Origin of the sequence: Hoylesella enoeca JCM 12259 (assembly GCF_000613405.1) — a bacterium.
GTDB lineage: Bacteria > Bacteroidota > Bacteroidia > Bacteroidales > Bacteroidaceae > Prevotella > Prevotella enoeca.
Genome location: NZ_BAIX01000003.1, coordinates 57,672 through 115,342, shown reverse-complemented (window position 1 = coordinate 115,342; position 57,671 = coordinate 57,672). Strand labels below are relative to the sequence as shown.

At 49.0% G+C, this 57,671-nt stretch carries 38 protein-coding genes and 8 pseudogenes (1 of these 46 only partly in view); 34 read left to right on the top strand and 12 right to left on the bottom strand.

Translation table 11 applies throughout. The features are described 5' to 3' along the window. The 3 genes from JCM12259_RS02070 to JCM12259_RS15990 form a co-directional block, all read left to right on the top strand. A protein-coding gene (locus JCM12259_RS02070) for an Ig-like domain-containing protein (RefSeq protein ID WP_025065234.1) crosses the window boundary here: on the top strand, nt 1-1,446 show its 3' portion. The gene continues 465 nt to the left of window position 1, outside the view; only the last 1,446 of its 1,911 coding nucleotides appear in the window; the start codon falls outside the window, past its left edge; its stop codon occupies nt 1,444-1,446. Nucleotides 1,447-1,700: 254 nt separating this feature from the next. Next, entirely contained in the window at nt 1,701-2,510 is an 810-nt protein-coding gene (locus tag JCM12259_RS02065) for a DUF3108 domain-containing protein (RefSeq protein ID WP_025065233.1), read from the top strand. A 53-nt stretch (nt 2,511-2,563) separates the two neighbouring features. Continuing rightward, nucleotides 2,564-4,714 (top strand): Eco57I restriction-modification methylase domain-containing protein, encoded by a 2,151-nt coding sequence (locus tag JCM12259_RS15990; RefSeq protein ID WP_159105365.1) that lies wholly within the window; start codon nt 2,564-2,566, stop codon nt 4,712-4,714. 223 nt (nt 4,715-4,937) lie between these two features. Here JCM12259_RS15990 and JCM12259_RS02050 read toward each other — a convergent pair whose 3' ends face one another. The 8 genes and pseudogenes from JCM12259_RS02050 to JCM12259_RS02015 form a co-directional block, all read right to left on the bottom strand. Next, the gene (locus tag JCM12259_RS02050) at nt 4,938-7,475 is read right to left on the bottom strand and encodes a zinc-dependent metalloprotease (RefSeq protein WP_025065232.1); all 2,538 of its coding nucleotides are present in this window, start codon (nt 7,473-7,475) and stop codon (nt 4,938-4,940) included. Beyond that, nucleotides 7,472-10,012, bottom strand: a complete 2,541-nt coding sequence (locus tag JCM12259_RS02045) for a zinc-dependent metalloprotease (protein ID WP_025065231.1) — start codon at nt 10,010-10,012, stop codon at nt 7,472-7,474. The genes JCM12259_RS02050 and JCM12259_RS02045 overlap by 4 nt, the downstream gene beginning before the upstream one ends. 16 nt (nt 10,013-10,028) lie before the next feature. Continuing rightward, nucleotides 10,029-11,453: a PKD-like domain-containing protein gene (locus tag JCM12259_RS02040; protein WP_025065230.1), complete on the bottom strand. Its 1,425-nt coding sequence runs from the start codon at nt 11,451-11,453 to the stop codon at nt 10,029-10,031. Between the two features lie 31 nt (nt 11,454-11,484). Continuing rightward, nucleotides 11,485-12,195, bottom strand: a complete 711-nt coding sequence (locus JCM12259_RS02035) for a DUF4843 domain-containing protein (RefSeq protein WP_025065229.1) — start codon at nt 12,193-12,195, stop codon at nt 11,485-11,487. A gap of 45 nt (nt 12,196-12,240) precedes the next feature. Further along, nucleotides 12,241-13,683 carry a RagB/SusD family nutrient uptake outer membrane protein gene (locus tag JCM12259_RS02030; RefSeq protein WP_025065228.1) on the bottom strand — a complete coding sequence of 481 codons (1,443 nt, stop codon included), beginning with the start codon at nt 13,681-13,683 and terminating at the stop codon, nt 12,241-12,243. Nucleotides 13,684-13,698: 15 nt separating this feature from the next. Further along, nucleotides 13,699-16,952: pseudogene (locus JCM12259_RS13320) on the bottom strand (SusC/RagA family TonB-linked outer membrane protein). Nucleotides 16,953-16,976: 24 nt separating this feature from the next. After that, nucleotides 16,977-18,122, bottom strand: a complete 1,146-nt coding sequence (locus JCM12259_RS02020) for a FecR family protein (protein WP_025065227.1) — start codon at nt 18,120-18,122, stop codon at nt 16,977-16,979. 156 nt (nt 18,123-18,278) lie between these two features. Beyond that, nucleotides 18,279-18,779 carry an RNA polymerase sigma factor gene (locus tag JCM12259_RS02015; RefSeq protein ID WP_025065226.1) on the bottom strand — a complete coding sequence of 167 codons (501 nt, stop codon included), beginning with the start codon at nt 18,777-18,779 and terminating at the stop codon, nt 18,279-18,281. A 412-nt stretch (nt 18,780-19,191) separates the two neighbouring features. On the opposite strand from JCM12259_RS02015, the gene JCM12259_RS02005 reads away from it, so the two are divergent. The 8 genes and pseudogenes from JCM12259_RS02005 (at nt 19,192) to JCM12259_RS01970 (ending at nt 27,962) form a co-directional block, all read left to right on the top strand. Next, nucleotides 19,192-21,072, top strand: coding sequence for a phosphoethanolamine transferase (locus JCM12259_RS02005; protein WP_025065224.1), 1,881 nt, complete (start codon nt 19,192-19,194; stop codon nt 21,070-21,072). 77 nt (nt 21,073-21,149) lie between these two features. Beyond that, nucleotides 21,150-22,223: an acyltransferase family protein gene (locus tag JCM12259_RS02000; RefSeq protein WP_051559082.1), complete on the top strand. Its 1,074-nt coding sequence runs from the start codon at nt 21,150-21,152 to the stop codon at nt 22,221-22,223. A gap of 14 nt (nt 22,224-22,237) precedes the next feature. Beyond that, nucleotides 22,238-23,244 (top strand): annotated as a pseudogene (locus JCM12259_RS13310) (acyltransferase family protein). After that, the gene (locus JCM12259_RS01990) at nt 23,241-24,119 is read left to right on the top strand and encodes a decaprenyl-phosphate phosphoribosyltransferase (protein ID WP_025065222.1); all 879 of its coding nucleotides are present in this window, start codon (nt 23,241-23,243) and stop codon (nt 24,117-24,119) included. Before JCM12259_RS13310 ends, JCM12259_RS01990 begins: the two are co-directional and overlap by 4 nt. A gap of 44 nt (nt 24,120-24,163) precedes the next feature. Continuing rightward, a complete protein-coding gene (locus tag JCM12259_RS01985) occupies nt 24,164-24,757 on the top strand; it encodes an HAD family hydrolase (RefSeq protein WP_025065221.1) in 594 nt (197 codons plus the stop codon). Next, nucleotides 24,723-25,160, top strand: coding sequence for a GtrA family protein (locus JCM12259_RS01980; RefSeq protein ID WP_081784142.1), 438 nt, complete (start codon nt 24,723-24,725; stop codon nt 25,158-25,160). Before JCM12259_RS01985 ends, JCM12259_RS01980 begins: the two co-directional genes overlap by 35 nt. Before the next feature lie 4 nt (nt 25,161-25,164). After that, a complete protein-coding gene (locus tag JCM12259_RS01975) occupies nt 25,165-26,601 on the top strand; it encodes a DUF6080 domain-containing protein (RefSeq protein ID WP_025065219.1) in 1,437 nt (478 codons plus the stop codon). After that, nucleotides 26,598-27,962, top strand: coding sequence for a DUF6080 domain-containing protein (locus JCM12259_RS01970; protein ID WP_025065218.1), 1,365 nt, complete (start codon nt 26,598-26,600; stop codon nt 27,960-27,962). The genes JCM12259_RS01975 and JCM12259_RS01970 overlap by 4 nt, the downstream gene beginning before the upstream one ends. A 13-nt stretch (nt 27,963-27,975) precedes the next feature. Here the strand turns inward: JCM12259_RS01970 and JCM12259_RS17810 are convergent. Continuing rightward, nucleotides 27,976-29,348, bottom strand: a pseudogene (locus JCM12259_RS17810) (lipopolysaccharide biosynthesis protein). A 173-nt stretch (nt 29,349-29,521) separates the two neighbouring features. Here JCM12259_RS17810 and JCM12259_RS01960 point away from each other — a divergent pair. Next, the gene (locus JCM12259_RS01960) at nt 29,522-30,598 is read left to right on the top strand and encodes a glycosyltransferase (RefSeq protein WP_025065217.1); all 1,077 of its coding nucleotides are present in this window, start codon (nt 29,522-29,524) and stop codon (nt 30,596-30,598) included. A gap of 271 nt (nt 30,599-30,869) precedes the next feature. Then, nucleotides 30,870-32,303 carry a tetratricopeptide repeat protein gene (locus JCM12259_RS01955; protein WP_025065216.1) on the top strand — a complete coding sequence of 478 codons (1,434 nt, stop codon included), beginning with the start codon at nt 30,870-30,872 and terminating at the stop codon, nt 32,301-32,303. Nucleotides 32,304-32,755: 452 nt separating this feature from the next. Here JCM12259_RS01955 and JCM12259_RS13300 read toward each other — a convergent pair. After that, nucleotides 32,756-34,428, bottom strand: a pseudogene (locus tag JCM12259_RS13300) (ABC transporter ATP-binding protein). Between the two features lie 41 nt (nt 34,429-34,469). Further along, nucleotides 34,470-35,357, bottom strand: a complete 888-nt coding sequence (locus JCM12259_RS01945) for an NAD kinase (protein ID WP_025065215.1) — start codon at nt 35,355-35,357, stop codon at nt 34,470-34,472. Nucleotides 35,358-35,469: 112 nt separating this feature from the next. Between JCM12259_RS01945 and JCM12259_RS01940 the strand changes: the two genes are divergently transcribed. From JCM12259_RS01940 to JCM12259_RS13285, 5 genes and pseudogenes are all read left to right on the top strand, one after another. Then, nucleotides 35,470-36,036: a DJ-1 family glyoxalase III gene (locus JCM12259_RS01940; RefSeq protein WP_025065214.1), complete on the top strand. Its 567-nt coding sequence runs from the start codon at nt 35,470-35,472 to the stop codon at nt 36,034-36,036. A gap of 3 nt (nt 36,037-36,039) precedes the next feature. Continuing rightward, the gene (locus JCM12259_RS01935) at nt 36,040-36,711 is read left to right on the top strand and encodes a 2-C-methyl-D-erythritol 4-phosphate cytidylyltransferase (protein ID WP_025065213.1); all 672 of its coding nucleotides are present in this window, start codon (nt 36,040-36,042) and stop codon (nt 36,709-36,711) included. Nucleotides 36,712-36,715: 4 nt separating this feature from the next. Next, a pseudogene (gene recG, locus JCM12259_RS13295) lies at nt 36,716-38,814 on the top strand (ATP-dependent DNA helicase RecG). A gap of 702 nt (nt 38,815-39,516) precedes the next feature. Next, nucleotides 39,517-40,377 (top strand): glycosyltransferase family 8 protein, encoded by an 861-nt coding sequence (locus JCM12259_RS15705; protein WP_025065212.1) that lies wholly within the window; start codon nt 39,517-39,519, stop codon nt 40,375-40,377. 281 nt (nt 40,378-40,658) lie between these two features. Beyond that, a pseudogene (locus tag JCM12259_RS13285) lies at nt 40,659-41,605 on the top strand (peptidoglycan DD-metalloendopeptidase family protein). A 93-nt stretch (nt 41,606-41,698) separates the two neighbouring features. Here the strand turns inward: JCM12259_RS13285 and JCM12259_RS13280 are convergent. Then, complete coding sequence (locus JCM12259_RS13280; protein ID WP_025065210.1) at nt 41,699-42,031, bottom strand: hypothetical protein; 333 nt, start codon at nt 42,029-42,031, stop codon at nt 41,699-41,701. A gap of 326 nt (nt 42,032-42,357) precedes the next feature. Between JCM12259_RS13280 and JCM12259_RS13275 the strand changes: the two genes are divergently transcribed. The 16 genes and pseudogenes from JCM12259_RS13275 (at nt 42,358) to JCM12259_RS17695 (ending at nt 57,628) form a co-directional block, all read left to right on the top strand. After that, on the top strand, nt 42,358-44,931 hold the full coding sequence (locus JCM12259_RS13275; protein ID WP_234396522.1) for a SusC/RagA family TonB-linked outer membrane protein: 2,574 nt from the start codon (nt 42,358-42,360) through the stop codon (nt 44,929-44,931). Next, a complete protein-coding gene (locus JCM12259_RS17075; protein ID WP_234396521.1) occupies nt 44,928-45,389 on the top strand; it encodes a hypothetical protein in 462 nt (153 codons plus the stop codon). The genes JCM12259_RS13275 and JCM12259_RS17075 overlap by 4 nt, the downstream gene beginning before the upstream one ends. 49 nt (nt 45,390-45,438) lie before the next feature. Beyond that, nucleotides 45,439-45,795, top strand: a complete 357-nt coding sequence (locus tag JCM12259_RS17070; protein WP_234396520.1) for a hypothetical protein — start codon at nt 45,439-45,441, stop codon at nt 45,793-45,795. Beyond that, nucleotides 45,774-45,974, top strand: a pseudogene (locus tag JCM12259_RS17065) (RagB/SusD family nutrient uptake outer membrane protein); the annotation flags it as partial. The gene JCM12259_RS17070 and the pseudogene JCM12259_RS17065, both read left to right, overlap by 22 nt. Before the next feature lie 65 nt (nt 45,975-46,039). Beyond that, nucleotides 46,040-46,900 (top strand): RagB/SusD family nutrient uptake outer membrane protein, encoded by an 861-nt coding sequence (locus JCM12259_RS17060; protein WP_234396519.1) that lies wholly within the window; start codon nt 46,040-46,042, stop codon nt 46,898-46,900. Nucleotides 46,901-46,927: 27 nt separating this feature from the next. Next, nucleotides 46,928-47,347, top strand: coding sequence for a PKD domain-containing protein (locus JCM12259_RS17055; protein ID WP_234396518.1), 420 nt, complete (start codon nt 46,928-46,930; stop codon nt 47,345-47,347). Continuing rightward, nucleotides 47,287-47,757, top strand: a complete 471-nt coding sequence (locus tag JCM12259_RS17050; RefSeq protein ID WP_234396517.1) for a hypothetical protein — start codon at nt 47,287-47,289, stop codon at nt 47,755-47,757. The genes JCM12259_RS17055 and JCM12259_RS17050 overlap by 61 nt, the downstream gene beginning before the upstream one ends. A gap of 234 nt (nt 47,758-47,991) precedes the next feature. Continuing rightward, nucleotides 47,992-48,147, top strand: a complete 156-nt coding sequence (locus tag JCM12259_RS16660; RefSeq protein WP_159105364.1) for a hypothetical protein — start codon at nt 47,992-47,994, stop codon at nt 48,145-48,147. 101 nt (nt 48,148-48,248) lie between these two features. Beyond that, a complete protein-coding gene (locus JCM12259_RS13260; protein ID WP_036888386.1) occupies nt 48,249-49,040 on the top strand; it encodes a DeoR/GlpR family DNA-binding transcription regulator in 792 nt (263 codons plus the stop codon). Nucleotides 49,041-49,148: 108 nt separating this feature from the next. Continuing rightward, entirely contained in the window at nt 49,149-50,075 is a 927-nt protein-coding gene (locus JCM12259_RS01875) for a glycoside hydrolase family protein (RefSeq protein ID WP_025065208.1), read from the top strand. Nucleotides 50,076-50,154: 79 nt separating this feature from the next. Beyond that, complete coding sequence (locus JCM12259_RS01870; protein ID WP_036888384.1) at nt 50,155-51,225, top strand: SIS domain-containing protein; 1,071 nt, start codon at nt 50,155-50,157, stop codon at nt 51,223-51,225. Between the two features lie 8 nt (nt 51,226-51,233). Continuing rightward, nucleotides 51,234-52,457 carry an MFS transporter gene (locus JCM12259_RS01865; RefSeq protein ID WP_234396516.1) on the top strand — a complete coding sequence of 408 codons (1,224 nt, stop codon included), beginning with the start codon at nt 51,234-51,236 and terminating at the stop codon, nt 52,455-52,457. An 11-nt stretch (nt 52,458-52,468) separates the two neighbouring features. Beyond that, nucleotides 52,469-53,356 carry an ROK family protein gene (locus JCM12259_RS01860; RefSeq protein WP_025065205.1) on the top strand — a complete coding sequence of 296 codons (888 nt, stop codon included), beginning with the start codon at nt 52,469-52,471 and terminating at the stop codon, nt 53,354-53,356. Nucleotides 53,357-53,761: 405 nt separating this feature from the next. Next, nucleotides 53,762-56,482, top strand: a complete 2,721-nt coding sequence (locus JCM12259_RS13255) for a glycoside hydrolase family 2 protein (protein WP_234396515.1) — start codon at nt 53,762-53,764, stop codon at nt 56,480-56,482. After that, nucleotides 56,422-56,550, top strand: coding sequence for a glycoside hydrolase family 2 protein (locus JCM12259_RS17045; RefSeq protein ID WP_234396514.1), 129 nt, complete (start codon nt 56,422-56,424; stop codon nt 56,548-56,550). The genes JCM12259_RS13255 and JCM12259_RS17045 overlap by 61 nt, the downstream gene beginning before the upstream one ends. Before the next feature lie 50 nt (nt 56,551-56,600). Further along, a pseudogene (locus JCM12259_RS17695) lies at nt 56,601-57,628 on the top strand (DUF4434 domain-containing protein). The last annotated feature ends 43 nt before the right edge of the window (nt 57,629-57,671 follow it).

Here is a 57,671-nt window from a genome sequence, read left to right as displayed (position 1 = left end):
GCCCGAACCGACAGCCGCGGCCGTTTCGTCATCAAAGGAGTGGCCCCCGGCCGTTACAGAATCTATGCCTTGCAAGACGCCGATGGTGATTATACCTTCAAACAAAAGAGTGAAAAGATCGCGTTCAATCGCGATATCATCATTCCTTCGGTCAAACCTGACACACGGCAAGATACCATTTGGCGCGACTCTCTGCGCATCGACTCCATCAGTTTGGTACATTACACGCACTATTTGCCCGATGATGTCGTGCTGCGAGCATTCAATGAGCAGATTACCGACCGCTACCTGCTCAAAACAGAGCGCACCGAAGCCAATCATTTCACGCTCTTTTTCAGTTACGGAAATCCGCAATTACCCCGTATCCGAGGGCTGAATTTCAACGCAGACAATGCTTTTATCACCGAAAGCAATGCCCGGCGAGACACCGTAAACTATTGGCTCCGTGACTCGTCGCTAATCAATCAAGACACGCTTCGTGTGCAATTGCAATACGAAAAGACCGATAGCAATGGTGTCTTACAACTGCAAACCGACACACTCGACATTCTTTCCAAACAAACTTATGAATGGCGACGCAAGCAACAACAAAAAGCCATAGATGAATGGACCAAAAAACAAGAGAAAGCCAAGAAGAAGGGAGAACCCAATGAGACGCAAATGCCTGTGAAACCACTGGCTGTCAAGATTGAAGCTCCATCTGAGTTGGATCCCGATAAAAACATTTTCATTTCGCTACCGGCACCTTCTGCCGTAGTCGATACCAGTAAGATACATCTCTATTCCAAGCACGACACGTTGTGGTATCGCTCTCCTTTCCTGTTACATTTGCCCCGATCGCGCGACAAAGACAGTACGGCCACGACCGACACAACACTCATTCAGCGGCTCAAATACGAACTTATGGGTGAGTGGAGACCCAACATCGAATACAGTTTAGAGATAGACAGTGCCGCATTCATCGATATTTACGGACACGCGTCCACAGCTTTCAAAAAAGGATTCAAGGTGCATTCACTCGACGATTACAGTTCGTTGCTAGTCAATATCACAGGGTTTGCGGGCCAGCATGTTGTTGCCCAACTGCTCAGTGGCGATGACAAGGTGATCAAGGAGGTATCGACGAGCACAGGAACGGCTGAATTTTTCTACATCAAACCGGGTACATTCTATCTCCGGATGTTCGTCGACGGCAATGATAACGGCATCTGGGACACCGGCAACTTCGCACAAGACCGACAGCCGGAAGCAGTATATTACTATCCCGAAGCCATCGAATGTAAAGCTAAATGGGATGTAACGCAGACGTGGAATCCCACTGATCGCAATGCGGCTCACCAAAAACCGAGCAAACTCGTCAAACAGAAAGCCGATAAACAACGCACCATCCAACACCGAAATGCCGAACGTGCCCGACAGTTGGGTATCGAGATGCTGAAGCCATAATACAGCGGTGAAAACATGCAAACGTGGACAGGTGAAACGATTAAGCGCAGATTGCATGGCGAAAAGCCGTTAATCGTCGTGCTTCCAACCGTCAGTTGTCGTGCGAAAAGCATCTAATCGGAACGCCACTCGATCACTCGCTCTGTTGCAACAGATTGGAAAGGATGGAACAACCGTTGTCGGATAGCGCTCGAATCACGCAAAGCAGCATTCAGAAACAAGTCAATTCATCAACTCAAAAACTCATAACATCGATGCGATTAGCAAAACTTTACATATTATCTGCACTCCTGTGGGCCTCGGTTTCGGCCTCAGCACAATGCACATTTCGTAACGACGCTTTTCAGTCGGGCGAATTTCTGTCTTACAATCTCTATTACAATTGGAAATTCGTGTGGGTAAAAGCCGGTACAGCAACAATGTACACCGTGCAAAGTCGCTATGGAGGCAAGCCCGCCTATCGCGCCAGTCTCATCACGCGCGGTAGTCGGCAGGTGGACAATCTCTTCATACTCCGCGACACACTCCTATGTTATTCCTCGTTAGATATGGCTCCGTTGTATTACCGCAAAGGCGCGCACGAGGGCAGGCGATACACAGTCGACGAAATCTTCTATACCTATCCCAACGGGAATTGCCACGTTCGGCAACATCGCCAACATAATGACGGCACTCATCAATGGCAAGAGCACACCTATCCGGATTGCATCTTCGATATGATGAACATTTTTTTGCGTGCCCGTTCATTCAATCCCGAAAGCTGGAAGAACGGATACGTTGTGCCATTTCCTATTGCCGACGGCAAGGGTCGTACTCCCGCGCAACTCAAATATCGCGGAAAAGTCATCATCAAAGCCGATAACGGCATCAAATATCGCTGTCTCCAACTCTCTTATTTGGAACTCGACGACGGCGCATATAAAGAGATCGTCCGCTTCTTTGTCACCGATGACACCAATCATATCCCCATCCGGCTCGACATGTTTTTAAAGTTCGGCTCGGCCAAAGCTTTCCTTGTCAATATGAAAGGCATCCGTAACAAAGTGACTTCCATCGTGAAATAAACCTCATTGACAGCTCCCCACGCCGACAGATGTGGTAAATGCAAAATGAAAAGATGATGAAAAACGGTCGTAGATTAATCAAATACAGCGGTCAAGTATTTACTCCAGACTATTTGGTAAGCAATATTCTGGATTACAGCAACTATGCAGGAGCAGGTATCTTGCATAAACACGTCATCGATAACAGTTGTGGGGACGGCGCGTTTTTATGTGAGATCGTAGACAGATATTGCCAAGTTTTTTTAGAAAACAGCACAGATCGAACTGCTTTGAAAGATGAATTGCAGGCCTATATACATGGTATTGAGATTGAAGAGACTGCTTATCAAAATTGTCTTTACAATCTTGATACTGTGGTTTCAAATTATGGACTCGCTAAAATCGAGTGGGATATTCTGCATCAAGATGCACTTACTACCACGAAATATGATGGCCGAATGGATTTCGTGGTAGGAAATCCGCCGTATGTCAGAGTTCACAACTTGAAGAGTCACTACGATTTGGTGAAGACTTTCTTGTTTGCGACAGGTGGAATGACAGATCTTTATCTTGTGTTTTATGAGTTGGGGCTACGTATGCTTAACCTAAACGGCTGCTTATGCTATGTTACACCAAGCTCATGGCTTACGAGTTTGGCAGCAACTCACATGAGAACCTATCTTTTCCGGCATCAAAATCTGACATGTCTTATAGATTTAGGCCACTTCCAAGCATTCGAAGGGGTTACCACTTATACACTGATTGCCTTGATCAAAAATAACATTCAGACCGAAACAGTTGCTTATTATCGATACGATAGAACTGCAAAAGATCGTGTGTTTGTGGATTATCTCCCTCTGAAAGATATGTATATCCACAATGAGTTTTATTTAGCGAACCGCCAGCAATTATTAGAACTGCGGCGAATCATGCTCTATCCAAGTAAGAAATACGTCTGTGTAAAAAACGGTTTTGCAACTTTGGCCGATAAGGTTTTCATCGGAATAATCCCATTTAAGCAGTTTGTGATACCTGTTATCAAGGCCTCGACAGGTGTATGGCAGTCTGCTTTCTTTCCGTATGACGAGAAAGGGAGACCTTATTCCAAGTCAGTGATTTTCCGAAATGAGACGGTTGCACTTTATTTGAATGATCATAAAGAATCTCTTTTGAAGCAAAAAAACGAAAAAGAATGTCCCAACTGGTATCTGTATGGGCGCACACAAGCTTTAAAAGATGTATTTAAGAATAAGCTGGCCATAACGACTCTCATTCGTGATGTATCTTCGATCAAACTCAATTCGGCACCGATAGGCACCGGAGTATATAGCGGCTTGTATATTTTGGCAACTGTTTCGCAGGATGAAGTGCGGTCACTCATTCTGAGTGAAGACTTCATTTCTTATGTTCAAGCATTGCGAAACTATAAGAGCGGAGGCTATTACACATTTAATTCAAAAGCTCTCGAGCGATATCTTAACTTTAAATTAACAGCGAAATATGATGGGATCAAAAATTTCTCTAAGTGGGAATCGGGATTTTCTGAGGCTATCTCCGATTCGTTTAAGAGTTTTCTGGAGAGAGAAACATCTCGAAGTACAGCCAAATTGAAGCCTTTGCATGGCTTTATTGCTGCAGATTTAGAGCGTATGTTAGGCTCGGACTATCATGTGAAAGCACAAGGTTACGGAGAGGATAAAGAAGGAACGATCAACGGAAGATATATTGATAAAAAGGTGGACATCACTATTTGTCAAGGTGAGAAGCCTATTGCGGGGATCGCTGTTAAGTTTGTGATGCAGAATTATTCGCAAAATGCCAATAATTATTTTGAGAATATGCTTGGTGAAACAGCCAATATCAGAAGTCGAAAGATTCCTTATTTTCAGATATTCATTATTTTTGATAAACTGCCTTATTATAAGAGAGATAAAACAATCAAACATTGGGAGACATTCTCTGGCTATTATATCAAGAAGTATATAGCTTTATCTAATGACAATACGGATATCTTTCTCCATACACCTGATAAAACACTCGTATTTGTTGTGCATATTCCTGAGAATGACTCTTTACAAGACGCAAGCCAATATATGACTTATTACAAGTCGCATGTTGACGTTTCACTATCTGAAACACTGCCTGGAGAGTTCGGTTCGGCTGTGATTCTGAACGACTATCCTACTTTCATCGAGAAAGTTTATCATAAGATTAAATCTTTGTGATGCAATTACCAGAAAACGGCTCATAGTCAATTGATTGCACGTCATTGTCTTGTCGCTTCTCAACAAACCGTTAATGGCGTGGCAATTAACGGTTAAACGGATAATGACTAACGGTTACTTGCATTGCAAGTAACCGTTAGTTGGAATGTTGATGAATCGCTCATGAGAAAGATGCAACGCATGAACGATCTGTGGTTCACTGTCAGTAATCAGTTTTCACTTGTCATTTTGGATTCAGGTATTTCTCCAAACGCTTGTGCAAGAGGGTGTAATGCGTGTGCAGATCGGCATTTTTGGTCGTCTTGATGCGGGCTGAAAGCAGTTGCTCCAACTGTTGCGCATAATGCAACAGATATTCGGATGTCCGGTCGATCGTCACTGCCCACATTGTTTCTGGCTCTCCATAACCATTTCCGAAATTGAGAAACGAATAATCCTCGGCTATCGCGCGCAGGTTACGAACATTGTTGATCTTTGTCATGTCGTCCACACCCGATTTCAGATAGTCCACATATAGGCGCTGCATTGCAATGTCTGCCTCGGTCAGCGACTCTTCGCCGGTCAACGTCTTACGGAAGATGTCTTGATAAACGTCTTCTAAATACTCCAGTGGCGAGTAAGAAGTGGAATCCAAATAATGAGAGATCGCCAGGCGAGGAGCGGCTGCCATCGCCATGGACTGTACGTTGCGAGCCAGCAAACGGAACGGATGTGAGGCCAAATCAGGCAACTTACGCTCCACGGACTCGATACCCATTTCGCCGAATTGACGTGCCTGGGCCAGCAACCACAATGCGGATGCACGTTGTTTGGCTTTTGGAACCACGCGATAACGAGGCAGCCGAGACGATTCCGACGTCTGATAGAGATAGACTCCGGGGACATTTGCATAGATGTTGCGCACATATCTATAAGCCTGCAACATGATTTCGCGATACAACTCTGCCTTGCGCACACCGTCATCACCGTCTTTGATCCAACTGTCGAAATGCTTCAGGATATAGTTCAGATTCTTCATCCCATAGGTTCCGGCCTTGATGGGATCATCGCTGAGGTCTTCTTCAATGGCCGAAGGATCATAGCGGAAGCTCGTTTGCTGCAAACCGTAGCGGTAAAGCGGGTTGCCGGCATGTGCATCGACAAATTTCAGAAGATGCGCAGCATCGTCTTTGTAGCCCCGTGAATGTGGAAACACGCGATAAGCCCACTCCAATGCGTAATAATCATAGGCTCCGAGGAAGGGCGGAGTGAGGCAGACTCCTTTGTCTTCGGGTTGTGCCACGTAATTGAAACGTGCATAATCCATGATCGAAGGAGTTGTTCCGAATTCGCGGGTAAAGGTTGCCGACCTGAGTGAATCTGTCGGGAAAGCGGCCGATGCAGCCATGTTGTGCATGAAACCGAGCGTGTGACCTACTTCGTGTGCAATGACATATTCCAGTGATTGAGCGATGATGCTGTCGGGCATTGTCGTTGCCCGCGCTGCGGGATCGAGTTGGGCGGTCTGCACGAAACGCCAGTTGTTGATCGTGTTGATCACATCGTTATAGACCAATATCGTGGCATTGACAATCTCTCCACTGCGAGGATCGACCCAAGAAGGCCCCATCGCGTTCTCCACTGCAACGGGAAGATAACGTATGCAATTATATTTGAAGTTGTCGGGATCAAACTTCGGATCGTCTGTTGGGAAGTCTTTGACCTGCATTACATTCTTGAATCCGATGCGTTCAAAGGCTTTGTTCCATCGCAACACACCCGCTTTGATCGCGTCTTTCCATAGTTTCGGGAATGTGTTTTCGATGTAATAAACGATTGGTTTGACGGGTTCGGTGAGCTGACCGGCAAAATAAGCCGCCGTGTCTTGGGGCTCGATGCGCCACCGATTGACAAAAGTGACTCTCTCGATCAGTCCGTCGTTCTCCACCATTTTACTCGTCAGGAACATGCCGATGCGCGTATCACTCAGACGTGGAGTCATTGGTTTTTCGGGCAAGAGAGCCAAAGTGAAATTCACTCCGATGCTGACGGGATAATCATTCAATACGGCTTGTCCGCTTCCGCCCATCAAACCGGCCAAATAATTGCGTTCGATCTCCACGCTGGCATTATTCTCGAACACTTTCAATGATGCGATTCGTGAAGTTTCGGATTGGAGATTGGCATTCACTTTGAATTGTCCTGCCATCTTGGCGATGACAGGGAAGAATTTGTCTTCGCGCAGAAAAAACGACGAAACATCGAAAAGCACACCACCATTGGCTTTGTTTCGTGCCTTGATGGGGAAACTATAAAAGTCCAGATTGTCGTAATTGAGTTGGACATTCTTTTTCTCCCGTGCATTGGTTGCATTCGATAGCAATTCGGTGTTGACCACTTGCATGATCATCGCACTGTCTTTCTCGATGAAACGGATGTGCACGAGATTCGAGTTTTTGAGTCCGATCTCGCCCAATTGCGGGTTAGACACCGACGAAATGGTGGCTCCGATGAGCATATCTCGTCCCAAAGAAGCAGGCGGGAGTTCCATGAGCAACTTGCCATCAGTCTTATACAGTGACATGAACGGCCCTTTGGCTGAATCACAACGATGGTCTGTGAGTGCGCGTTGATAAGCATCTTTCTTCACCTCTTGCTTTGCCTGCTTCTTCTTGTGTTTGAAAAGCGAGAAAGAAGAAGCCGTCAGCGAGAATCCCAATAGCAGAATAACCGGCAGCAACCGGCAGCGACCGGCACTGCGAAATGTGTGCAATAAGCTCATTTCTTGACCTCCAATGTTTTGTTGACTTTAAACAGCAACATCTCGTAATGTGATCTGGCTTCGGTCGTGAGATGAGCTTTCAGACAGCGTTCGAGCATAGGCTTGAGGCGTGTCAGACAATTATAAAAATACAATTCGGAATGATCCACCGTCGCAACGTCTATATTCGGTGCCAACGAAGCTGTCGGATTGCCGTAGCCGGAAAGGCTTAGTTGCGATGCAATTTGATGTTGATCAGTGAGCGATCTACTGTTTTCTACCTTCCCATTAATGCTTTTTGAGACGGTCGCTTGCAAATAAGTGAGAAACGAGCGTTGCAAAACGCGTTCATCTTGCGTGGCTGCGCGCTGTTTGATCACACTCTGGAAGAGTCCGTTGAAGAGGTCGTCGAAATATTCTTTCTGCGTGTAAGAATCGGGTGCCAGATAAGATGTGACAGCCACACGAGTGCGGGCGCCCATCAGATCATAGCCGATGAATTCGAGCAGTTGGTCGTAATAGCTCACGGCCATGGATCCTTTTCGCTCGAAAGTGCGGTTGGCATACTGCGTGAAATGCGTGGCCTGGTGCAGGCACCATAGCATAGACGCACGTTGACGAGCCTTGGAAACGACTTGATAACGCGGCACACCGGTAGACAATTTCATGTCGTTGAGATAGATTCCGCCCACATTGCTCATCACGTTTTTAAACAGCGCGTAGTGCTTTTGAGACACGGCGAGATAGAGTTTTTCCTTGATTCGGCTGTCTTCATCGTTCTTGATCCATTGAGACAGATGTTTTTGAATGATTTGGAGATTGCGAATGGCATAGTTGCCCGACTTAATAGCGTCGTTGCCCAATGCTTCACTTTGCACGCGCGGATCCCAAAAGAGTGTATTGGAACGATAATACCGGCAGCGGGGATTGCGAACCTGCACGTCGACGAAGCGTTCGAGTTCTTTCTGTTGAGCTTCATCGTTCACGCGGTCGGTATCGAAATAGCGATAGTTCCATGCTATGGCAAAGTTGTCATAAACGCCCAAACCGTTGGAGATGAGTCTTACACCCTTATCAGAGGGTTGTGCCACATAGTTGAAATGCACATCGTCCATCACCGAAGGAGCCAGTCCTCGCACCGCTGTAAACCGTGCATTGCGAAGCGAATCGGTGGCGTAAGTGGATGAAGCACCGGGGTTTTTGAGTAGTCCGAGCGTGAATCCTGTCTCGCGGGTAACGGCCATCGACAATGCCTCAGCAAACTTATCTGCCGGTAATCGATTCGTTCGGATTGACGGATCGACGGCTGCTGTCTCAATGAATCGCCATTTGTGGAGCAGCGTTTCTACATTGGAGAAAATAAACATCGAAGCATTCAGAATCTCGCCTGTATTGGGATTGATGCGCGAGTCGCTCACAGGTGCTTCGGCTCCGTTGGGTATATAGCGGATGCAAGAATAACGAAGGTTGTCGGGATCGAAGTCGGCGGATTTGCGAGGGAAGTCCACCACCTCGATGGCATTCTTGAAACCGATCTTCTCAAAGGCTTTGTTCCAACGCAAAACACCCTGACGAATCGGCGCCTTCCATGCTTCGGGGAATGCATCGTCAAGATAGAAACGGATTCGTTGGACCGGTTCGGAGAGGCGTCCTTGTGTATATGCTTTCTTATTCTGCGGCACAAGGTTCCACCGATGTGCTAAATAGACGGGCTTGCTCTTGGCAATCGGACTGGGAAAAGCCACTTTTACCGATGAGGCTATGCCCACTCTGGAATCTGTGATACGCGGTCGCATCTTGCTTTCGGGCACCAGCATCACACTGTAAGTGATACCAACTGTGGTCGGAAGATCACCACTGATGGGGAAAGAAAGTAAAGATGCCGAAACCGTATAATTGAAATCGTTGCGAATACTCAGGTTCGTATCAAAGCTCTTGATGCTCCGAATGAATGACATATCAGCTTTGGGAGTGGCCTTGATGGTAAAATGTCCCATCTTGGTGGGCAACACTTGGAGTTGTGAATTAGGTTTGGCAAGCAGCGAAGTGACGTCGAACACCACAGCACTGCTATCGTTTGAATAAGCCGCAATCTTAAATCCGTTGATCACCGGATCTTGATAGTTGAGTGCGAAAGCAGCTTTCATTTCCTCGGGAGCTGTTCCGTCGTTGTAAACGATGGAATTTGGCGTTTTCATTACGACACTACTGTCTTGCAATTCGAAGTAGAAATCAATGGGATTAAAGTTCTTCGAGCCCACAGTAATATATGTTGGGTCGGTCACAGAAGCCACAGTTCCGGCGAGCAACATCTCTTTCCGCAAATACTTCAACGGCAACTCAAAATAGAGTTTGCCGTCGATTTTGTGTAAAGTGATGAACTTGCTCTTGGCTGTTTCGGCCTTTTTGTCCTTGAAGAGACGATCATACTTGGTCTCTTTCTTGGCTTTTGTCGAATCCTTCGACTTCTTGTCGTCGGCCCGCGAAGCAGTGACATAGAGACAAGACAGGAGCAGAAAAACTCCTGTCAGACTGGTTTTGATAGGTGAAAAGTTCATTTTCGGTATCTAAATTTTAATTACGATAAATCATATTTGTGATTTTTCCTGTGATGTTTCGTTGTTGCCAAAGCATTGTTCGACCATTGAGATCGTAACAATAGATGCTTCCCGGCAGATCGCCCGATGCTGCGTTGGTGGCAATATACATCTTACTGTCATCGTTGTTGATGTATATATCCACGATGACTTCGCCCGAGTTGCCCACCGAAAAAGACGGAGTTGTGGGGAAATTCCCGTTGGAAAGCACGTTGTAAGCATAGATATTGTTGCCCGACGAATAGTAAACCAAGCTCTTCCCTTTGGTTGTTCGCACGATCGAAGAGCCAGAGATGCCTGCGGTTGCCGGTATTTCGCCTTTATATTTGACAACTGCTGGAACGCGTTTCTCTACCTTTGTATAGTAATAACCGGGAAAAACGTAATAGAGATAAAACTTGCTTGAGGCGATGTTGCGGGTGATCATCGCAATGTTTCGTTCTTTATCAACAGCTCCCATACCAATGAGTGTATCGCCGGTAAAGGTATTCGGCAAGATTTCTGTGGGCACTTTGTTGTTTTCCACTGACTTACCGAGAAGATGACCATGTGTGTTTTCGAAGAAGACAAAGCCGTGAATGTAGACCAAGTCATCGCGTTTCCATGCGGCGAGAGCATTGGCTAACTTCAACGGATGGCCCAAGGCGGTGATGAGAGATTCCGAATCGTCGAACAAGCGATGGTAGTTATTGCTGTAACGAGCCGGCTTCCCGTCGATCACAACGAATTGGACCTCTTTCTGATTGGCCGGACTTGTTGTGAGAAACGACACATTCCCGTTTGCAGCAACCTGTGAATAAGCGATCATCAGATTGCCATGCATCTCATAAATCGTCGACGGATTGCCAGCGGCTACATACATAATAGGTGCCTTATTCAATGATGTTGCCGGAATTCCGCTGATGGCCCGCGGTGCACCAAACGTGATGTCGGGATTGTTTGGGGCCAAAACATCGAGCGAAAAAGATTTGTCTTTCACACCATCGGGCAGATAAGAGACGATTGTCCGGCCCTTATACTGGCCGAGAATATAGAGTCCTTGTTCGTAGGCATACTGCACATTGATACCAAACTCATAGTATTTGAGATCGTCGCCGTTGGTCACTTTCAGTCGACAAGGGAATTTCCCGAATTCAGAACAGACATATTTCAGCTCGCGATCTGTGGAAACTCGCTTGTAATTCACTTCCCATTCGTACTTCACTTGCAACTGTTCGCCGCTTTGCGTAACGGTGGGCGAGAGTTTGAGCGTGTCCAAACGATTCAGCGTGTAAGTCTTTTCGAAAGGCACGGTGAGACTCAGTTTCGACGTGTTGTGTGTCGAACCGGTGGAATCATCATTGATGCATGAAACGACCGTAAGCATGAGAGCCGTTGCAATGAATATATTTTTGATGTTCATGTTGCTGTGATTTAAATTCTCGTTGATGATTTCAAAGTTCTTCGGGGTGTGCTTTGAAGTATTTGACCACTTCTTGAATGTTCATATAAAGCACGCCGTAAGAGACGCTATTTTGCATCGCTTCCCTGATTTTTTCAGGTTCGCCGTTATAGTATTCCAATAATTTTCGATACTTGGAGGGCCTGTATTCGCCTATTCCCAAGTAAGTTTCAAATATTTCCCAGAAGTCGGGTTTGAGGAGCGCGTTGTCAAACTGGATAACGAGTCGTGTCTTGTCGGGGAATCGAAGGCCCAAATCCTCAGTGGATTCGAGTCGGAGTACTAAACGAACAGGTGTCTGATCGTTTTCTGAAAGATTCTTGCGCAAGAGTTCGATAGGCACTTTGACTGCCCCCGAGTCGGCCGGAATAGCGAACGTCGACGGCAGAGCAGTGAAGTGAACGCCGCTTTGTGCCGTGCTCGAAGGATCGACCGAGAGCTTGAATTGCTGTGCTTTGTTCATCGGCCGACCTGCCATCTGCACGCGAACATTCACCGTGTGTGCAGTCAATGTCGTGGCTCTGGGCCCAAACGTGTAGTAGATGAGCGTGTCGGCATCGGTTTTGAAATAGAAATACACTTGATTGTGACCGTCGAAATAGCCGTCTTTGCTGTGCTCGCCGTCATAATCCACCTGGCTGCATGCTGCCAAAGCGATGAGCGAAATGCTTGCCACCAGGATCTGTTTGATCGTTGTTTTCATTTTGATATGTGATTAATTTTTCAAATGAAATAACTGTCTCTGAATCTACTTATTACCATACTCTAATTCGCGATCTGGCCAGGGGAGAACGAAAATAGCGTTAGTTGGCTCGTAAGTAACCATTGATCGGAAGTCGGAAAAGGCTTGGTTGTAATGCTTCAAAGCATAAAACACTTGACCCTCTCCGGCCATTTCGCGCATACGTTCGCGCAGAAGCTCTTTCTCAAAGTTTTCGCGCGTGTCTGTCTTATCATTTTTCACGGCTTCAAGACCGCGACTTGCCCGCACGCGATTGAGCAGATCGATGGCTTGTTGCCGGTCGGTGTCGTAGATACATTCGCTGAGGATGTAATACATCTCAGGCAAACGGATCAGCGTGATACCTTTCAACACCTTGTTGGAGACCTGTGCTTCGTTTTCGAGAAGTCGAATAAAGGAATAGGTGTTGCCCGCAGACGACGGCGTCACTTTATAAAAAGCGGAGTAACGGAGGTCTGTATTCGTAGCCGTGAACGTGGAAGTCTCATACAGGGCATCGAGATCGCGCCGTCCTTCGATGAATGTTCCCCGATCGGTTTGTCTCAGAAACATGTCCACAAGATTCTCTCCGAGATTGGTGTTATACACACCGAAGATCATCTCATGCGGTGCCGGGAAACGTCGGACGCTGTCTAAGGTGGTGAGTTTTTTCAATTCAAAGTTGGTCGTCGACTCGATTACCTGACGCGCATAACGTGCAGCCTCGGTCTGATTGCCCATGGCATAATAAACGCGCGCTTTGGTTGCAGCCACCGCAAACTTGTTGAAGAACATCACGCGACCTTTCAAATAGTCGTCCTGCATATCATGATCATAATTGACCACATTATCATCGGCGAGGAGCTTTTCAGCTTCGTCCAAATCATTCAGGATCAATCTGTAAGTGTCGTGCAGTGAATAGAGCGGCTTGTTATTCAAGTCGAAGGTCGTGGCATAAGGCAATCCGCGCGTCTGTTTGTTGCTGCGCGTATAATCTTCGGCATAGAGGCGTGCCAGATCGAAATGCAGGAAAGCGCGCAAACCGAGGCATTCGCCTTTCATGAAACTGATCTCGTGCTGATTGAACGACACTTGATCCACGCGTTCCAAAATGCTGTTGATATACGAAATCACTTGATACTGATTGTTCCAAATCTGTTCGATAACAGTCTTTACTCTTGCATTCGCATAGTCATAACGGTTGGCGTGATAGCTCGTCTGCTCTGAATTGTCATAGCCGAACATCTGACCGATTTGGTCAGCAAACCCGTATGTGAGATTCTCTCCATACAAATTGCGGGCTGCCATCTTAGCATATACACCGTACATTGCATCACGGAATCCGCGGATGTTATTAAACTGCTGGTCTTTATCAAGTTGTCCGGAGGGTTGGACATCTAAAAAATCATTGCACGAAGTGATCAATGCAACCGCGACCAGCACTCCTATATATTGAAAAATCTTCTTCATCGTCTTACCTTTTTATTATAATGAGAATCGCAAAGACAGTTCGACACTGCGGTCATAGGGATAAGACAGACCGCGCTCACGTTTCACCGACGACCAGTAAAACAGATCGTTGGCCACCATTTCAAGGTGGAGCCGTTTGAGTCCGAACTTTTGTATCCAGGCCACTGGTACTTCATAGGCCAGCGTGAGACTGTTGAGCGTAACGTAATTGTTGGTTTCCACGAAGCGCGATGTCTGCATCGGCGTGCTCCGATCACCAATAGATTTGAACTGGGTGATATCTCCCAGCTGTTTCCATCGGCTGTAAAAGACACGTCGGTCAGCGTTTTGCTCAGGATTGGAACCCTCGACTTTTGTCGCCAAAGTTTGATTATAGACTGCGCCTCCGAATGAATATTGGAACGAAGCACCCAAAGAAAAGTGCCCATAAGTCAAATAAGTGGTCAGCATTCCGGTGCCGTAAGGCGTCGTATCACCAAAAATCACCTTGTCGTTGGCATCGTAGACGAATGTGTAAGAGCCGTTACGCTTGATGTAGATTTCCTGTCCTGTCACAGGATCGATGCCTGCCGAGGGAACCACTTTCAGTGCAGTGAGCGATTGGCCTTCCTCATACACAGGCAATGGAAGCACTCCTCCTTTTTGTTGATTCTGCTCGTTCTGTTCCCGAAGAGCGTTGCTGATCTTCTTGATCTTATTCTTGTTATAAGCGTAAGTGAGTCCGATAGACCATTGTAAATCCTTAGTCTGAATAGGAATGACACGTGTACGGAACTCGAAACCTTTGTTTTCAACTTCGCCTACATTCTCACGCGACGTAGCAACACCCACTGATGGCGCTTTGGTTATATCCAAAAGGAGATTGTCGGTATTCTTAATGTAATAATCGGCAGAGAAATCCAAGCGTCCTCTAAACATTGTGACGTCTAATCCCACATTCGTACTCAGCGTGCGTTCCCACTTCAAGTTGGGGTTGCCTATGGTCAAAGGAATTGATCCGATGCCTTTTCCGTAATCATAACTATTGCTATAAGCGTAAGTGGTTCGGGCTTGATACGGCTCGAATGAGATGTTACCCAGGTACCCGATACTGGCTCTGAGCTTGAGCAATTGCACTGGTAGGGCTTTCATAAACTTCTCATTGTGAATGTTCCAACCTGTTCCCATACTCCAAAAAGGCGCAAATCGCGTGTCTTTACCGAATTTTGACGAGCTTCATACCGATAGATGACGTCCAGGAAGTAGCGATTATCCCATATCGCATTAGCATTGGCAAAGAAACCGACACCTGTCGACTTATTATCCGAGCCCGAAGGAGAACCGTCGGCATATCGAGTTGCAAACGACGGATGCCCTAATTTGTCTGTGTAATAGCCGATCGACTTGTAGGTTGAGCCGTCTGTCTTGGTTGATTCGATATTGCTTCCGGCCATGACAGTGAGGAATAGTTTATTGAGCAGATAACTATTGTAAGATGCCATCAGCTTACCTTGATAATTCCAAGTATTTGTCCAGCCTTCGGAAAGCTCGCCACGACGAGATCGGTCGCTCTTTTTCAGAATCTCATCGGCTGAAAACGGCGATACGAATGTGCGTGAGTCAAGTTTCGATTTTTGAAAAGAGAAACTGCCGTCGATACGAAATTTCTCTCCCAACCACACTTGCAGAGAAGTTGAATTGAGAACATCGAAGTTGTTGGATTTGCCATAACTGCCCAAAGAAGCTTCATAAAGAGGATTGGTCAGACTGTAATGAAACTTCCTGATCAGATTTCCATCCTCATCGTAAGGCTGTTCATAAGGATTTTGTTTCACCCAATTGCTGAAGTCACCATAAGGTGATGCGTCTGTCGAAACAGATGAAATCGTGATCGTATTATCAAAATGGAACTTGCCTTGAATGTTGTATGATAATCTGAAATTAGCGGAAAGACGTTCACGATCGGAGCCTTTCATTACACCTTCATCCTTTCCGTAACGAACACCGAGATTATAACGGGCCCGTTCATCGCCGCCATCCACACTCACACTGTGCGACTGCGAGATGGCATTGCGCAGCGGTTTAGATATCCAGTCGGTGTTGACGCCGCTCTGCACAATATTATAATATTTGGCATATTGCTGTTCCAATTCATATCGTCTTTGGTCGCTCCGATCGGTATACAGTCCTGCTAACCGCTCGTATTCCAGCTTCTCAGTGGCATTGAGCAAGTGATAATCGCTCAAGTCCGGTGTAGAGAAGCGCAGAGTTCCACTGTAATTCAACTTCAATTTACCGCCTTTCAATGCCTTGGTTGTGATGACAATCACACCGGCCGACGCTTTGGCTCCATACAAGGCCGACGCCGATGCATCTTTCAAGACCGTTACCGACTCGATATCATTCATATCCATGTCATACACATATTCAACATTCACCTGAGAACCATCTACAACAAAGACCGGCATATTGGCCGAACCGTCAAACGTTGCACGTCCACGGATGTTGATATCTGCCAATTTATTCGGATCGGAACCTGATACATTGTTCTCCAATATGACCATACCCGGCACGAAAGCAGCCAGACTTTTCAATACGTTTTTTGTTCCGATGGCCATTAATTGATCGCGGTTCACCGAGATTTCTGCACCGGTGAAACTGTTCTTGTTCTTTGTTCCATACCCCGTAACAACCACTTCTTGCACGGCTTTGGCGTCTTCTGTCAGCACGATGTTGGCTGCTGACCCGCTTTTCACGAGTTGTGTAAGCGATTTAAAGCCGATATACGAGAAAGTGAGATGCACCTCCGATCGATCGGTGGGGATCTCGAAGTGTCCGTTTACATCTGTAACGTAACCACCGTTAGATCCTTGCATCCGAATGGTTACACCTGCGAGCGGAACGCCCCAACCGTCGGTTACTTGTCCGGAAATGCCTTTTCGATATGCGAGCGCATCCTTTTTAGTCACCGTCACGATGTTGCCGTCGATGGCATAATGGCATCCCACCTGATTCATCACTTGTCCCAGCACTTTTCTCACGGGTTGTTCGTGTACATCGATCGTGATATCGCCAAGATTTTTCATCTGATCCGAGTCATAGATGAAATCCAATCCCGTTTGCTTTGACACCTCTTCAAAAAATGATTTCAGTGAAGCGTGTTTTAGTTTGATTGTCACATTCGTTTTACCGACATCTTGTGCCGATGTCCGAAGACAGAGAGGACCACAGCACAGGATGCTTAAAATCAAAACGATCCGCATGTGTTTGATGAATGTTTGTTTCCTCATCTTACTCTTATTAATGGTTAATGACTAATTGATAATGATAGTATTGTTATTGCGTTCTATGTCAATCCCAGTCACATTACCGATGGCCCGGATCATCGATTCGAGTTTGCCGTAGCGGTTCAGTTTACCAGTGAAATGACGTTTGCGCGTTGTTTCATTCTTGAATATCACCTCCACGCCGTACCATTTGGTCAAAACGTCCATCAGTTCATCCAATGGATAGTCTTCAAAGGTCAAGTAACCGATGTTCCAGGCTTCGTAAGGCGTGGTGTCGACTGTCGTCAACGTCAACGCATGATCGCGCATGACTCCTTTTTCGCGAGGTTTCAACGGATGCTCGTTGCCGTCTTTCTGCTTCACACTGATGGCTCCTTTGATCAGTACAACCGATGTTGCGCCGCCTTCATCAGAGGCTTTTGTATTCACGCAAAACTCTGTTCCGTAGACTCGAATATTGCCTTGTGGCGTATGAATAGTGAAAGGACGATGTTTGTCTGGCGCTACCATGAAATAGGCTTCACCGTCTAAGACCACGTCACGACGCTTTTTCCCGAATCGTTCGGGAAAGATCACGCGGGTGTTGGTGTTGAGATGAATCAGTGTTCCATCGTCCAACGTCAACCAATACTCCTTATTATAATAGGTGGTCAACTTACAGACTGCGTCCAATTCTTGTTCGGGGAACACCTTTCTGAGTTCTGCCGACGTCACATTCCGAATGTTTTGATCGATTGTTTTTGTGTCACCGGTCGTGAGATCCATCACGGTGCTATCAGCGCCTTGCCGTCCGCCGGCTCGTGTCTGCTGTATAGCACGCGCCACTTGCGCATCGATGACGAGCCGTTTGGGCTGCAATCGGTTGTTCATCAACCACCAGCCTCCTGCCAAAAAGAGTAGGATCACTGCGGCGGCCACCCATTGATAGCGAATCATTGGCTTTCGCGCGATCGGCGAAACACTGTCACAGCGATCGGTGATACGGGTTAATGCTTCCTCGACAGGGATCGAATCCAAGAACGATGCAACGTCTTCCGGCATTGATACGCCCTCGCTGATGCGCCCGTAAACGGCTTCGTTGCCAGGGATTTGTCGCCAGGCATCCAGCGTTTTTTGCTCTTCGGCAGTCAGTGTGTTGAATAATGACTTGATGATCAAATGCTGTATATCCATTTGAGGGTTTTTATTCAAAGACGAATAGACCCTCAAAAGTGGTTAAAAGAAATATCATTTTTTTAGTATTAAGATAAAAATAGAATACCGGTTCACAAATTTCAACTGACAGATTGGGCCATCAACGCCCAATTTCCGATTCTCAACCAATCATGCTTAATAGGTTGAAAGTTTGCCGCGGAGCGAAGCAATGCCGTGTTTGACATGGCTTCTCACCGTCTCGTATTTGATGTCCAGCAGGGCGGCAATCTCCCGATCGCTCTTTCCTTGGAGCTTCAATTGCAGCACATGGGCGTTTTTCACGGGAAGTTTTTCAATCTCTTCATACAAGCGAGCATAGACATCCAACTCGAAAATCGCTTCTTCCAACGAGTCGCCGACGTGCACATCAATCAGCGCCTCACGTCTGTGACGTTGCTGATAACGCAATGCATCGATGATCTTGTTGTGCAAAACAGTAAACAAATAGGCCTTCACCCGGCCGAAAACCGTTAATGGTTGGCCCGACAGCAACAATTGGCTGAACACGTCTTGCACCACATCCTCGGCATCGGTGACATTCCCGAACAGGCGCGTTGCATAGAGAACCATCGGCGCATAATATGTCCGAAACAGTTCGCCGAACTCCTTTTGTCTGTCTGATTGCCGATTATTCATAACACACTCGCGTTCTCTGTCTCTCCGCGAATTATCAACGGAGGTTTCAATAAGGTGGCAAACTTACACAAAAAAACCGATATTTCACGCTTTTTTATCTATTTTCTTAACATGTAAAAGTAAAAAGGCGAAAAAACAAAAAGCTGAAAGTGTGAAGAAACGAAAAGATGAATGGCGTGAAAACGTGAAAAGATGAAAGAATGGAAAGCTAAAAAAGAGGTTGCAACTAACCATTGGTTGTCTTCTAAAAAACCGTTAATCGTCGTGCAATCAATGGTTAATTGCATGACAAAAGACCATTGATTAGAATCTCCTTTTCCATCTTTCGTCCTCCCTTTTTCCATAAAAGGCTGATCGAACGATTGCGTTTCAGCTAAAAAAACGTATATTTGCAAAAAATATACAAGCACAGATGAAGACCTTGGCTTGGTTGGGACGAATTTGCAGTTGGCCTTTTTATCCCGTGCGCATCAATGCTTCGTTTTTTGCATTTATGTACACGCTGGGGATGATTTGTGCCTGGCTCACCGTTCCGAACACGCGGGGTGCGCATCTTTATGAACATCTTTACATCGAACTTTTCGTTGATCTATACGTCGTTTGTGTCGTGCTGGCGCTTATTCCGCATCGAGTGCGACTGTGGGTGAAGGCACTGCTCTACGTGATTTTTTATGCCACAGCTCTCGTCGACGTCTATTGCTTCGTCAAATTCGATTCGACGCTCACTCCGACGATGCTTCTGCTCGTGGGCGAAACGGATGGTCGCGAAGCAGGCGAGTTTCTTCGGGCTTATCTTTCGGCCGATATCATGTTCTCTTCGGTGGGTTTCGTCGTGCTATTGATGCTATTGCACGTGGCCAAAGTGTTTGCACCGCGACTGCAAAAACATCTCTCTTATCGCTCGAAAATCTTTCTGAAAGCCTATCAGCAACGGTTGCACAGCATGCTGAATCGGTATCAGTCGTTGGCTGGCGTGCTGTGTGTAGGGTTGTTGATTTACGGCGGTTTCGCAACGGCTCACAACAAATCGGCCACTTGGAAGCTGATGTCGGGTGGTACGATCGGCGCTGTCGAACACACGTTGACAGATCGAAATCACGCTATTCTCTATACACCCATCAGTCGGTTGCTATTCAGTGTCTATGCCAACTCATTGGCTTCACAGCAAATCCATCAGTTAATTGCAGCCGCGAACAAGGTTCGGGTGGATAGCTGCAACTATCGTTCGCCAACCATTGTGCTGATTATCGGCGAGAGTTATGGGCGTCTTCACTCGCAGCAATACGGTTATTTCATGCCCACGACACCGCGACAAATCAGGCGTGAAACATCGGGGTTGCTGGTGAAATACACCGATGTGGTGTCGCCGTGGAACCTGACGAGCTTCGTATTTAAGAATGTTTTCTCGATGAGAGTCATCGGTCAGCCAGGCCAATGGTGCGATTATCCGTTATTTCCCGAACTTTTTCGCAAGGCGGGTTACCACGTGACGTTTCTCACCAATCAATTTCTGCCCAAGGTAAAAGAGGCTGTTTATGATTTCAGTGGTGGTTTTTTTCTGAACAATCCCATGTTGAGCAAAGCCCAGTTTGATACGCGCAACGACTCGTTACATGCTTATGACGATGGGCTTTTGCGTGATTACGACCGCGTGAAAGAGCAAAATAACGCATATAATCTAATCATTTTCCATCTGATCGGCCAACATGTGCAATACCGCACACGCTATCCCAGCGATCGGCGACGGTTTCGCGCTGAAGATTATGATGAGAAACGCCCTGAGTTGAATGGCAAGCAGAAACGTATTTTGGCTGATTATGACAATGCAGTGCTATATAATGATTCGATTGTTGACCAAATTTGCCGGCGTTTTGAACATCAGGATGCTGTCGTGATTTATATGCCCGATCATGGCGAAGAATGTTATGAGGGTACGCGTGGCTTCATTTGCCGTAACCATTCGGCACAAATCGACTATGATTTGGCCCGTTACGAGTTTGAGATTCCGTTCTGGATATGGTGCTCGCACAAGTATGCCGTGCATCATCCCGAGGTTTTTCGCGAGATCGTTATGGCGCGTCGGCGTCGTCTGATGACTGATGCCGTACCGCATTTATTGGCTTATCTCGCTGGTATTCATGCTCCTGCTTATCATGACGAATACAATGTTCTCTCGCCAAAATACGTTGAATGTCGGCCGAGATTACTCAAAGGGCGTGTGAATTATGATGAATTGAAACCCCAACCAATGCTCTCTCCCAACTTCTCCAAAGGAAAGGAGTACAGTCGTTGATGCTGAATCTATATATAATAAGGTAAGTGGAAGATCATAAAAACAAGCTATCCGATCATGCACAAGTCTGTTCCGACATTGCGCGAAACGCTCCTTTTTCGGAAGAGAAAGGGTCGAGAGGGGTGTTAACTCGCTCTCAATGCGCGGCGCTTCGCGGTTTGGCGATCCTTGGAATTGTGTTGCACAACTTCTGTCATTGGCTCGGTCCCATCGTGAAAGAGAATGAATACACATTCTCCCAACAGCATGTAAACCAACTGATGCAGGTCATTCGCCAACCCGATCAATATTTCCCGCTTCATCTTTTGTCGTTTTTCGGCCATTACGGAGTCCCTATTTTCCTCTTCCTTAGCGCTTATGGACTGGTGAGGAAATATGAAAATGCTGTCCCATATAGCTCTCATAAGGTTTTTATCCGCCATCACTTTCAGAAACTTTTCAAGTTAATGATCGTGGGATTTGTTGCTTTTACGATTGTGGATAACATCACGCCGGGCACGTTTCATTATCAGTTCGGAAACGTTTTAGCCCAATTGGCGATGGTGAATAACCTTCTTCCAAATCCCGATAAGGTGATTTGGCCGGGTCCTTATTGGTTTTTCGGCCTGATGTTACAACTGTATTGCGTGTACAGATGGCTGCTTTACCGGCGCCATTGGGGTTTTACGATTGCCTTGATCGTTGTTTGTTGGCTACTGCAAGCAAGTTGTTCGCCCGACGGTGAGATGCTCAACCGGTTGCGTTATAACTTCATTGGTGGCGTACTTCCATTCGGTGCAGGGTTACTTTACGCTCGATGGGAACGCTTTTGGCCGTCCGTTATCCAGTGGCCGACACTTATCCTGTCGTCGGTGATGATCATTGCACTCAGCATCAGCTATCAATTGTGGTTCTGGGTGCCACTATTCGTCTGTGCATGGGGTGTAAGTTTCGTTAAGATACTGCCCCAATGGGCTGTTGAAAGACTGTCTTGGATAGGCGGAATATCAGCTGCGCTGTTTGTGTGTCACCCCATTACGCGTAAGATTTTCATACCGATGAGTCACCGAGGTGATGTTTATACGGGACTATTATTATATGTGATAGCCTCTGTTTTGATTGCATGCCTGTTCCAAGTATTGATCAAGCGCATCCCCGATCCTAAACTGTGAACATCCCGAAAACGATGAAGTGGAAGATAGACGATATCGAGTTAGGAAACATCAGTAGGTTTCGCGGTGAGTTGATGGGCATAGCCATGCTGTTCATCATCCTCTTTCACGTGGCTCTTCCACGGTCAGACGCATTCTTCGGATTACGTAGATTGGGCAACATTGGTGTCGACATGTTTCTCTTTTTGAGTGGAGTGGGGCTCTGGTTTGCATGGACTCGTCGGCCATCTGTCAACTATTTCTTTGCCCATCGATTTCTTCGCATCTATCCCGCATGGTTGATTGCTGCCAGTTTGTATTACATTCCCGATTTCATCAATGGTGGAGGACACAGCCAAAGCCTGTTAGACATGGTTGGAGACATCGTTATCAACTGGGACTTTTGGCTCAACGGCGAACTCACTTTTTGGTATATACCCGCCATCATGCGCTTTATGCCATCGCGCCGATGTATATGCAACTCATCATTAGGCATCCGATCTATCGCTGGTTGCCCGTAGTGATGATTATGTGGTGCATACTTGTGCAGTGGGTGACACCCATTCATGATCTTGTAGGTCATTTGGAGATCTTTTGGAGTCGTGTTCCCATCTTTCTGATCGGCATCGACTGTGGTGAAAAGGTGCGTCAACGGACCATGATGGATGGTGCTTCCATTGGGCTGATTATCATTATGTTTCTGATGTCTCTGTTCTCTTCGCTCTTCCTCGAGCAACATCTGCACGGCCAATTTCCGCTTTATGTGGAGCGGATGTTGTATATTCCGCTCACCGTCACGACGATACTCATGCTCAATCGTGTGTTTCGTCGCATGCCCGAATGGTTCAATCGAGGTGCCCGTTGGATAGGAGCGCTGAGTTTGGAAGCTTATCTTCTTCATCTCAATTTTATTTTGGTGAATATCGAAAAGTGGCATTTGGGCTATTGGTCCACCTTTTTCATCTGTGTGGGAATCACTTTACCGGTAGCTTGGGTGCTGCATCAGACAGTGCATTTGATAGAAAGGAAACTTGCAAAATGAAGCCAATTCTGCGCCTGATCAGGCCTCAACAATGGATCAAAAATGCCTTTGTGTTTATTCCGATGTTCTTTGGTGGAAGTCTGTTGAATACAGATGCGCTCGTTGCCAGCATCATCACGTTTGGCGCTTTCTGTCTGATCGCATCGGCCATTTATTGTTTTAACGATGCGATCGATGTCGAAGCCGATCGCAAACATCCTGTGAAATGTCGCCGACCGATTGCTTCCGGCGCCGTAACGGTGTTTCAAGCGTATGCAATGATGATGTTGCTTGTGGCCGGTGCAGCAGTTTTGGTGTTGTGTCTGGGGGGATATCGTTGGCGTGTGGGGGGCGTTTTGCTGGGCTATTTGCTGTTGAACATCGCTTATTGCACGTTTCTGAAACGTTACGCCATTATTGATGTGTGTGTCGTTGCATTCGGTTTTGTCTTGCGAATACTGGCCGGAGGTGAGACAACCGGCATTGTTCTCAGTAATTGGTTGGTGTTGATGACCTTCTTGCTGACGCTTTTTCTCTCGTTTGCTAAGCGTCGTGACGATGTGATGAGAATGAATTCGACAGGTGAACCACCGCGAGCGAACACCAACCGATATAATCTCACGTTCATCAATCAGGTAATCACCATCACGGCTTCGGTCACTTTGGTGTGTTATGTGATGTATACGGTGTCGCCCGAGGTGGTGAGCAGGTTTCACACGCGGCATCTTTACCTCACCAGCGTATTCGTTTTGGTGGGATTATTGCGATATATTCAGCTCGCTGTTGTCGATGAAAAGAGTGGCGATCCCACGAAAGTGATCCTGCGCGATCGCTTCACTCAGCTCGTTGTTTTGGGTTGGGGAGTGAGTTTTTTTGTGTTGATTTATTTATTGTGAGATAGATTGGGTCGGTGTAATAGGTACAATCACTTTTGTAAGTTATGAAAGAAAGAATATATATTTACGATTTTGACGGCACGCTCACACGCCGCGACTCGTTGTTAGATTTCATTCGTTATGTGCGCGGAGAGCGTTCGTTGCTGTTCAGTTTGCTGTTATTCAGTCCGTTGTTGATGTTGATGAAATTGCGATTATATTCCAATGGTCGAACCAAGGAGCGCCTTTTTGCTCACCACTTTAAAGGAATGAGTATCAGCGAGTTTGATAACCATTGTGCGAAATACGCTTTTTCGCATCCCGATTTGCTGTTAGACGCAGCTCGAAAAGCCGTTAATCAGGTGACTACTAACGGTTACCGAGTTTTCGTTGTCAGCGCAAGTGTTGATCGCTGGGTGTCACCTTTCTTCCGAGACATGCCTGACGTGACGGTCATCGGCACACAAATCGAAGTCAAAAACGGTTTGGTCACGGGCCGATTCAGCACTCCCAACTGTTACGGAGCAGAGAAAGTGCGCCGTATTCAGGCGTTGTTGCCTCATCGGGAACACTACGAACTCATTGCGCACGGCGACAGTCGGGGCGACAAAGAAATGTTAGATGATGCAGATCAAAGCTATTTTCGACCGTTTAGATGAGGCCCGACGCCAACAGATAGGCGAGGTTTTGCGCTTCGTTATTGTTGGAGTGGTGGCCACATTGTTGCAATACGGCATTTATAGTGCATTGATTTTGCTCATCCGGAGCGATGCTTCGGCGGCACAGGCGCAACTTTTTTCCACTGCAGCTATGACTGTTGGCTATGCCATTAGTTTTGTTTTCAACTTTGTTGCAAGCACGCGTTACACGTTCAAAGTGAAAGCAAATGCTCGTCGCGGAGCCGGTTTCGCTTTGTCACATGCGGTCAACTATCTACTGCAAATCGCCACGTTGAATCTCTTTCTGTGGTTGGGCATGAGTCGGCAGTTGGCTCCCGTACCGATGTTCGGCATCTGCGTGCCGATCAACTTCTTATTGGTGCGATTCTTTTTAAAACGTTGAGGCAATGCGAAAAATCATAGCCCTCTTTCGGATTCGCCGTGAAGAGCGATGGCCGGCAGTGCTGATCGTCACGCTGTTGGCCATTCTGAATGCCCTCGTCATCTATAAATACGCAGACCAATTCACGCTGTTTTATAAGAATTATCGGGCTCTTTACATCAAGGTTTTTCATATCTCGGGCTATGATCCGCTGACTTACGAGGTCGTTTCACAGTGGACCACAGGCTATCAAGTGTATCGTCATCCGCTGTTGGCATTCTTGATGTATCCTGTTTATGGGCTGAATCAAGGCTTGATAGCACTTACTGGGATCAACTGTGTACAATTCGTGGTGGCCGTTTTGCTGTTGTGCTGTACGCTCTATGCCTTTATTTTCCTGTTTAGAATCGGTCGAGAACTCATCGGTTTACCGTCGGTCGATGCTTGGTTACTCACCTTTCTCACTTTCTCTTTTGCCTATGTGCTGGTCGCTTCGATCGTTCCCGACCATTTCATCATATCGATGTTTGTGCTGATTTTTACCCTTTACGTCAGTGGTCGACAGCTCATTGCAAACCGATTGATGACTCGTTGGCAAACTGTCGGTCTCTTTCTGCTCACCGCCGGAATATCACTCACCAATGGCGTGAAGGTTTTTCTTGCAGCCTTATTTACCAATCGTCGTCGCTTTTTCAGGCCTTCGTTCCTGCTTCCGGCGGTGATTCTCCCTGTGATCGGCCTCGGATTATTTGCCCGTTGGGAGTTTGACACTTTCGAAAAACCTAAAAATGAGCGGCGTGAAGCATTCAAAAAGCGAAGCGAGAAACGGCAACGCGCCCGTTTATTCACGACTTATCAGATGGCGAACAAACATAAAGATTCGATCCAAATAGCTGCTCTCGTCGATTCGGTGATGCGTGTTCGAGCGCAGGAAATCGATCGAAAACGACGCCAAGAGCCTAATACGACGCACAAGGGACAGCCAATTGCACAAGTGGAGTTCCTCAATTGGAGTGACATCAGCACTTCGCGGAGTGCCACTTGCATCGAAAATCTTTTCGGCGAATCGTTGATTCTCCATCGGGAACATCTTCTTGAAGACACGCTTGCAGGTAGACCCGTGATCGTTCGTTATCGTTCCGCACTGCCTTATGTCGTTGAAAGTCTGATCGTTGGACTCTTCTTGTGTGGCATTTGGTGTGGACGCAGAAGCCGATTGATGTGGATGAGCCTGTCGTTTTTCGGTTTCGACCTGTTGCTTCATCTGTTGATCGGCTTCGGAATTAATGAAGTCTACATCATGACACCACATTGGGCATTTGTCTTAACGATAGCAATGGGCTTTCTGTTTAAGACTTTACAGGGAAGGAAACGCATCGTGCTGCGAGGCGTTACGGCATGTCTTACCGTCTCGCTCTTGATTTATAATGTGACATTGATCGTGCAATATCTTCTCCAATGATACGTATTTTCAAATTAAAAAACGAAGAGTGGTGGATCGCTCTTATAGCTTTCATTGTTGTTGCAACACTGCTCGCGCTGATGATCTACCAATATTCGCCCTTGTTTCTACGTGGAGGCACATTGGGATATTGGTCTATATTCTCGCGCAATTTCCGTATGTCGGGCTACGATTGTTGGTCTTACATCACGCTGTCTAACCTCAGAATCCATTTCGAAACGGCTCGTCATCCGCTCTTTTTAACACTTTTGCTACCCTTGTTTCAAGCTAATCAATGGCTGATGAACGCCACTGGCATCAATTTCGCGGTGTTTCTCATGGGCGCACTAACCACCTTTTGTGCCGTTTATGCCATCGTTTTCCTGTACCGAACGATGAAAGAAGTCATCGGACTCAGCATAATCGATGCGTTGATTCTCACACTTTTGTTTTTCAGTTTGGCACATGTGATGGTGGCGATGATCGTCCCCGACCATTTCGTTTTGTCTCTTTTTATGCTGACATTGACATTGTATGTGGCCGGAATGAAACTCAAACGTGGCGAAACATTCACGCTTTGGCAGTCGGCTTGGCTGCTGTTTCTCACCGCGGGAATCACTGTTACTAACGGTATTAAGACTCTTTTGGCTGTTCTTTTTGTGAATGGCAGACGCGTGTTGACGATGAAGTTTGTGCTCATCGGTGCTTTGTTGCCTCTCGTTTTGCTGTTTGCCATCCAGCGGTTTCAATACAATGCCTATGAGATTCCGCAACAAACGGCCATTCATCTCATTGAATGGGCGAAGCAAAAAAAAGATAGTGCGGCCGTGGTTCGGCATCAGGCGCAACGCAACCGATGGACAACCGAACATTCGGGAAAGCCTATCAGCCATCTGCCTTTGCTTGATATGACCGACGTAACGACGCCGCGCATACCCTCAATGATCGAGAATCTATTCGGCGAATCGACTCAGTTGCACCGTGATCATTTGTTGGAAGACATGGCGTTTACGCGTCCTGTCTTCGTCACTTACCGTTCGGTGCACAATTATATCATCGAGTTTGCGTTGCTGTTGTTATTTTTCATAGGATTAATTTACGGTCGTCAGTCGCCCCTTTTACAGCTGTGCACCTCATGGTTTGCCATCGATCTCACGCTGCATATCATCTTGGGATTCGGCATCAACGAGGTTTATATCATGGCGGCAGATTGGATCTTCATCATACCTCTTGCTTTGGCGTGTTGCGTTCAACGCTTAAACGCTGTGCAAAAAAGTGTTTTTCGCATTGCGATTTTATGCTTTTCGCTTTACCATTTAGCGTGGAATGGAAGCCTGCTTGTGATGCATCTGCTAACGCCTTATAATCAGTTAGTTAGATGAACGTGATGAAAAGCTATTTCTTATGATGTAAAAGATATTGCAAACTCTCGTCCAGGATCTTTGCATGAGCCATTTTCATCACGACAAAATAGATCGAAGCGCCCGCTAAGATCTTGACAATCAGGCGTAAAATCATTCCTTCGATCAACGCCGCTCCATAGAAAACGATCGTCATGACGATCCCCGATGTGATGAAAAAAGGCAACACATCGCGGGCCATATCGTTGTATTTGAGTCGGATCAGACGGTGAACAAGAATTTGCCAAACGCCCATCCACACGATGTTCAACGCCGAATAAGCCGCCACCATCACTTCGATACCCTGCGAATGGAAAGCAATGATCGTGCCGATAGATGTCAGAATGAGTCCGATGTTGCCCCACATATATGTGTCCGACCGTCCTTTGCTCACCAAAAGATTCTGAAACGCTGTGTGAAGAGGTAAAAAGGCACCGCTCACGCACAGTATCTGCAACAGCGGAACACTCGGAATCCATTTCTCACCAACGGTCAACACGATGAATTCCGGTGCTATAATGGCCAGTCCGAACATAACTGGAAATGAGAGAAAGGCCGTGAATCGCACCATCTTTCGAAACACTTGGGCCAATCGATTGTCATCGTTTGTCACCTGCGCAAACACCGGTTGGGCCACCTGTGCTACTGTTCCGGCCACCAATGAATAGGCCATTGTATTCCATTTATAGGCTTGTGTGAAGCTGCCTACAATACTTGAAGAAAACAACCGACCGAAAATCACGGTCAATATATTATTACTCACGGTGTTGATAATTGTCGTAAGCATAATCTTCGAGCTGAAACCAAACATCTGGCGCACTGGTTTGAAATCTATTTGGCATGTAGGACGCCACGGAATGCAAGCAAATTTGCCGAAACTTGTGATCGAGACATACAGCAACTGTTGCCAAACCAGACTCCAATAAGCCTTTCCAGACAGCGCCATTGTGATGCCGACTGCACCCGAAATAAGCAAAGCCGAGATGCGAATGACTGTCGTTTCCTTCACCATGAGATGTTTAAACATGTATGCTTGCGGCACAATTCCGATCGCCGAAAGCGGAATGGCGAGGAAAGCAACCTTTGACAGCATGATGATGTCGGGCTGATGAAAATACGAAGCGATGAGAGGCGCACAGCCCCAAAGGATCAAATAGAGGCAGATCCCATCAAAACGGAAAACCAAAACACGGCATTGTAATCGCGATCGGATGCATCTTGCTTGTTGACTAATGCCGACGTGAAACCGCTCTCTTGTAAAGCGCTCGCCACGGCAGTAAAGATGGCAAGCATACCCACTAATCCGTAGTCGCTCAGCGACAGCAAACGGCTCAGCACAATACCGAAAACGGCATTGAGAATCTGCATGACTCCATTGTTCATTGCGCCCCAAAGAAGCCCTCGGGCTGTCTTATCTTTCAGCTCGCTCATGGTCGATTGTGTGGCAAAAAACGCTTATTCACTCGTTTAAGAATTGCAAAAATAGCATGAAATAACGGATAAATCAAGGTTTTTTGGCTATTTTTGCACGTATTGGAACAATGAAAGTATATTATTATCACACGATCGACACCGTGCAAGTCTATGCCGATTGGCAGGCGGGAAGATTCCCCGGACATTTTCTTTACGGTGCAACGCACTTGCCGAAATATGGCATCGACGTTGTGTTTCATCGCCCCATCCGACCCCGTTATCGGTGGATGCTCACATTGCATACGGCTTGGCGCATCCTCACTTGTCGCACACGGTTTGATGCCATTTATGCAACGACCTTTCGAGGGATGGAAATACTCATTTTCCTTCGTGCGCTGCGACTCTATCGGAAGCCCATCTTCGTGTGGCATCATCAATCCGTTCGTCGGGCTAAGAACCCGTTGCGCGAATTTGTCGCGCGTCTTTTCTATCGGGGGATGGATCATCTTTTCTTCTTCTCTGACCAACTTCTGACCGATTCGCTGCGCTCGTCCAAAGCGAAACAAGCGCGTATGAGCGTGGCAAGATGGGGTGCCGACCTCGATTATTATGATCGACTGACAGCACAATTCGGCACTGCCGACCGACGCGGATTCATCTCCACCGGGCGTGAATTACGTGATATGCCCACGCTGGTGACGGCTTTCAACAGCGCAGGGCAGCCATTAGACATTTATATTTGTAGGCACTATCTGGGTGATAACTATGAACAGCAATTCCGTGCGATGCAGCTTGCGCCGAACGTGAAAGTGCATTTTGTCGAAGGAATGGTGCATCGAGAGATGAGTTGTTTGGTGAATCGTGCCCAATGCGTGGTGGTTTGCTGCCACGCTTCCGACTACACCGTGGGACTCACCACGGTTGTAGAAGCCTTGGCATTAGGGCTTCCGCTCATTTGCACTCGCAATCCGCAGATGCCCATCGACATCGAAAACGCCGGTTGCGGAATCGTTGTCGACGTGGCCGATGCGGGTGGATGGGAGCGCGCCGTCATGTATTTGGCTACGCATCCGAGTGTCGCCCAAGAAATGGGCAAGCGTAGTCGACAAATTGCCGAGCAGTGTCTGAATCTCGAAAACTGTGCTGAGGATGTGGCTCGAATATTGAAAAGAGAGATTCGTTCACCCTCGATTTCTCTTCCATAAACAGCTGGAAGCAGTTGCGTGAATGGTCATCACACTTTGGTTTAATGGTATGATAGCTTTCTCTTCTATTCTTATGGGAATGGAGTTGTGAGTGAGACCGGTTTCAATTAAGCATGAATCGCATTGTCATTAACGCTTTATTAGCGTGCAACTAACGGTGAGTTGCATGCTAATAAACGGTGAGTTGATGGGGCAATCGTCATTTTCAACAAGACGTATGGGGTGATATCGCTCTTTTTGAGTATCTTTGCAATCGTAAAAAGAGGAAGATATGAGAGAAGAAAATTACTTTGAAGATCAGGAGTTTCTCAACAATCTCCACGCTTACGAAGATGCGCGTCGAGAAGGGAAAGACATGTTTTTAGATGCCGATACGTTGGGAGAGATCTCGGAATACTATCGCAGAGAAGGGCAATCTGAAAAGTCGCTCGAAGTGGTCGACTATGGATTGAAGCTGTTTCCGGGTGCATCTACACTTTTGGCAGTCAAAAGTCGGTATGCACTCTACATGGATGGGGATCTTGATCAGGCCGATGCGCTTGCCGAGGAGATGTCGGAAAAGAATACGTCGGATTACGTCGACATTAAATTTGAGATCCTTTTGAATCGGGAAAAACAGGAAGAGGCCGACCGTCTGATGCGTGACGTGTATGCAAAAGTGGATGAGAGCGACAAACAGAGATTTGCTTTGAATACGATAAGCACTTATCTCGACTTTCAGTTGGCGGATCAAGCGCAGCGCTGGTTAGACCTATTGATTGACAGAAACGATGCCGAAGCACGCAGTTTGGAGGGACGGATCGCCAGCAATCAAGGAAACTACGAAGAGAGCGAGGCTATTTTTAGGAAACTCACCGATGACTATCCCTATGAAGACGATCACTGGATGAATTTGGCGTATGTGCAGTTCTTGGCGAATCATCAGCGTGATGCGCTCGAAAGTTGTGAGTTTGCGCTGGCCATTAATCCCGATAATGCGACGGCATTGGTGGTAAAAGGGCACATCTTTTTTGCGATGGATAAATATGAGGATGCACTCAAATATTATACCCGTTTTAATGAACTTGAACACGCAAGTGAAGCAGGTGATTTGAATATTGCCCTCACGCTCAACGAATTGGGCCGTTTCAAAGAGGCGATCGAACATTTTACCAAAGCCGAAAAGAAGGCAGGTCGCAGCTCCGAACAGTTTGGAAGGATTTATCAAGGCATGTCGCGTGCACTGTCACGAACAGGTGATGTGGAAGGTGCATTTGCCTATTTGGATCGTTTTTGGCCGCTGAACGACGAAGATGACAATATCTATCAGTTAGAGCGTGCACGTATTATGTTGGAAAATCAGCGTCAGGAAGAAGCGGTGGAACTTGTGATGACGACATTGGAAAATGCTGCGAGCCAACCGAACTTGGCTGCTTTTTTGATGTATCGGTTTGCTGCTATGGCTTATGAAACAGGTTTGATCCAATTAGCTTACGAGACTCTTAAAATGATGTTCACGATGGTCAAAACGCCGAAATGGCCTGTGGGAAATGCTCAGTTGGCTGCTTGCTGCCATATCTTGGGTAAGAGAGAGGAGTTTGGTCCGGCTTTGGAAAGAGCCGTCCAACTCAATCCGGCAGAAGCCCGAGATGTTTTGCGCGGATTGTTTCCCGAAGAATTGCCGCCTGAACAATACTATGAATATTATCTGCAACGGATGAAGTAAGATCGCGAGACATCGCTGTCTGGCAGAACTCGAAAGCACATATTCATCTTGCTCGAAGCCCGATCGTAAAGGGCTTCGAGCTTTCTTTTTCAAATAGTAAGCCCCCTTAATCCCTCATTTTAGTAACGCATCGGGAGTTCGACGAATTTATAACGAACAGACAACAGATCCACTTCATCCGAGGCCTCGGAAAGTGAAAAACAGAGAATTTTACTTCATCCGAGGCCTTGGAAAGTGAAAAACTGATGATTTTACCCTATCCGAGGCCTTTTTGATCAAAAACAGAGAGAGACAGGAGGGCTGAGACCTCGTGAGAAGTGTCGGCCCTAATTTTAGCCGTTCTTAAAAGGTTTTTCGGATAGCAATAGTCGCGAGATTCGTTTGGAATGATATGCGAACCAGAAATTGAGAGAAATGATCAATTCTCGGTGGTCAACGCTCGACGGGCCTTTTCATCTCTTATCGATCTGCAATGTGCGGTCGCAATAGTCTAAGACGGCGGGCCGGTGAGTGATAAAAATAATTGTTTTGTTGTGTGTGGCGAGGAGATTTTGTAACAATTGCCGTTCTGTTTCGGGGTCTAAGGCACTGGTGGCCTCATCAAACAGCATGATGGAACGATTGCGTAGCAAGGCGCGGGCAATGCTGATGCGTTGCGCCTGACCCTCACTCAGTCCGCCGCCAGACTCAGAACAAATGGTGTCGAGCCCTTCGGGGAGATCGAAAACGAAGTCGGCGCAACTCTGTTTCAGGGCTTCGCGCATTTCATCATCAGTGGCATTGAGTCGGCCTAAGCGCAAGTTGTCGCGGATTGTGCCGCTCATTAGCGTGTTTCCTTGTGGCACATAGACGAAGTTACATCGCATTCGAGGAGATAAATCGCGTGCCCGACCTTTGCTGTTATAGATTTGTATGCTGCCACTTTGCGGTTGAAGTAGGGCGAGAAGCAGTCGGATAAGGGTTGTTTTACCCGAACCTGTCTCACCTTGAATAGCTGTGCATGAGCCGGGAGTGAAGTCGAAATTGAGGTTTTTCAACACTTCGCCGTCGGCAGTATCATACGAATAAGTTACGTTTTGCAGTCGGATACCGCAGGGTGCAGGTATTTTGATGGGCGTTCCTTGCTCTTCCAGCGGGTCTTCTTCAAGTTCCATCAAGCGTTCGGCAGCCGTAAACACGCTCACAAAAGCCGGAACAAGTTTCGTGAGATTGCGTGCAGGACTCTGAATGCGGTTGACCAACTGTAAGAATGCTGTCATTCCGCCAAATGTCAGCGTGTGTTGCGACATGCGGACAGCGGCCCAGAGGAAGGCAACAAGATAGCCAAGGGCAAATCCGAAATTGAGAATTAGACCGGAGAAAACATTGAAGGCTGTGCGGCGTACCACGTTATGGCGCAGTTGGCTCTGCATATTCTCCAAGCGACCCACCATCACGGCGTCGCTTTCCAAAGTCTTAATCAGCATTCGATGTTGGATGGTCTCTTGCAGAACACTTTGCACCCGGCTGTCAGAGTCACGCACTTGACGCGTAAGTCGGCGCATCTGCCTACGTAAATTTTACTGAATAGGATGAATACGGGAATGATTCCCACCGTAACGAAGGCCAGCGTCGTGTCCATTGAACACAGATAGAAGAAGGCGCCGAAGAACAATGTTATCACAGAGAGCGTATTGGGAATGGTCTCTGTGAGGAAACTCACCACGTTGCTTACATCGAATTCGAGTCGGTTGAGCACATCGCCGGAATGCATACTCTCTTTTCCGTGCCATTTGGAGCGTAAGATTCGGTCAAGCATCTGCTGTTGCATTCGGTTCTGAGCTCTCACTCCGAGGATATTTCTCACCCATATTCCGGCAATATTCAGCCCAAAATCACATAGTATCAAAGCCCCCATCACGGCTACGGCTATATAAATTGATCCGCCGATAACACCGGATGCGATGTCGATGGCGCGTTGCACGGCCCACACCTGAGCCAGGCTGATACCCACAGAGACTAACCCTATCGACGCATTCAGCACGGCCTGCACGCGGTTTCCGCGCCAAGCGCACCATAACCAACGCATGATTGTGCTTGCAGCATAGTGTGATTCGGGTATCTGTAAGAGTTGTTTGATTCTCATTTTCTGTTGATAATTAGTAATTGAGAATAGATCATTCTTTCTCATCCACGATGATCTGCTCCCCACATCAGCTTCTCACGCAGTGTGGAGAAATAGCGGCGGCAGTCTCGTTTGACGATGTGGATATGATGAGGAGCTTTTCTGAGAATGATCTTGGTGCTCTCGTGTAACCTTTCTGAACGGCCGTCCACGGCTACGAGATAATTATGCGAGCGGCTCTCTACGGTCAACGTTATCTCTGAATCATCGGGAATCACGATCGGGCGGATGGTCAGACTGTGCGGTGCAACAGGTGTGAGACTCAGAATACCGGCTTTGGGAACGATGATCGGACCGCCGTTCGACAAGCTGTAAGCCGTGCTTCCGGTGGGCGTCGACACCACCAAACCATCTGCCTGATAGGTAACGAGGTATTCGCCATCGACACACGTACGGATAGAGATCATCGATGCGTTATCTCGCTTGAGGATGGCGATATCGTTTAAGGCATAAGGCGAACCCTCGATAGATTCTTGATCCGTTTCGATCTGTATCACGGTGTGGTCTTCTATGGTGTATTTGCCCTGCAAAACATCGTCGAGCGCTTCTTCGATCTCCGTAGACGGGATGTCGGCCAAGAATCCCAAGCGGCCCAAATTGATGCCGATAATGGGTGTTCCCTTGGCTCCCACACGACTGGCAGCTTTCAAAAAGGTGCCATCTCCACCCATCGAGATGACAAAGTCGACATCGAAGTTATAATCATCGAATACTCCCGACACTTCGACCGACAACTGTTGCCCTCTCACCAAGAAGTCGAAAAAGGTACGCTCGATATAAATCTCGGCTCCATTAGCAGCCAGATAAGCGAGTGTTTGCTGTACAGCTGCCGACTTCTTGGCTTGGTAAGCATTACCGAAAACGGCAAACCTGGGTTTATCTAATGACATCTTTTAATGCTTTTTTAGGAGAAGAACGTGTCTGAATGCCGAACATTTCGTACATTTGCATATCATTCATGTTGCAAAAATACATTTTTTTGCGGATAAAAAACATAAGAGCATGGTAAAAGTGTATCAATTTCTCGCCACGGGCTTTGAAGAGACAGAGGCCTTGGCACCTATGGACATCCTCCGCCGAGGCGGTGTTGATGTTCAGACCGTGAGTGTTACCGGGACTGACTATGTGGAGTCGTCTCATCGAGTGATCGTCAAAGCCGACGTGCGCTTTGAAGAGGCCGACCTGAGCGATGCCGACTTGTTGATGATTCCGGGCGGAATGCCAGGTGCGTCGAATCTGAATGCTCACCCTGGTGTACGCGAAGCCCTGCTGAATCAGTTCAAGTCGGGACGTCGCGTGAGCGCTATCTGTGCCGCACCGATGGTATTGGGCAGCATTGGAATCCTGAAAGGTAAACGCGCCACGTGTTATCCGGGTTTTGAAAAATATTTGGACGGCGCGGAATATACCCGCGAACTCTGCACCGTCGATGATACGATCACTACCGGTAAAGGTCCGGCTGCGGCGTTCGTCTATGGTTTTTGTCTTTTGGCTCAACTCACTTCGGAGGAGTTGGCGCAAAAGGTGAAAACCGACATGCTGATTGATGAACTCAAAGCTCATTCTTGATCCATGAACTATATCGTCATCGTGGCAGGCGGAAAGGGGATGCGGATGGGGGCAGACATACCTAAACAGTTTATCCCTATCGGCGGGAAACCGGTGTTGATGCACACGCTGGAACGTTTCTTTGCTTGTGACGGGGAGCTGAAAATTATCCTTGTGCTGCCCCGTGAGCAACAAGCTTATTGGCGGCAACTGTGCCGAGACTGCGCATTCAACATTCCGCACACGATCGTCGATGGCGGCGAGACACGTTTTGAATCGTCCAGAAAAGGTTTGCAGGCTATTCCCCTCGATGCCACAGGACTCGTCGGGATTCACGACGGTGTCCGCCCATTTGTCTCTGAGGCTGTCATCAAGCGTTGTTTTGAGGCTGCCGATGAGTCCAAAGCTGCCATTCCAGTACTCCCTGTGACCGATACGTTGCGTCACGTCGACCGCAATGGTGTCGGCCGGAATGTCTTACGCAGCGATTACCGTATCGTGCAGACACCCCAAGTGTTTGACATCAGATTGCTCCGCAAGGCTTTCGAGCAACCTTATCAAGATTCCTTTACTGACGAAGCATCGGTCGTCGAATCGCTCGGATACACCGTTGAGATGGTGGAAGGCAATCGAGAGAATATCAAGCTCACCACACCATTCGACCTCACCCTTGCTGAGGCGATGCTTAAACCCTAAGACGTTGACAGATCTCTTAGACCAGGATATAATGTACCTGCCGGTATGGGGCCGAAGCGCAAGGATATATTGGATCGCGAACTCCATATTCAAACATGGGGCGAGCTATTGGAATACTATCCGTACAAATACGTGGACCGGAGCAGAATCTATGCTGTCAGCGAGTTGTCTGCCGACATGCCCTTTGTACAGATCAAAGGGAAGATTCTCAGTTTCGAGGAGTTTTCACAGGGGCCGAGACGCAAACGGCTCGTGGCTCACTTCACCGATGGAACAGGAATCGTGGATCTGGTTTGGTTCCAGGGCGTGCAGTATGCTTCGAAGACTTATAAGGTGGATCGCGACTACATCGTGTTTGGTAAGCCGACAGTATTCAACGGGCGGTATCAGTTTGCCCATCCCGACATCGACGATGCATCGGCTTTGCAGTTGTCGGAAATGGGAATGCAGCCGTATTATGTCACAACCGAGCGGATGAAGAAAGCGGGTATGCAGTCGCGGGCCATCGAACGCTTGGAGAAGACGCTCTTGGATAAAATTCCTGCGCCACTTCCCGAAACCCTCCCACCATATATTATAGAACCCCTTCATCTGATTTCCCGAGACCGCGCCTATCGTCTGATCCATTATCCGAAGACGGCCGATGATATGCAACGGGCTCGGCTACGACTCAAATTCGAGGAGTTGTTCTACGTGCAACTCAACATCTTGCGTTATGCCAGCGACCACCGGCGCAAGTATCGCGGTTATGTCTTTGCGCAGGTGGGCCGACTCTTCCATACGTTTTACGATCAAAACTTACCTTTCCAACTGACCAACGCACAGAAGCGAGTGATCCGCGAGATTCGCACCGACATGCGCAGCGGCAGACAGATGAATCGACTCTTGCAGGGAGACGTGGGCTCGGGCAAGACACTCGTGGCCCTGATGTCGATGCTCATTGCGTTGGACAACGGATTTCAGGCTTGCATCATGGCGCCGACTGAGATTCTGGCCGAACAGCACCTGACCACTATCCGGGAGTTTCTCCACGATATGGATGTGCGGGTCGAGTTGCTCACAGGCATCGTCAAGGGACGTCGCCGCGAAGAGATACTTGCCGGGCTGGCTGCCGGCAGCATTCAGATCCTGGTGGGCACGCATGCCGTGATCGAAGACCCTGTGCAGTTTGCCCGACTGGGATTTGTTGTCGTCGACGAACAACACCGCTTCGGCGTGGCTCAGCGTGCCAAGCTGTGGAGCAAGAGCGACAATCCGCCTCACGTGCTGGTGATGACTGCCACGCCGATCCCGCGCACACTGGCCATGACGATCTATGGTGATCTTGACGTGAGCGTTATCGACGAATTGCCTCCCGGTCGCAAACCGATCCAGACAATCCATAAATACGACACGCAGATGGCAAGCCTCTATCAGGGCATCCGACAGCAAATCCACCAAGGACGGCAGGTCTACATCGTCTTCCCGCTGATTCAGGAGAGCGAGAAGATCGACCTGAAAAACCTGGAAGAGGGATTCGAAACGCTGCGGCAGGTGTTTCCCGAGTTTCGGATGAGCAAGGTGCATGGCCGGATGAAGTCCAAAGACAAAGAGGAAGAGATGCAGAAGTTTGTGTCGGGCGATACTCAAATCCTCGTAGCCACAACCGTGATTGAAGTGGGCGTGAACGTTCCCAACGCATCGGTGATGGTGATTCTCGATGCACAGCGCTTCGGTCTCTCCCAGTTGCATCAGCTCCGCGGACGAGTGGGGCGTGGGGCTGACCAGAGTTACTGCATCCTGGTCACCTCCTATAAACTGGCCGAGGAGACGCGTAAGCGCATCGACATCATGTGCGACACCAACGATGGTTTCCGCATCGCAGAGGCCGATCTCAAACTGCGCGGTCCCGGTGATCTCGAAGGGACGCAGCAGAGCGGCATCGCCTTCGACCTGAAAATCGCCGACATCGCTCGTGATGGCCAAATCGTGCAGATGGCCCGCGACGAGGCACAGAAGATCATCGATGCCGATCCCACATGCGAAAAATCCGAATATAGGTTGCTTTGGAATCGCTTGAAGCAACTCCGGAAGACCAATATCAACTGGGCCGCCATCAGTTGAAACTGGCGCCGCAGACACATATCTCGTCACGATCGAGTTACAAAAGCTTTTGCCGGTCTCTCATCTTCATCTGCATCGCAGATTGTCCTTTGCTTGTGACAACATAGGAGTGTAGGCGATGACAACTATTCCGGCAAAAGCAGATTTCCTATGAAGATTCTGATCTGGTAGCACACGGGCATGTGTGCACCCATATCAAAGGTGCTGACAACTCCTATACTTGTGGGCAAGAAGTATGGGAGTTGTAAGTGTCTACTCCCATACTTCTCGTTTGGAACTCACGGACGTCTTTGAGGATCGGAATAAAAGAGGATGACATTGTCCCTTGCTTGCATGGTGATAAGGAAGTTATGGAGCGATGGCTACCCGCGTTAAAACACGTTAGAAGTTTGTTTTGATACAAAAAATGAGCTATATTTGCACACAAAGTGTAGATAACGGAAGTAGATTTATAGTCCTTGTTTGTATCTTTGTCAGTGCCTTTTTAGGTCTGTATGGGCATGATTGGTTAGCCGGTTCCATGGTGGCTATCATTGCTACGGTTGGCACTATTTTGTTTTGCATAAGGAACCCAATAAGGATAACTGAATGGCCGATACGGAGACTGATGAGTAGTGTTTGCTTGGGTATCAACAAGTGAGATATTGTCTGCATCCTGAGATGTTGTGGATATAAATCTAATTCCTTACCTTTATTGTTGTTATGCGAAAGCGAGTTGTAAATTCAGAGAAAGTGCGCGTGGCGTACACCATCGACAAGCATGCCGTGATGCTCTGCTATGTGTCTATCCGATCGATCGTGATGCACACCTCGGCGCATCTGTCGATCTATATTGTCAGCGATGGTCGGTTGTCCGACCAAGATCGCGCGGCCTTGCAGGAACTGTGCTCGGAGACCGTGGACATACGGTTTCTGACCTTTGACAAGAATCTTTTCAGTGTCTTTCCTATCGGTGAGCAGACTGGGAATGTAGCCGTTCCCCTGACTACGTATTTCCGACTTTATTTCCCCGTTTATTTCGAGTTTGATAAGATTATCTATGTAGATGCCGACACGATGTTCACCGACGATATCCTATGGTTATGGCAGCAGGATTTAGGTGATCGGCTGGTGGCCGGTGTTCCCGATAAGCGCGAGATGCAACAAAAGAGGAAGCCGGCCCTGGGATTGTCGGCTGATGAATCGTATGTGAACGCGGGTGTGCTGGTGATGAATTTGCGGGAGATGCGGCAGATCGACTTTTTTGAACGATGCCGGCAGGAGATCGATCGGCAGCGGGAGAAGATCGTCTATCATGATCAAGATTTGCTCAATCTGTTATGCCGCGGCAGAATACTGCTGCTACCTTACAAATGGAATCTGCTGGCCGACTATCTGCTCCGAGAGCCGCGGGAAGACAGCGAGAAGGTGCGTCTGTTGCAAGATGCGCAGCGGCATCCGGCATCATACATTTCGCCGGCGCCATCAAGCCTTGGCAAGCCCGGTGCTGGCATCCTTATCAGCGACGCTGGCGGAAGTACTTGTGCGGCTCGCCGTTCCCGCCTTACGGTGCGATGCTCATAGACAGGTTGAAGTGTGTGGCGCGAGGATATTACTATTATTTCTGCATGGGTCCCAGTCCGTATGCGAGGCCTCGCGAATAGCAAAACACGAGCCCGACACTAAGGGAAAGCGATGTTAAAATGTGCATAAATTCTGTTAACTCACTTGATTTTCATCAGTTTTTTGCTACCTTTGCCACGTCTTTTGATATGCCATCGAATATTTGTTTGATTCAATGGATTCATTCGGAAGATAGGAAGTTGTCCTTTTTCCGAAGCAAGTTAAACCTATAAAAGTCAGAAATGAGAATAAAGAAGACGATAAAGACCCTTGCGATTACGGCTATATTGGCTCTCACTACACAGCAAGCAGCCGGGCAAGACCTGTTGGCACGACAGGCACCCGTGGATAGAAAGATGAAAACTGTGGATACGCTCGCTTTACAACGCATCATAAGCCGGGAGAATGCCCAGTCGCCGGCTGCCGAACTCTACAATGATTGGGATAACCGATATGCCACCGCGCCACCGAACTCCCCGACTCTTTTCGCATCAACCTGCGCCATTTCCATATGCCGACGCCAAGCCGTGTGATCACGTCCAACTTCGGCGCACGTTGGGGGCGGATGCACAAGGGTCTCGACATCAAAGTATATATTGGCGATACCATTCGCTCGGCTTTCGCCGGAAAGGTGCGGATCGTGCGCTATGAAGCTGCTGGCTACGGCAAATATATCGTCATCCGGCATCCTAACGGACTCGAAACGATTTATGGTCATTTATCTAAACAACTGGTGGAAGAGAATCAAGAGGTGCGCGCAGGAGAAGTAATCGGATTGGGCGGAAACACCGGACGTAGCACGGGATCGCATCTGCACTTCGAGACAAGACTATGCGGCGTGGCACTGAATCCGGCTTTGCTCTTTGACTTCCGGGCGCAAGATGTGACGGCCGATACTTATATGTTCCGCCGAAGCTCATATGAGCGGGAATCGGCAGAGGCTAATCGTCTCCGGGGGAAGATCGGAAATGGCGGCTATTCGCGTGACGAGGTGGTCGGCGAGATGGCCCAGAACGATCGTGGATCGTCTTCACTCAGCGGTGAGAAACTGTTCCATAAGGTTGAGGCAGGAGAAACATTAAGCTCCATCGCTCATAAGCGCGGTGTGACTATTGATCAACTGTGTAAGCTCAATCACCTCACCCGCACATCGAAAATCTCTGCCGGTCGGATGCTGAGATACTCCTAATAGGCAGCACGAATTATTTATAATCGAACATAAAAAGCCCGCAGAGATCCAAATCTCTGCGGGCTTATCTTTGATAGTTACGGAAGTGACAACTTATTTTCTGTCTGCCTTCTTCTTGTCTTTTGTCTTATCTTTCTTGCATGCCTTGTTTTTACCCTTGCAGCACACCTTATCGGATTTCTTGTCGCACTTCTTGCATACGACACTTCCTTTACATTTTTTGTCCTTACAATCGTCTTTGCAAGTTTTGTCGCATTTCTCCCCTTGTGCCGTCGCACAAGTCTTGTCGTTTACGTCCTTGTGTTTTTTACATTTCTCGCACTTCTCTGTTTTATCACACTTCTTCTTCTCGGTCTTCACGTCTTGCGCATTGGCAAAACTTATCGCAGCCAACATGAGGACTGCACTCATTAATACTTTCTTCATATCATTCTTATTTTAAGTGATTACTGGTTACAAAGATAGTGAATTATCCGAATAAAGGGATAAAAATTGGACTTGTTTGTTGGAAAAATTACAGTAATTTCGTAATAGTAGGTTTTACATGGTATATGTGTTATCTTGTCAATTCATGTTGATTATCGTATAGTTGCTCTTTAAGAGAAGAGTAGTCAATACTTAAATAACATTAATTAATAGCATAAATATGATGTTGTATATTTTGTTTTCCTTTCTTTTAGTTATCTTTGCAATCGAATGAACAAAAACAATCTATATACATTAATATCATTACTGCTATGAGACCAAAAAGAATGAGATTCTTGATGTTGTTCATGCTCTCCTTTATACCTATTTATATAATAGGACAGACTGGAGGAGAACGGACAATCGCAGGCGTTGTATTGGATGCCGAAACAAGTGAGCCGCTAATAGGCGTAACCGTGCGCTCTCCAAAGAGTGGAACGGGGGTGACAACCGACCTGAACGGGAAGTTTGTCATCAAGGTTCTGCCCAACGACTCCACGCTATCTTTCTCTTATATAGGCTACTCTCCCAAGCACGTAAGCGTGGTGGGAAAGAGCCGGTTGAGTATTTCGCTCTCGGAAATAACTAATTCTGTGGGCGAAGTTGTCGTCGTTGGTTACGGAACACAGAAGAAAGAAGACCTCACGGGGGCCATTTCCGTAGTGGATATGAAAGAGGTGAATAAACTTTCGGCATCGACATTGAGCCATGCTTTGCAGGGACAAGTGGCCGGAGTTGACGTGACGAGCTTCTCAGGGTCGCCCGGTTCGGGTATCACGGTACGCGTGCGAGGCATCGGAACACTGAATGATTCCGACCCGTTATTCGTGGTCGATGGTATGATGGTGGGTGATATCAACTTCTTAAATACGGGCGACATCGAGTCGGTTCAGGTGCTAAAAGACGCTTCGGCCACGGCTATCTACGGCTCGCGCGGTGCAAACGGTGTCATCATCATCACCACAAAGAAAGGCAATACGGGCAAGGCCACCATCAATCTGTCAGCCTATTATGGCGTTCAGAACGTGTGGAAGTCGAACAATATGTGCGACGGTCCGACGTGGGGTATGCTACGAAACGAGATGTCGGCAGGCCTTGGCGGTGGCACGCTCATAGAGGATACGCGTACATTACCCACAGTTGACTACTTCGATGCCATTCTTCACAAGAATGCACCGGTGAAGAATGCCGACCTATCCATATCAGGTGGCAACGAAAAAGGAACGTATTTCTTAAGCTTGAACGGCTTTAGTCAAGATGGAATCATCAAGAAGACGACCTTTGATCGCGTCACCTTGCGTGCCAACGGCGACTTCAAGGCTAACTCATGGCTCACGGTCGGCGAGAACATCACACTGATTCGCACGAACCACAAAGGTGGAATTGAGAACGACGAGTGGACAAGTCCGATCATGACCACCTATACCCGCGACCCGATTACACCCATCCGTAATGAGGACGGCAGCTTCACAAAGTCCACGTTCAGCGACATTTGGAACCCGTTGGCAACCATCGAGTACAACAATCCCAAGAATACCGCCTACCGGGTACTGGCAAATATCTATGGAGAAATCAATTTCCTAAAGCACTTCAAGTTCCGTTCTGCCTACTCAACCGAGTATACCAACAACGAATTTTCAAGCTATATACCGGTTTATTACGTGTTCTCTGCACAGCAAAATCCCAACGTGAACTCGCTGACAAACTACACCTACAGCACTTATGTGAGGCAGTTCACCAACACGTTGACCTACGATAAGAAGCTGAAAGAGCACACGTTCTCGGCTATGTTGGGCTGCGAAACGTATGCTGTCACCTACAGAAAGCTCCAAGCTTCAGCGAAAGACGTTCCCAGTAACGACCCACGTGTGATGCATATCGACAATGCCCGCACGAAAGACAACGCAGCTGCGGCCCAAGGAATGACCACGGAAAGCAAGCAGGCTTCGGGCTTTGCCCGCCTGAACTACAACTTCTTGGAACGCTATCTCCTGACGGCTAACGTGCGAATGGACGGTTCTTCGAAGTTCGTAAGAGGGCATCGGTGGGGTACGTTCCCCTCAGTTTCTGTCGGATGGCGCATCACTGAGGAACCTTTTATGAAGAAAGTAAAGGTGCTGAACAACCTGAAACTCCGCTTAGGTTGGGGACAAATCGGCAACGAAGGCAGTGTCGATGCCTATTCATATGCCACATTTGCCTCCGCCGGTTCCAACTATCTGTTCGGCGGAACCTTTGCACCGGGCTTCAGTTTCAACAGCACCGGCAACCCTGAACTGAAGTGGGAAAAGACCACGACAACGAACATCGGTCTCGACTTTGGCTTCTTCAACAGCAAGCTCAGCGGTACAATAGAGTTCTTCAACAAGGTAACAAGCGACATGTTGCTACGTGTTCCCGTTCCCGGACAGACGGGAATCAGCGAGCCGCCTTTCCAGAATGCAGGCAAGATGCGCAACCGTGGCTTGGAGATTTCGCTGCAATATAAGAACTACGACCACCCTGTGGGCTACTCCGTTGGGGCAAACTTCACCACAATTCAGAACCGTGTGCTCAGTTTGGGAGCTAACAATGCCTACATCGAAGGGGCTTCTTTCATGAATACAGTACATCTTACGCGTACCGCAGTGGGCAAACCTATCGCGCAGTTCTACGGACTGAAGACCGACGGACTGTTCCAAAACTGGGACGAAGTGCATGCACAGACGGCACAGAAGAACGTTGCTCCGGGTGATGTGCGATACAAATTGGTGAATAAGGAGAACCTTTTCAGTAGCGAGAACTACACTTATTTGGGAAGTCCGCTGCCCAAGTTCAGCTACTCCGTCAACGGTGCCGTGAGCTATAAAGCTTCGATTTGAGCGTAGCCCTACAAGGTGTCTATGGCAACAAGATTTATAACGGCCCGTCAACCTATACCCGTTCGACACAAAACCTCACCTACAACTACTCCCGCGACATGACAAAGCGTTGGAGAGGAGAGGGAACACAGACTGATGCCCGCTATCCTCGCTTAGGAGGATTGGACGCCAACAACTCCATTCTCCAGTCCGATCGCTACTTGGAAGACGGCTCTTACCTACGCATCAAGATGGTACAGCTCGGCTATACCGTGCCCGCCGCACTCACGGCAAAAGCAGGTATCAAGTCGGCCCGTGTCTATCTCAACGCACAGAACCTTTATACCTTCACGAAATACACGGGACTCGACCCCGAAATCGGCATGAAAGGCGGCGAAGACCCGTTGGATATCGGTGTAGACCGTGGCTATTATCCCATGCCACGCCTGTACAGCATCGGATTGAACGTGACCTTCTAAAGGAGAATACGTCATGCAACACAACAAAACAATCTAAAACAACACAGCAATGAAAAGATATTTAACCTACATGCTCTCGTTTGCACTCCTTGGCTTCACCTCGTGCGAAGGCTTTTTGGACACCGACGTGCCGAGCATCGACCAACATACGTTCTTCTCCGGCGAACAAACCGCCTATAGTGCATTGGTCGGCATCTACGATCCGGCCGGTTGGATGGAATATATTCAGTTTCTTGACTGGGCCATCGGCGACGTTGTGTCCGACGATGCCACGAAAGGCGGAGGCGGCGACAGCGACCAACCACAGATTTATGACCTCGAACACTTCCGTGCCACACCCGAAATGGCAACGCTTTCCACCGTGTGGGAGCAGAACTATGAGGCATCAATCGCGCCAACCGACTGATTGAAGGCCTCAAAGACAACACGGCCGTCAAGGAAGATGTGCGCAAACGCTTCATAGCCGAGGCTCGTTTCATGCGCGGTTACTACTACTTCTGCCTGATAAAGATATTCGGTGCCGTGCCCATCGTAGACCATATCCTCGCCCCTTCCGAATACAAAGGCCCCAGAAACACACTGGAACAGTGCTGGACCTTCGTAGAAAACGACTTCAAGGCGGCCATGGAAGGACTGCCACACAAGAAGCTATGCCGGCTACAGAGCTCGGACGGGCCACATGGGGAGCAGCTGCAGCCTTCCTCACCAAGGCTTATATCTTCCAAGCCAAGTGGAAACCGGCCGAAGCGCAGGCCAAAGCAATCGTGGCTTCGGGCGACTACGACCTGCAACCCAACTACGGTGACCTCTTCACGATAGCCACCGACAACGGCATCGAGTCGGTATTCGATATCCAACTCAAGGACTTCAAGATGACGCAGTGGGGCGACGAGAATGAAGGAAGCATGCTCGAAATCTATCAGCGCAGCCGCGACGACCGCAATGGCGGCTGGGGCTTCGACCAACCCACGCAGAGTCTGTACGACGAGTTCGAGCCGGGAGACATCCGACGCGAGTGGACCATCATCAAAAACGGCGACGTGCTCTGGCAAGGGACGGCAGACGAGGAGACCATCTACACCAACTACGACCCCGTTCACAACCCCGATGCACCGCGCATCGGCTACTGTAAGCGCAAAGGAACGCTACCCAAGAGCCAACGTCCTGACATGACCGACGCTGCCAGCCTCAACGTGCGCGTCGTTCGCTTTGCCGACGTGCTCCTGTGGCAGGCCGAGGCCGCCGTTCACAACAACAGCGACTGGCAGACACCGCTCAACCGCGTGCGGGCAAGAGTGGGATTGGGCGAAAGTCCCTACAAGGCCGACCCGCTCAAAGCCGTCTATCACGAGCGACGCGTGGAGCTTGCCTTGGAGAGTCACCGCTATTGGGACTTGGTGCGCACGGGACGCGGCTCGCTCATGGAGGGCTACACCGACAGCAAGCGTTACTTCCCGATACCGCAGAAGGAAATCAACCTCAATCCCAACTTGAAACAGAACCCTTATTGACGCACATCAACTTAAAACCAAACGACAATGAAAAAGCATATCTACCCGGCTGCCGCCCTTATCACGCTGCTGGCAGCCTGCGAACCGCAGCAGATGGAGACGCGAGAGATGGGCCCCGGGCCTGCGAACGCACGCATCGAGACGAAGGCTACCGACCCCTATAACCCCGTGTTCACAGCAAAGGCCGACCGAGGTTACATCTTCCACTGGGACATGGGCAACGGACAAACCATCGCACCCGGCGCAAACTCCGCCACTTCCTACTATCCCTTTGCCGGCACCTACACCGTGGGCGTGACCATATACGGCGAAGGTGCGCAGGAAACCTCGGCCGAAACCACTTACAAGGTGGCGAAGACCGACCCCACCATAGCCAACAAACCCGTGTGGAAAGAGCTGACGGGTGGCGGAGCGGGACGCACGTGGTCTATAACACCAACCCCTTGACCGGCTCGCCTGACTACTGTTACCAGACGACGGGCGACCTCGTGAACTATCCCGACAACTGGATGCCCTCGGCAAGTTGGGGACAGTGCGACCGCATCACGCCCGACATCAACGGCGAAATGACGTTCGACCTCGACGGCGGCATCAACTTCACCTATCATCATGTGGCAGGAGACGCCGGCGTGAAGGGCACTTTCATTCTCGACACCGAGAAGATGACGCTCACGGTGAAGAATCCTTTCATTCTCGACCACAATGCTGCCTGCACCAACTCGGCCGCTGCGGCCACAGGCGTCTACCAAATCAAGAAGCTCACCGACGACGAACTGGTGCTTTGGCAACTGCAAAAGGCTCCCACGACGCCCGGCTCGGGCGAAGGTTGGGGCTGGAGTTTCAAGCGCAAACCCTGAGCGTCGCGGGCCAAAAGCACCCGTCGCCGCCTTCCTAACGGGCCGACCTCGGTCGTCCTTATAGGAATACCGTCATCGAATAAGGCTGATGCAAGGGGCCGAGATACTTGATGTATCGAATTATCAGCATGCAGAGAAATATTTATCAGCATGCAGAGAAATTCGTCTCAGCGTGCAGAGAAATATTTATCAGCGTGCAGATAATTCGCAATGCCAAGTATCTCTCCGATAAGAATGACGATATCAGGAGGCAAGGACAGCTATAAGCATCAGCCGACACAGGGCACTGTGGGCCCGTTCCGCAGCCCTTTACCATCGGCCTCGGGCCGAACAAGACAAGCGATCTTTCACACTTTGGACGACAACGGGACCCACCTTTCGGGCCGGTAAGACTGCCGGCGGCATGCAGGAACCGAAAATCAAGGGACAAAAAGAAACGAAAGTAAACGGAATTTCGTACTTTTGCACTACGGACTTAATCAGATTTCAGCATGGAACAACAGAAAGGAACGACAGAGAACGTGCTCTTCCAAGAAGAGCGGCTGGGAAAGATCATCGCATTGCTCGAGAAAGAGGGACGCTTGGTGACCAAAGACTTGGTCGACACGCTGGGGGCCACGCCCGTGACGCTGCGCAAGGATTTGCTGTTGCTTGAGAAGCGCGGCCTGCTCAAGCGCACACACGGCGGAGCTGTCAAGGTGAAGCAGCTCTATCCGGGCCTTGCGCTCAACGAAAAAGAGAAGATCAACCTCGAAGAGAAGATGCGCATCGTGCGCAAGGCTGCGGCCTTTATCTCCGAAGGCGACACGATTATCCTCGATGCGGGCTCCACAACGAGTCTGCTGGCCAAGGAAATCAAGGGCTTCAAGCGGCTGGTAGTGATCACGAACGCGCTGAACATCGCCACCGAACTGAGCAACACTTCGATCGAGGTTATCATGGTGGGCGGCAGTCTGTTGAAGAAAGCGGCTACGCTCGTGGGTCCTTTGGCCGACGAAGCCCTGCGCCGTGTCTCGGCCGACAAGCTCTTCATGGGCGTCGACGGCGTTGACTTTAGGGTTGGACTCACCACGCCCGACATCAACGAAGCCAAGACGAGCCGGGTGATGATGGAGGCCGCGGGCGAGGTGTTCCTGCTGGTTGACTCCTCGAAGTTCGGGCGGCGGAGTCTCGGTGTCATTTCCGATGTGAAGCACATCGACAAGCTCATCACCACGAAACGGTTCACCGACGAGGAGTTCCGCTCGCTTCTGACCGACAAAGTGGAGGTGTACATCGTGTAAAGTCTGCATGCAGGAAGCTCATACGAGTAAGGTTCGTGTTGCTTTCTTCATGCTTGTCGGAGTGGCTTGGTAAGAAGAAACATTCATAACACATAAAAACAAGAAAGTATGAGAACAAAGAAATCATTCATTGTATTGAGCTTGTTCGCGGCATTGAGCGTCAATGCCTTCGGACAGCGTAACGTTTACCCGCAAGCCGCCGATGACCAGCTGGTCATTCAAGGCGACAAATGCGGCTGGGATGCCGGCACCGTGCACACCTTCTCGGTGGTTGAGGCCAACAAGGACGGCTACAAGTATTGGGGCTACTATGGCCTTGACCACTATGAGAACGATGTTCACCTGCGAAAGGCGGGCCTCGTGCGCAGCAACAACCTGCTCGATTGGGTGAAATATGAGGGTAATCCCATCATCGCCTCCAATTGCCGGTGGCCGACGGTGGTGATGAGCAACGGTAAGTTCTATATGTTCTATGCCGAATACAAAGGCCCGAACAAAGACAGTCGCATCATGATGGCCGAGAGCGACAATGGTATCGACTTCGACAACAAGCGTGTCGTGGTGCCTTATGCTGACGGTCAGCAGAACCAAAACCCTTTTATCTACTTCAACAAGAACGACGGTTTCTTCTACCTTTTCTATTATAACGGAACGGAACAGGCCAAGAGCAATCAGTATTGGAGTGTGCTCGTCAAGAAAAGCAAGAACGTGGTCGACCTACCTAACCAGAAACCCTACACAGTCGTATCTTCCGACAAGACCTTGGCCGCTCCTTCGGTGGCCTATTATGACGGCACTTACTATCTGTTGGTAGAGGAATTCAGCGACGATACCCACACGAAATGGGTCACGAACGCCTTCTCTTCGAAGGAAGTGGACCGTGGCTACAAGCGCGTCAGCAACAATCCTGTGTTGTATAAGAACGACGCCTGCGCTTTCCAATACGTACTCGACAACCATCTTTACGTGACTTATTCGCATTGCATCGACCTTTCAAAGGGTCAATGGGTGCTGCGTATGATGAAAGCGAAATAGGTATTTCATGATAATCGACTGGCCTGTGTCGGGAGACACGGGCGGTTTCTCAACGTTATAAACCCAATCCAAACACATTATGAATATGACAAAGAATCAGTTTCTCACAGAGATAATGGAGCAGCCCGCCGCCATCGGGAACATCATTGCGTTCTATTCGGGCGCAGAAGGCATGGCCCTGCTGGCGAAAATCAAGGAGACCATCGCACAACGTGCCATCAGTCGCGTGATATTCACGGGCATGGGCAGTTCGTTCTTCATCTCCTTTGCGGCCGCCAACCTCTTCAATCAGCTCGGCATTCACGCCATGTATATCAACACGAGCGAGTTGTTGCACTACAACCTCAGCCTGCTCGACGAGCCCACGCTGCTGGTTTGTTCCTCGCAGTCGGGCGAAAGCTACGAGATAAAGGAAATCCTTGAGCATCTGCCTGCCACGGTTTTCTGCGCAGGCATCGTCAACGAGGAAGACAGCGCACTGGCCAAGAAGGCCGACGTTGCCCTGCTTTGCAAGGGAGGAAAGGAGGAGATGACCTCCACGAAGACCTATGTCGTGACTTCACTTGCAGCTTATATCCTCGGTTTATACCTCACCGGGAAGTGGAACGAGGCCGCCATCGCACGCCTTCATGCGCTGCAACGTCGGTTCGAAGACACGCTTTCGAGCTATGAAGCATGGCTCGACAAAGGATTGAACTTCCTCGGCGACATCACAACCTTGCAGATCATCGCCCGCGGTCCGGCCTACTCCACGGCCAGCCAAAGCGCCCTCATGTTCAAAGAAGCCACGCATATCGCCGCAACGGGCATCTTGGGCGGCGAGTTCCGCCATGGTCCTATGGAGATGGTGAGCCAAGGCTTCAAGTCGATATTGTTCGCTTCAGAAGGAAAAACGCTAGAGCAAAGCCTGAAAATGGCCGAAGACATCACGCGGTTCGGCGGCAAGGTGTGGCTCATAACGAATGCAAAGGCCGCGCTGAACAGGCAAAGTGAGCACATCGTCCCGGTGTATATCGACGAACAAGACGAGTTTCTCTTCTCCATACAGAGCATTATTCCCGTACAACTCTTCATCGATGCGTATGCCAAACGCCACGGTTTCGAGGCCGGAAGCTTCTCGCGTGGCGCCAAAGTAACGATGACCGAATGAGCAATCCCATGGTACGAAGCGAAAAGAAACATTCCTTTCTGCTGGTTGTCACCACGTTGATGTATGTGATATTCGGGCTGCTCACGTCGGTTATCGGCGTGGTCATCGACCGTTTTCAGACCGAATACAACGTCTCGTTGGCCGTGGCAGCCCTCCTGCCCCTTGCCTTTTTCCTCGCCTACGGGCTCACTTCCATTCCCTTCGGCATGCTGATGGACCGGCGAGGTGCCAAACTTGTGCTGCTCACGGGTACGGGTTTGATGGCTGCGGGAGCTCTATTGTGCTACTTCAGCGACAACTATGTGGCCGTCATCGTCTCCGTTTTCCTCATCGGGATAGGCGTCACGGCCGTTCAGATAGCCGGAAATCCGTTTATCCGCGTGCTCGATGCGCCGTCAAGATACACGGCCAACCTCACCATGGTCATCGGTATCGGGGCCTTGGGCTACGCCTTGAGTCCGCTTATCGTACCGGTGTTGCAGTCTAACGGCTGCTCATGGAAAACCATTTATCTGCTCATCGCCATCGTCTGCATCGCCATTCTGCTCATCGTGGCCTTTGCCCAATTCCCCGAAGCCAAGGCCGGCGAGGAAGAACGACTCGACCTTTCGCGGCTATGGACGCTGTTCCGCCACCCGATTGTCTGCACTTATGGTCTCGGCATCTTCCTTTATGTGGGAGCCGAAGTGGGCGTTTCGTCCTACATCATCACCTTTATGAACGAGGTGCATCACCTTGACAACGCGCAATCCTTTTGGGGCGAAGCGTCCTTTCTCTACCGGATTTTCCCCTCGAAGACGGCATTAATCGTCGCATTGTTCTGGCTGTTGCAGGCCGTGGGCCGCATGGTGGCCTCGTTCTTGATGCGTTTCGTCAGCGAAAGACGCATCTTCATCTTCCACAGTGCCTGCACAGTCATCGCACTTTTATGCGCCATCGCGGGCAACGAGACCGTTTCGCTCGTGGCGTTTGCCCTGACCGGCTACTTCACCTGCGTCTCCTTCACCTCCGTTTTCAGTGCCGTCATCAACAGTTTCGACCGCGACCACGGCATGATTTCGGGCCTTTTGGGCACGGCAATCGTGGGCGGTGCGCTCGTAGGTTGGCTCGTCGGGAGCGTCGGAAACCGTTGGGGAATGGTTGCCGGCATGGCAGTCAACGTGCCGGCCTTCCTTTATGTGTTCGCACTTTCGGTGTGGGGAAAGGGCCGGTTAGATGTCAATGACAATTAATTCTCAAACGAATGGAAAAAGAAATCATCATAGGAGTAGACCTCGGTGGCACGAAAATCATGACAGGGGCCATCGACCAACAGGGCAACGTGATAGGAACGCCCGTCAAAGTGGCCACGGAAGGCACACGACCCAAGGAGGTTATCCTCGACAAAATCATGGCCTCTATCCGGCAAGTGCTACGCGACAACAACCTCGACCCGGCCCGATTGCGGGGCATCGGCGTGGGGTCTACGGGCCCGCTCGACAGCGACAAGGGCCTCATTCTCGAATGTCCGCAGCTGCCCACACTGCACTTCTTCCCCTTGCGCGACGCATTGAGCCGGGAGTTTGGCCTGCCCGTGGCACTCAACAACGATGCCAACTGCCTTATTCTGGGCGAGGCTCGCTTCGGAGCCGGCCGCGGTAAGCAGCGCATTGCAGGCTTCACGCTCGGCACGGGCATCGGGTGTGCACTCGTATTCGATGGGAAGATATGGAACGGAGCAACGGGAACGGCCGGCGAAATCTGGTGTTCGCCCTACGCAGACGGCATCATCGAGGACTTCATCTCAGGGCATGGCGTCGCCAACATCTACCGTTCTGTTTCGGAAAAAGAGGCATCTTCGCTCGATGTATTCAGGCTTGCCGAGCAGGGCGACCAAGAGGCTTTGACCACATGGGAGAGCTTCGGGCGGCATCTGGCCGTGCCCTTGGCATGGACCATCAACCTCATTGATCCCGAAACCGTTATCTTGGGCGGCTCAATCGCTGCGGCCTACCGCTACTTCGGCCCCGCGATGGAAGCACAACTTCGGCAGAACATCTGTCCCGTTCCGGCCAAGCAGACGCGCGTCGTGCTGTCAATGCTGGGCGATAATGCCGGCTTTGTGGGTGCAGCCTGCCTGATGCTGGAATGAAGAACCGGCACGCTCGGTCCACAATTTCAGCCATTTTGGCACGTAATCTCAGCCATTTCACACGCTAATATCAGCCATTTTACGCGCTGAAATGACCCATATTGCCCGACAAAATGAGCCTTATTGCGGCACGGAATAAATTTCCTTGCGGGAGGAAGAAAATTTCTTTGCGAGAAGAAATAAATTTCTTTGCGGGAGAAAATAAATTTATATACGGGAGAAAATTTACGGGCATACGGGAGAAAATAAATTTCCTTGCGGGAGAAAATTCCACGGGTCGCCGCGCAACGTCAACCATCATGTAAGCCGACACGCCTCATCCCGCAAGGCACGCTGGCGGAGAACGGCACAAAGTCCGACCGAACGAACAAAACAATAAAAGCAATAACAACGAAAAACGATACAATGAAGAAAACCATTTCAACTATCTTTGCCCTCGCGGCATTGGCCGTTATGCCGGCAAATGCCTCGGACGAGAAGCAAATGCTCACGGACTGGGAACTGAAATCCGCCGTGCAGGTGAAGCAAGGTGGCGGGATGCTCTCGCTTTCCTCCTATAAAACCGACCGCTGGATCAAGGCGAAAGTGCCCTCAAGTGTACTGGGGGCACTCGTCAAGGCGGGTGTTTATCCCGACCCACACTTCGATTTGAACGACCTAAAGATACCCGATGCGTCAGACGATTTGAACCGACGTCTGGGCCTGAGCAAGTACAGTTACATCAAAGGTACGCCCAATCCGTTCAAGCATCCCTATTGGTTCCGCACGAAGTTCCGCATTCCGGCCAACCGGAAAGGGCGGCGTGCGTGGCTCAACTTCGATGGTATCAACTACAGGGCCGACGTTTGGGTGAACGGAAAGCAGGTGGCCGACCACCGCGAGATGGCCGGAATGTTCCTCAGGTTCAAGTATGACGTGACGCGATTCGTGTCAGCTGACCGAGAAAATGTGGTGGCCGTGAAAATCTATCAGGTAGACAATGTGGGCACGCCGTCGCCGGGTTACCTCTTCGAACCGTTCGGACAAGGACGCGGACAGGGTGCCGAGATATTCCGAGACGTTACGTTGAAGTTCATGGCCGGCTGGGATTGCTCGCCCGTCGTGCGCGACCGCAACATGGGAATGTATCAGAATGTTTACCTTTCCTACACGGACGACGTGAAGATAGAGCACCCTTACGTGGTCACCGACCTGCAACTGCCCGACACGACGAATGCTTTCGTCACCGTTTCGGCCGAACTTTGCAACGCAGGGACGACCGTTCGACGGGGCATTCTGCGCGGAACCATCGACTTGGAAAAGGAGATTGACTTCTGTACGTACAGGAAACTGATGCCCGGAAGCATGCAAACTGTGGTGTTTGAACGCGAGGTTGAGGTGCCTGCGGGCCGCAGTATTACGGTGTCGTTCACGCCGAAAGACTACGCACAACTGCATATTCGGCGACCTTATCTGTGGTGGCCTAACGGATATGGCATGCAATATCTGCACCGACTGAAGCTCACTTTCGAGGCCGACGGCAGGGTTTCTGACACGCAGACCACCACGTTTGGTATCCGTAAAATAACGTCTACGCTGAAAGAACGCGATGGCGAACACGGCCGAATCTTTTGGGTAAACGGCAAAAGGATATTCAGTCGGGGCGGCTTTATCCAGCCCGATATGCTCTTAGACATGAACCGAAAGCGCATGTATGACGAGGCTCGGCTCCTTGCCACAGCCGGCGTGAACATGATTGCCAATGAAGACATGCCCTCGCCTCCTGAAGAAGTGATGGAAACCTACGACAAATACGGCCTCTTGATGTGGGAGGTTTTCTTCCAATGTTGGACAAGTTACCCCGGAACGGAGACCTTTAAGAACCCTACGGACACCAAGTTGGCACTGCGAAACATGTATGATGTGGTGAAAAGATACCGCAACCACCCGAGCTTGGTGCTGTGGTGTATGCAGATAGAAACCATCGTTCGCGAAGAGCTTTACGTGCCTTTGCGACAGTATATCCGCGAGAACGATCCCACACGCCCGTTCATTGCGACGTCGAGTCACGGCTGGAATGTGGAAGAGACGCCGTATATCAAGCCCGATCTGCCCACCGGAATGACCGACGAGAACGCTCCTGACTACACATGGTACCCACATCCCTACTATTATGAGAAGGTATTGGAGGTGAAAGACCAGATGTTTCGCAACGAGATGGGCGTGCCTGCCGTCTCAACCTTGGCCAGCATGAAGAAGTATATCTATGACTTGGGCAAGGGAGAGAAGCGGGGTTACTATCCGTTGGACAAGGTGTGGGCCTACCACGACGCTTGGGATTCCATCTGTTGTCCGCCCGAAAGCTACGCCTACAAGCCTTATGACGACGCCATTCGCCGCCAGTTCGGCCAGCCACAAAGCGCAGAAGACTACATCAGATGGGCGCAATACATCAACGCGGGCAGCTATCGTGCGATGTATGAAGCCGCAAATCATCGCATGTGGGACATTACAACTGGAGTCATGTTGTGGAAACTTAACGCCACATGGCCGCAGGTTTTGTGGCAGATTTACGACTGGTTCCTCAATCCGAATGCGGGATATTACTACGCAAAGAAGGCCTTGGAGCCGTTGCATATCCAGATGAACGAGCACAACCGCATGGTGGCTGTCATCAATACCCAGCATCGTTCGCACGAAGAACTCACGGCCGACGTGCGCCTTTATGACTTCAATATGAACGTTGCATGGCAGAAACAGCAACCGCTTTCCATCGGGGAAGACCGCTATCAAGAGCTGTTCAACATTCCACAACCCGACGGAATAACGCCCGTTTACTTTGCCCGTCTGCTCCTGAAAGATAAGAACGGCCGGGTGGTTTCAGAGAACTTCTATTGGCTTTCGGCCGACGGAAAGAACGATTTCCGGCCAATTACGCGCATGCCGAAAGTGGAATTGCAACTCACTTCCACTACAATGACGAAAGATGGTGACGTCATTATGAAGGTCAATGTCAAGAACCCTACCGACCGACTTGCTTTATGCACCGCCTCATCATCACCAAAGGAGAGGGCGGAGAAGAGGTTTTGCCGACCTTCTGGAGCGACAATTTCCTCACCATCTTCCCCGGTGAGACGCGTGAAGTGACGGCAACGTTCGCCCGGAAAGACCTGAACGGCACCACGCCCGTGCTGAAGTTAGACCGCGACCAATAACAAATCCATCGACTTATCCCTATCAACAAACGCATAAAACCTTAAGAATTATGAAGAAGTATTGCTTATTCATCGCGCTGCTGCTGCCACTTTTGCTGGGCAGTTGCAGCAATGACGACTCGCAACCCGGCACAAACGACGCCGATTATATCACCGTTGACGCCCGCAAAGCCCTCACGGGAACCTTCGTAGAGTTCTCGGGAAAGGACGATTGGGCGCCTTATCAGTGGAACAGTCTGCTGGAAGGCATGAAGAAAATCGGGCTGAACACGGTCATTGTTCAGTTTGCTGCCTACAACGACAACACGTGGTTCGACTCGCAAAACACGTTCACCAAGAACAAGAACAAGTATGCCTTGGCCCGCTTGTTGGCTGCCGCGGAGTTGAAACACATGGAGGTCTACATCGGACTTTACTTCAACGACGAGTATTGGAATAACCAAACCAATGCCGAATGGCTGAAACTGCATGCCGACCGCTGCATCTCTATTGCGCAGGAAATCCAAGCAAGGTTCGGAAACAGCCCTGCTTTCAAGGTTGGTACATTCCCCATGAACCTGAACCTTATGCTTATAACAGCGATGCAAAGGTGGCTTTGTTCAGAAACGACTTTGTGAACCGCATCTCAGACAGGCTCCACAAGCTGAACGGCAAGCCCGTTTCGATTGCCGCTTTCTGGAACAGCGACCTCTCAACGCCCGAACAATTGCAGCATTTCATGGCCGAATTGGCCAAGGCCAACCTGCAAGTCATCATGCTGCAAGACGGAGTTGGCGTGGGACACGTGACGCTTGAGCGACTCGCCGGCTATTATCAAAGTGCGGCAAAAGGCCTTTTCAAGGAGAATACATCATACAAAGGAGCCTTCTGGACCGACCTTGAGACCTTCTCATCCGGCAGTGTTCCCGCGCCGTTCGCCCGCATCAAGCAGCAACTCACAACCGAACTGGGCGTCGAGAAAGTCACGAAGGCCGTTTCGTTCCAATACTATAACGACATGTGTCCCACCGGTCCGGGCGGCAAAACAGCCGGAAAGCTCCGCCAAAGTTACGCTAATTATCTTCGTACACTCAAATGATAAAGTTTTAATTCTTCAAGAATAGTATTTTAGTTAGTAGTGA

What these genes read in the sequence shown, in the direction of transcription:
- JCM12259_RS02040 (WP_025065230.1), bottom strand. Translation starts at nt 11,453, where the DNA reads ATGAACATCAAAAATATATTCATTGCAACGGCTCTCATGCTTACGGTC.
- JCM12259_RS01960 (WP_025065217.1), top strand. Translation starts at nt 29,522, where the DNA reads ATGAAAGTATATTATTATCACACGATCGACACCGTGCAAGTCTATGCC.
- JCM12259_RS01980 (WP_081784142.1), top strand. Translation starts at nt 24,723, where the DNA reads ATGCAGATCAAAGCTATTTTCGACCGTTTAGATGAGGCCCGACGCCAA.
- JCM12259_RS02005 (WP_025065224.1), top strand. Translation starts at nt 19,192, where the DNA reads ATGAAGACCTTGGCTTGGTTGGGACGAATTTGCAGTTGGCCTTTTTAT.
- JCM12259_RS01875 (WP_025065208.1), top strand. Translation starts at nt 49,149, where the DNA reads ATGAGAACAAAGAAATCATTCATTGTATTGAGCTTGTTCGCGGCATTG.
- JCM12259_RS13280 (WP_025065210.1), bottom strand. Translation starts at nt 42,031, where the DNA reads ATGAAGAAAGTATTAATGAGTGCAGTCCTCATGTTGGCTGCGATAAGT.
- JCM12259_RS02050 (WP_025065232.1), bottom strand. Translation starts at nt 7,475, where the DNA reads ATGAGCTTATTGCACACATTTCGCAGTGCCGGTCGCTGCCGGTTGCTG.
- JCM12259_RS01935 (WP_025065213.1), top strand. Translation starts at nt 36,040, where the DNA reads ATGAACTATATCGTCATCGTGGCAGGCGGAAAGGGGATGCGGATGGGG.
- JCM12259_RS01955 (WP_025065216.1), top strand. Translation starts at nt 30,870, where the DNA reads ATGAGAGAAGAAAATTACTTTGAAGATCAGGAGTTTCTCAACAATCTC.
- JCM12259_RS15990 (WP_159105365.1), top strand. Translation starts at nt 2,564, where the DNA reads ATGATGAAAAACGGTCGTAGATTAATCAAATACAGCGGTCAAGTATTT.
- JCM12259_RS13255 (WP_234396515.1), top strand. Translation starts at nt 53,762, where the DNA reads ATGAAGAAAACCATTTCAACTATCTTTGCCCTCGCGGCATTGGCCGTT.
- JCM12259_RS01865 (WP_234396516.1), top strand. Translation starts at nt 51,234, where the DNA reads ATGGTACGAAGCGAAAAGAAACATTCCTTTCTGCTGGTTGTCACCACG.
- JCM12259_RS15705 (WP_025065212.1), top strand. Translation starts at nt 39,517, where the DNA reads ATGCGAAAGCGAGTTGTAAATTCAGAGAAAGTGCGCGTGGCGTACACC.
- JCM12259_RS02020 (WP_025065227.1), bottom strand. Translation starts at nt 18,122, where the DNA reads ATGGATATACAGCATTTGATCATCAAGTCATTATTCAACACACTGACT.
- JCM12259_RS16660 (WP_159105364.1), top strand. Translation starts at nt 47,992, where the DNA reads ATGACGATATCAGGAGGCAAGGACAGCTATAAGCATCAGCCGACACAG.
- JCM12259_RS02035 (WP_025065229.1), bottom strand. Translation starts at nt 12,195, where the DNA reads ATGAAAACAACGATCAAACAGATCCTGGTGGCAAGCATTTCGCTCATC.
- JCM12259_RS13260 (WP_036888386.1), top strand. Translation starts at nt 48,249, where the DNA reads ATGGAACAACAGAAAGGAACGACAGAGAACGTGCTCTTCCAAGAAGAG.
- JCM12259_RS17070 (WP_234396520.1), top strand. Translation starts at nt 45,439, where the DNA reads ATGAAAAGATATTTAACCTACATGCTCTCGTTTGCACTCCTTGGCTTC.
- JCM12259_RS02030 (WP_025065228.1), bottom strand. Translation starts at nt 13,683, where the DNA reads ATGAAGAAGATTTTTCAATATATAGGAGTGCTGGTCGCGGTTGCATTG.
- JCM12259_RS01985 (WP_025065221.1), top strand. Translation starts at nt 24,164, where the DNA reads ATGAAAGAAAGAATATATATTTACGATTTTGACGGCACGCTCACACGC.
- JCM12259_RS02045 (WP_025065231.1), bottom strand. Translation starts at nt 10,012, where the DNA reads ATGAACTTTTCACCTATCAAAACCAGTCTGACAGGAGTTTTTCTGCTC.
- JCM12259_RS01975 (WP_025065219.1), top strand. Translation starts at nt 25,165, where the DNA reads ATGCGAAAAATCATAGCCCTCTTTCGGATTCGCCGTGAAGAGCGATGG.
- JCM12259_RS01940 (WP_025065214.1), top strand. Translation starts at nt 35,470, where the DNA reads ATGGTAAAAGTGTATCAATTTCTCGCCACGGGCTTTGAAGAGACAGAG.
- JCM12259_RS13275 (WP_234396522.1), top strand. Translation starts at nt 42,358, where the DNA reads ATGAGATTCTTGATGTTGTTCATGCTCTCCTTTATACCTATTTATATA.
- JCM12259_RS17055 (WP_234396518.1), top strand. Translation starts at nt 46,928, where the DNA reads ATGAAAAAGCATATCTACCCGGCTGCCGCCCTTATCACGCTGCTGGCA.
- JCM12259_RS17060 (WP_234396519.1), top strand. Translation starts at nt 46,040, where the DNA reads ATGCCGGCTACAGAGCTCGGACGGGCCACATGGGGAGCAGCTGCAGCC.
- JCM12259_RS02015 (WP_025065226.1), bottom strand. Translation starts at nt 18,779, where the DNA reads ATGAATAATCGGCAATCAGACAGACAAAAGGAGTTCGGCGAACTGTTT.
- JCM12259_RS01970 (WP_025065218.1), top strand. Translation starts at nt 26,598, where the DNA reads ATGATACGTATTTTCAAATTAAAAAACGAAGAGTGGTGGATCGCTCTT.
- JCM12259_RS02065 (WP_025065233.1), top strand. Translation starts at nt 1,701, where the DNA reads ATGCGATTAGCAAAACTTTACATATTATCTGCACTCCTGTGGGCCTCG.
- JCM12259_RS01990 (WP_025065222.1), top strand. Translation starts at nt 23,241, where the DNA reads ATGAAGCCAATTCTGCGCCTGATCAGGCCTCAACAATGGATCAAAAAT.
- JCM12259_RS01945 (WP_025065215.1), bottom strand. Translation starts at nt 35,357, where the DNA reads ATGTCATTAGATAAACCCAGGTTTGCCGTTTTCGGTAATGCTTACCAA.
- JCM12259_RS01860 (WP_025065205.1), top strand. Translation starts at nt 52,469, where the DNA reads ATGGAAAAAGAAATCATCATAGGAGTAGACCTCGGTGGCACGAAAATC.
- JCM12259_RS01870 (WP_036888384.1), top strand. Translation starts at nt 50,155, where the DNA reads ATGAATATGACAAAGAATCAGTTTCTCACAGAGATAATGGAGCAGCCC.